We start from the raw sequence: 54,084 nt of genomic DNA on the forward strand, positions 1-54,084 counted from the left end.
TGATGTGACAAACTGACTTCATTGATCGGCGCGATCCTGTGTCATTCGTGACTTCTACGTGTTCTTGTCCCTGAGACGGCGGCTGCGGCCGCGCCCTTTCAGAAGACGAGTTCGACCATGACCACCTTCGCCGACCTGGTTCCTTCGCCCGCCGGCCGTTTCGACGGCATCGAGCGCCCCTATACGCCCGAAGACGTCCTGCGCCTGCGCGGCTCGGTGCCGATCACCCACACCCTGGCCGAGCGGGGCGCCAATCGCCTGTGGCAGCTGCTGCACGACGAGCCCTTCATCAACGCCCTGGGCGCCGTCACCGGCAACCAGGCCATGCAGATGGTCCGCGCCGGGTTGAAGGCCATCTATCTGTCGGGCTGGCAGGTCGCGGCCGACGCCAATACGGCCGGCGCCATGTATCCCGACCAGTCCCTGTACCCGGCCAACGCCGCGCCGGAACTGTGCCGCCGCATCAACCGCACCCTTCAGCGCGCCGATCAGATCGAGCACGCCGAGGGCGGCGCCAAGCGTGACTGGTTCGTCCCCATCGTCGCTGACGCCGAGGCCGGCTTCGGCGGGCCGCTGAACAGCTTCGAGATCATGAAGGCCTTCATCGAGGCGGGCGCCGCCGGCGTCCACTTCGAGGACCAGCTGGCCTCGGAGAAGAAGTGCGGCCACCTGGGCGGCAAGGTGCTGATCCCGACCCAGGCGCATGAACGCAATCTGGTCGCCGCGCGTCTGGCCGCCGACGTCATGGGCACGCCGACCATCACGGTCGCCCGCACCGACGCCGAAAGCGCGCAGCTGATCACCTCGGACATCGACGAGCGCGACCAGCCCTTCATCGACCGCGACAACCGCACGCCAGAGGGCTTCTTCCGCCTGAAGGAAGGCACGGGTCTGGACCACTGCATCGCGCGCGGCCTGTCCTACGCCAACATCGCCGACCTGCTGTGGTGGGAGACCTCGCATCCGGATCTGGACGACGCCAAGAAGTTCGCGGAAGCCGTCCAGAAGAAATATCCGGGCAAGCTGATGGCCTACAACTGCTCGCCCTCCTTCAACTGGAAGGCCAAGCTGGACGACGCCACCATCGCCAAGTTCCAGCGCGAGCTGGGCGCCATGGGCTACAAGTTCCAGTTCGTGACCCTGGCCGGCTTCCACGCCCTGAACAACTCGATGTTCGAGCTGGCGGACGGCTATCGCGACAACGGCATGGCGGCCTATTCCGAGCTGCAACAGCGCGAGTTCGCCAATGAGGCGCGCGGCTACACCGCCACCCGCCACCAGCGCGAAGTCGGCACCGGCTATTTCGATCAGGTCGCAACGGTCATCTCCAACGGCACGTCTTCGACCACGGCGCTGAAGGACTCGACCGAGACCGCCCAGTTCACCCACGCGGCTTAAGGAAAGGAACCGCCATGGAACCTCTGACCCAAACCGAAGCCATCATCGACTTCTGCCTGGCGCCCCTGGCGCTCGACGCCGGAACCGAGGCCGAACGCGAGGTGCGCCGCCGCCTGACCCACGTCCTGCGGACCTATCAGGCCAAGGTCGCCAGGCCGATCGCCGTGGACTTCTCGTCCATGCCGTCCCAGGTGATCAACGAGGCCGCCCACGGCTACGAATAGGCCGCGCGTCGACTGCAAAGACAAGAGGCCCGCCCCGATCGCTCGGGGCGGGCCTTTTTATCGCGTCGAATCGGCGGGGGCTGCGGGGCTCAGCGGCCGCCCGACGACGGGGGCGCGGACGCCTGGGCCGAGGCGGCGGCCGGCGTCGGCGCCAGGGTGACGGACACCGGCGTCTGGGCCGGGGGCGGGGGCGTGCCGGTCTCTTCCGGGGCGCCGACGGTGATGGTGGTGTTCAGCACCGCCTGGGTGGTGCAGGTGGCCAGGTCGCGGGTGATGTGGCGGCCCAGGCAGAACATGTCCTCATAGCTGGGGCGCGAAGCCGCCAGGCATTGGAACAGCATCAGCTTGGACATGTTCAGGCAGAATTCGTTGTTCGGCTCCACCACCAGGGCGTCGGTGTTGGCCCGCGCCTCTTCGCCGGCGGCGCCCAGGGCGGCCAGGGCGGCGATGGCCAGGGACCGCACGACCGGCGGCGTATAGGGCGGCGCCTTGCGCGACGCCTCGACCCCTTCCAGGCCCGCGCCGGAATTGGCGGCGGCGAACAGTTTGGCCGATTCATCCGCCGAGGGCAGCATGGCCGCCGCCGACAGGGTCTTGGCGGTCTCCAGCCGAACCTCGCGGTTGGGGATATGGGTGACGGCCCAGCGGCGGCGCGGGTCGTTGCGCTCCTGGATCGTATAGGCGTCGGCCTCGACCGCCTCGGCGATGCCGCGAATGACGACCGCGTCCTTGGCGATGGTCGCCGAGATCAGGCCGGCGGCCGCATCGGCGCCGGGCAGGGTGGCGGCATAGGCCGGATCGGCGACGATGCGGGCGACCATCTCCTGGCGCTGGACCGGATCGACGGCGAACTGACGCACCCCGGCGACGAACTCGGGCGACTGAAGCGCGATGATCGAACCATAGGCGATCAGGCCGCGCGACAGCTGGGCGGGCTCAAAGGCGACGCCCTTGCGGATGGCGGCCTGAACCGCCTCGGCGTCGGTGAAACCGCCCGGCTGGATGGTTTCGGCCTCGCGCAGGAAGGCCACATAGATGGAGGCGGCCTGGGCCACGCCCTCGTTCAGCGAGACGGGCGGGGGCGGCGGGGGCGGAGGCGGCGCGGCCGGTTCGGCCTCTTTCGTCGAACAGCTGGCCAGAAGGGCGGCGGCGGCGATGGCGGCGATCGAAAGGCCGCGGGTCATGAAGGCCTTGGGCATAGGGCGCGTCCACAGAACTGAAAGGAGGCCCCGGCGGGGGCGCGTACTGGAAGGCGCTTATAACGTGTCGAAAGGGGTTTGCCGAAGATTAATCGAACAGCTTCGACACCGATTCCTCGTTGGCGATCCGACGGATAGCTTCACCGATCAGCGGAGCCACGGAAACCCTGCGAATTTTCGCGCAGTTCAAAACTTCGTGGGGCTGTTCGATGGAGTCGGTGATCACCAGCTCCTTCAGCGGCCCGTCGGTGATCCGCTGCACCGCCGGGCCCGACAGCACGCCGTGGCTGATATAGGCCGAGACCTCGGTCGCCCCCTGGTCGATCAAGGCCTTGGCGGCGTTGACCAGGGTGCCGCCCGAATCGACGATGTCGTCGAACAGGATGCAGCGACGGCCTTCGACGTCGCCGATGATGTTCATCACCTCGCTCTCGCCCGCCTTGGGCCGGCGTTTGTCGACGATGGCCAGGTCGGCGTTCAGGCGGCTGGCCAGAGCGCGGGCCCGCACCACCCCGCCCACGTCGGGCGAAACGATCATCAGGTCGTCGCCCCGGGCGTAGTTTTCCTTCACGTCCTGGGCCAGGACCGGAATGGCGACCAGATTGTCGGTCGGAATGTCGAAGAAGCCCTGAATCTGGCCGGCGTGCAGATCCATGGTCAGCACCCGGTCGGCGCCGGCGCGGGTGATCAGATTGGCCACCAGCTTGGCCGAGATGGGCGTGCGGCCGCCGGTCTTCCGGTCCTGACGGGCATAGCCGAAATAGGGCATGACGGCCGTGATCCGCTTGGCGGACGCCCGCACCAGGGCGTCCGTGATGATCAGCAGCTCCATCAGATTGTCGTTGGCCGGATAGCTGGTCGACTGGAGGATGAAGACGTCCTCGCCCCGGACGTTCTCCTCGATGACGGCGAAGACCTCATTGTCCGCAAACCGCTTGACCTGGGCCTTCGTCAGGGGCGCGTCCAGATGGTCGGCGATGGCCTGAGACAGGCCTCGGTTGGAGTTGCCTGAGAGCAGCTTCATCGGCTGGTCATCCTTTCGCCGTCATCCGCCCCCCATGAACGGGTGTCGGTTGGCGCGCTCTTTACCAGCGGAGCCGGTCAGGGCAAGTCGTGCACGGAGATTTCCTCGGCATGGCGCGCCCCGGTCGCGGGTGCTAGAGATCGCCGCGTTGGTTTTTGGAAGCTGGGCTTGGGGCCCCGCTTTCGCTCGTCATGGGGTCGTCCTTGTCCGTTTCCAAGTTCCGTTCCGGCCTGGTGCTGATGGCCGCAGCGGCCGCCGCTCTGACGATTTCCGGCTGCGCCGGGAACAAGCGGCCCAGGCTCGCCTATGAAGAACGCCCGGTCGAGGCGCTGTACAACACCGGCTATCAGCGGCTGGAACAGCGCCGTTGGGCCGACGCCGTCGACTATTTCCAGGAGGTGGAACGCCAGCACCCCTATTCGGACTGGGCGCGCCGCTCGATCCTGATGCAGATCTACGCCTATTATCAGAACAACAACTATACGGACGCCATCGCCGCGGCTGACCGCTATATCCAGCTGTTCCCCGGCAATCCGTCGGCAGCCTACGCCTTCTATATGAAGGCCGTCTGCAACTTCGAACAGATCACCGACGTGGGCCGCGACCAGGGCTACGCCACCGCCGCCCTGGCCGGTCTGAAGGACGTGGCCCGCCGCTATCCTGGCACCCCCTACGCCACCGACGCCGCCGTCAAGATCGACATGGTCAACGACCAGCTGGCCGGCAAGGAAATGAACATCGGCCGCTACTATCAGCGCGCCAACCAGCCCCTGGCGGCCCTGAACCGCTACAAGGCCGTCATCGCCAATCCCGAGTTCCAGCGCACCTCCCACACGCCCGAGGCCCTGTACCGCCTGGTCGAGGTCAATCTGCAGCTGGGGCTGAAGGAAGAGGCGACCCGCAACGGCGCCGTCCTGGGCTACAACTTCCCCGGCAGCCCTTGGTACGCCGAGGCCTACGCCCTGCTGACCGAAAACGGCCAGACCCCGGAAAAGGCGCCCGAAGCCAAGCGCGAGAGCTGGCTGCAACGGATCATCCCGGGCTGATCGCCCGGGGGGCGGGGAAATAGCCTTGTGTATCCCTGCACATCTCTCGATTCTGACGGCGTGATCCTGATTCGTTCCACCGGCGACCAACTGTCATGCTGACCGCCCTTTCCATCCGCGACGTCGTTCTGGTCGACGTGCTGGATCTCGACGTCGAGACCGGCCTGACCGTGCTGACCGGCGAGACGGGGGCGGGCAAGTCGATCATTCTGGACGCCCTGGGCCTGGCCCTGGGCGGACGCGGCGACGCCGGCCTGGTGCGCAACGGCGCCAAACAGGCCGTGGCCACCGCCGTCTTCAGCGCCCCCGACGATCCCGACCTGCTGGCCCTGATCGCCGACAAGGGGTTCGAGGTGCAGCCGGGCGAGGAGCTGATCCTGCGCCGGGTCCTGAACGCCGACGGCCGCAGCCGGGCCTATGTTAACGACCAGCCCGCCGGGGTCACGGCGCTTCGCGAGATCGGCGCCGCCCTGGTCGAGGTGCACGGACAGCACGAAACCGTGGGCTTGCTGGACTGGCGCACCCACCGGGGACTGCTGGACGCCTATGGCGGGCTTCAGCCGCAGTTGCAGGCCGTCGCCGCCGCCTCGACAAAGCTGAAGGCCGCCGAGGCCAGGCTGGCCGAGCTGAAGGCCCAGGCCACCGACGCCGCCGCCCGCGCCGAGGAGATCAGCCTGAACCTGGCCGAGCTGGACGCGCTCGACCCCCGCCCCGACGAGGAGACGGAACTGGCCGGCGAACGCGCCCTGCTGGGCGCCGCCGAAAAGGCCATCGCCGACCTCGCGGACGCCCGCACCCAGCTGGGCGGCGACAAGCTGAGCCAGAAGCTGGGCGCGGCCCTGCGCGCCGTCGAACACGCCCGTCAGCGCGCCGGCCAGGCGGGGGCCGAGGGCGACCATCCGGTCATTGTCAAACTGTCGGCCGCCGTCGAGGCCATCGACCGCACCCTGGTCGAGGCGGCCGAGGCCATCGCCGCCGTGGACGCCGCCGCCGACGCCTTCGACTATGAGCCCGGCCGTCTGGACAAGGCCGAGGAACGGCTGTTCGCCCTGCGCGCCGCCGCCCGGAAACTGCACACCACCGTCGACGCCCTGCCGTCCTTACGCATTCGCCTGCGCGAACAGCTGCGTCTGATCGAGGACGGGGAGGAGGCTTTAGCCGCCGCCGGCCGCGAGGCCGCCCAGGCCGCCGAAGCCTATGATCTCGCCGCCGAATTCCTGACCTCGGCGCGCGAGGCGGCGGCCGACCGCCTGACCGCCGCCGTCATGGGCGAACTGGGCCCGCTGAAGCTGGAGCGCGCCCGGTTCCGCGTGGCGCTGGAGCCGATCGAGGGCCGTCGCGGCCCCGACGGGGTCGAGACCGTGCGGTTCCAGATCGCCACCAACGCCGGAACCGACTTCGGTCCGCTGGACGCCATTGCGTCGGGCGGCGAACTGGCCCGTTTCGCCCTGGCCATGAAGGCGGCGCTTGCCGGCCGCCAGGACATGCGCCAGCCGGTCATGATCTTCGACGAGGTGGACCAGGGCGTCGGCGGCGCCGTGGCCGAGGCCGTCGGCTCGCGCCTGAAACGCCTGTCAAACGGCGCCCAGGTCCTGGTCGTCACCCACAGCCCCCAGGTCGCCGCCCGCGGCCACGCCCACTGGAAGGTGCTGAAAGCCGACCACGACGGCCTGACCACCACCACCGTCCTCGCCCTGGACGACGCGAGGCGTCAGGAAGAGATCGCGCGGATGCTGTCGGGGGCGGAGATCACGGATGAGGCGCGGGCGGCGGCAAGGGCGTTGATCGGGTAGGGGGAGTTGTGAAGCCGATTTCGGGAGAGGGCTGTGGATAGAGAATTCGCCATCTTGATTTTGAAAGCCTGTTACCGAGCGTCCCGCGAAATGGGCGAGGTCGGCGTCTCGGTCGAGGAATTTTCACCCAATGAAGACGGTGCCCGCATCAAGATGCAGGCGGGTTACGTGATCGCCGAAATCGGTAAAATCACCGATGCGGTATTCGCCTTACATCCCGATCTGGAATCTTATGTGGAGGACCGAATAGTCAAATTCGGGCGGTTGTCGTAACGGACGAACGGGCTTCCTGTCTTCAGCGGCGCCTTGAACATTGATTCCTGATGGGCCGCAGTACCGACCTAGTTGGCGAGGAAGGTTTAAGGGCGTCTGCTGATCGAAGACGGGCATCACGATCGCAGAGGAGCTTTTCAGACTAAAGGCACGCGGACTCATTCGTCCTCTTCTCTGCCCTCAACTCCGGTGTTGGCTTCAACCGTTCTCTCACCGCCCAACGCCTGAAAACGCCGATCTGAGAGCCACTGCAAACGCTTCGCTTGAGTCAGCAAAACGCGTCTTAAACCGCCTTGGACCTTCCGCTCCGAGATCACCTGAGCGAGCCTCGAAATAATCAGCGATCTACGCGCGATTCGGAAATCCGGATGCGCCCGGAGCTGATAGACGGCATCAGATACCACGCGCCCGCGCAGAGACGGCGGGGCGTCGATCGTCACTAGGCCAGGAGGCGGATCCTTTTCATTGAGGATTGCCTGAAACTTGGACTCTGCCACAGCCTTTGCAGTGATGGTGCGCTCAAGCGCGTTCAGCTGTAAGCGAGCCTCAAGATTCTTGCCGTCGATGTTCTGCAGATCTGGTAACGGCCAGACCTCAATCTCGAATACTTCAAAAGGGTCAAGGACGGACATCGCCACTGCGTCCGTGCGTTGATTAGTCAGGTGTCGGCGAATGCGCGTTCTAAGCTTTTCGTTCGTTTGACCGACGTAGATCGGTTCAAGATCATAGTCGAAGAAGGCATAGACGCCCCATTTGAAGTCTCCGACTTTACGAACCTCTCCGGTGGATGTGGCAAAGGGCGTATCCAGGAACGTCGCTAACAGCTTGCGCAGTTCCTCCGTCTCAAACGGAGGCGCGTTGATCGCGTCAGGACGGCCGGCCGCCATGGAATTAGGCGGCTTGCCGTCGGGCTGTCTTCGCCTCGACAATGGGCTCAAACACATGCTGCGCCAGATGGCGCACGACAGGCACGGCGACTCCATCACCGGTCAAATGGTATGCCTCATTGTAGTTTCGAGGTAACTTATAGCCCTCGTCCAACCCCATTAATCGCGCCGTCTCCCTTGCGGAAATAAGGCGTGTCCGTACTCGCACGCCGTCCACGACAATGATCACCTGCCTGCTCGACCCCCCGGCCGGCGTGCGAAGGCAGCCCGCCACATCGTCAAACCTCACCTCGGCGCGCTGAACCTTGTTGCCGTTTTCGTCCAGTCGAGTCCGGCGGTAAATCCCACCAACCATCCGCCGACCGGCGCGCTTGGCTTGAGCGACCTTGGCGCGGTGGAGGGGAGACATCATCGACTCCAGCTTCGCCGTCTCTTCTGCAGTATGCCAGGAGACGCATGAGGGCTGTTCTTCAATGATATCTGCAAAGGTCTGCACGCGCCGCCCAGGAGGCGGCACATTCCACCAGATTAGTCGTTCGCGCACTTCTGAAGGCAATTTTTCAACAGCACGCCGTAAGGCGCGCGTATGAAAAGGCTCCAAAGGTCCAGGAGAAATCAGCGTATCGGCAATCTCCACAGTGTCGTGCACTCCGACCACAAATAGGCGTGGGCGTGATTGAGGCACGAACAGATCGGCATTGATGACTAGCGCTCCAAACCTATACCCCGCGTCGGCGAAGGTTTTGCAGATTGCTTCGAAGTCCTTTCCACCATGGGAAGTCAGAGTGCCGCACACATTCTCGACGGCTACCATCTTCGGGGCACGGCCTTGTTCAATGAGTTCGGAGATAACTCTCCAAAAAGGATAGAAAGTTCCTGACCGATCTCCACGCAACCCCGCGCCAACTCCGGCAAGGGAGAGATCCTGACAAGGAAACGAGCCCCAAATGAGGTCGGCGTGGCCTGGAAGCTCCGCGCCCTTCACATCGGCGACATCGCCAATCTTCAACTCACCCTTCACGTTCCAATTGGCTTGGTAAGCAAAACCCTTTTTGGGATCAAAGTCGTTAGCAAACAAGCACGTCCAGCCTTCGCCGAGACCCGCGCGGGCCATGCCTCCGCCAGCAAAGAATTCATAGAAACTAGCCATGGAGTCGAACATCCTTATCCGGTGACGCCGCATTGGCCGCTTCGCGCGCAAGTTTCTCTCGCACAGCCTCGGTTAACCGAGTGTTCCGAGAAATGTGGCCTGGTCGCGCGAAGCGTGCTGCGCCAATAGCCGCAAAGGTTTCGGCTGTAAGGCGCAGGTTGAGACGGTCCAGCGCCCGGACCGAAGGGCTTGACGATTCGCTCATGTCACCACGTTGGCGCCACCATTGGCCTAAGTCCAGTTCTTACTTTGTTCTAGTTTTCTTGCTCTCGTCAATCGGCGCTAGATTGCAGGCTCCACCTCTGATCGATTCGGAGTTCGCCTTGACGTCGTGTTCTTCTGTGTCGATCCCGGAGATCCGCCGCGATATCGCTCTCCGCAATCTCAGAAGTTTGTCGGAAGCCGAAGCCGAGGAGGGGGTCGAAGGGGGGCTGGAAGGCAATCAAGATTACAGCGATCTTCGTGCCCTTTCGGCTATCGATCTTCAGGCGGTCCTTCGTGAAGAAGAGCGATGGCTGACACGGATTCGGCTGGGAGAAGCGCCCAGCGACGTGGAAGAGGTTCTAACGAACGTTCGTGGAAGCGCGTTTGAACCGGTCGAAGAGCTTTGGGGACTTGATCTTGGAGTAGCGAGCGCCGTGGTTGCGCTTTCCTGTCTCGGTGCCTGTCCGGTTTCGAGCTGCAATGGAGGTGCGTTTGGTCATAGTCATCAGGCCAAGTACCCCTATATCTCCTTCTTTCTCTACGAGGCGTCGCTAGAGCGACTTCTTTTAATTGCGGAACACGCGAGATGTGGACTGACGGCCCTGGACGGCTTGGGCCATCTTTATGGCCCGGTGGATAATCTGATGATGTTTGCTCGGGAGGTGGCGGCTGCGATTTCCTAACGGAGTTCGGAAGCAGCCTGGAGTCACTCTGGCTATTACGGGGAGCCTCATCATTCCGATTTCATCGGAAAAGGGCTTGAGAACAAGCGGTCGGCGTTGGAGTTTCTCTATCGCCTCCCCCCTCAAACCCGGCGTATAATCCCGCCGGTCCTTGAGAACGTAAAGCCCTTCCGCAAAGACGCCCTGCGGCGTCTGGCGTCCGCTCGGCCTTCGTCAGCTTCGACGCCCCCTGTCACAATCGGACAAATCGGACAAATCGGACAAATCGGACACATCGGACACTGTTTTTCCGGTCTCCAGCCGTCCCGATCGGACAGTCCGGACACATCGGACACCCTTTTTTCGTCGTCGGTCGTCGCAATCGGACAGATCGGACACATCGGACACCGTTTTTCCGAATGCCGCGCCCCACGCCCCACACCCCACGCCCCTCGCCCAGACGCGAAAAATCGCCGAATTCGTCACAAACCCCCGCCCATTAGCGATCCTGTCATCATCGTGCTATGAGCCCCGCCCTTTATACGGGCGGCGATGTCGCCGAGGCCTTTCAAGACTTCAGGAGAAGCACAGATGAGCAGGGTGCTGGTCATTGGCGCTGGCGGCGTCAGTTCGGTCGCCGTCCATAAGATGGCGATGAATTCGGACATCTTTTCGCACATCACCCTGGCCAGCCGCACCAAGGCCAAGTGCGACGCCATCGCCGAATCGGTGAAGTCGCGTTTCGGCGTGACCATCGACACGGCGGCGATCGACGCCGACGACGTGGCCGCCACCACCGCCCTGATCCAGTCGGTCAAGCCGGCCCTGGTCGTGAACCTGGCCCTGCCGTACCAGGACCTGTCGATCATGGACGCCTGCCTGGCCGCCGGCGTCAACTATCTCGACACCGCCAACTATGAGCCGCGCGACGAGGCCAAGTTCGAATACAAGTGGCAGTGGGCCTATCAGGACCGCTTCAAGGACGCCGGTCTGATGGCCCTCTTGGGGTCGGGCTTCGACCCCGGCGTGACCTCGGTCTTCACCACCTACACCAAGAAGCACCTGCTGGATTCGATCGAGACCCTCGACATCCTGGACTGCAACGGCGGCGACACCGGCCTGCCGTTCGCGACCAACTTCAACCCCGAGATCAATCTGCGCGAAGTGACCGCCAACTCGCGTCACTGGGAGAACGGCCAGTGGGTCGAGGGCCCGGCGCTGAGCCACAAACAGACCTTCGACTTCGAGGGGGTGGGGCCCAAGAACATGTACCTCATGTACCATGAGGAACTGGAGTCGCTGGCCAAATTCTATCCGGAAATCAAGCGTATCCGCTTCTGGATGACCTTCGGCGACTCCTATCTGAAGCATCTGGAGGTGCTGGAGAACGTGGGCATGACCTCGATCGAGCCGATGATGTTCCAGGGCCGCGAAATCATCCCGATCGAGTTCCTGAAGGCCCTGCTGCCCGAGCCCGCGTCGCTCGGCCCGATCACCAAGGGCAAGACCAATATCGGCGCCATCGCCACCGGCCTGAAGGACGGGGCGCAGAAGACGATCTACGTCAAGAACATCTGCGACCACCAGGAGGCCTATGCCGAGACCGGCAACCAGGCCGTCAGCTACACCACCGGCGTCCCCGCCATGATCGGCGCGGCCCTGATGCTGACCGGCCAGTGGAAGGGCGAGGGGGTGTTCAACATGGAGCAACTGGATCCCGATCCCTTCATGGACATGCTGAACAAGCACGGCCTGCCCTGGACGGTCGAGGAACTCGACGCCCCGCTGGACTTCTGAGGATAAGCCCCATGGTCATGCAGACCCAGGCCGGCGGACCGGGCGCCTTCGCCCGGTTCGATCTGAACCGCGTCCCGTCGCCCGCTTTCGTGGTCGACGAGGTCGCTGTGCGTCGCAACCTGGCCGTCCTTCAGGACGTCGGGGCGCGGGCGGACGCCCGGGTGCTGCTGGCCCTGAAGGCCTTCTCCATGTGGTCGCTGGCCGATGTCGTCGGGGAATATCTCGACGGCGTCTGCGCCTCGGGCCTGTGGGAAGCGCGCCTGGCGCGGGAGTTCTACAAGGGCCACCTGACCACCTATTCCCCCGCCTACAAGCCCGCCGACCTGCCCGAGATCCTGCGGCTGTCGGATACGGTCATCTTCAACGCCCCGGACCAGATCGCCCGCTTCGCCGACCTGATCTCGGCCGCCCGTGCGGAGGGCGAGACGTTCGACATCGGCCTGCGTCTGAACCCGGAGCATTCGGAGGGCGAGGTCGCCAAATATGACCCCTGCCAGCTGGGCTCGCGGCTGGGCTTTCCGGTGTCGCAGCTGACGGCCGAGCATCTGAACGGCGTCGACGGCCTGCACATCCACGCCCTGTGCGAACAGGGGTTCGAGCCGCTTGAGCGGATCTGGGCCGCCGTGGAGCCGAAGCTGGCGCCCCTGCTGCCCGACCTGAAATGGATCAACCTGGGCGGCGGCCATCATGTGACCCGCGCCGACTATCGGATCGACGCCCTGGTCGCCTTCCTGAAGGATCTGGGGCAGCGCTACGGGCTTCAGGTCTATATCGAGCCGGGCGAGGCCATTGCGCTGGACGCCGGCATACTGGTGGGCGAGGTGCTGGACACCTTCCACAACGGCCTGCCCATCGCCATCACCGACATCTCGGCGACCTGCCACATGCCGGACGTGATCGAGGCCCCCTATCGTCCGGCCATGCTGAACGAGGCGGAAGGCGGCGTGACCTATCGCCTGGGCGGGCCCTCCTGCCTGGCCGGCGACATCATCGGCGACTATGGCTTCGCCACCGCGCCCACGGCTGGAACCCGTATCGCCTTCCTGGATCAGGCCCACTATTCGATGGTGAAGACCAACACCTTCAACGGGGTGCCGCTGCCGGCGATCGCCCTGTGGAACAGCGACACCGACGCGCTGAAGCTGGTCCGCGAGTTCGACTGGTCAGAGTTCCGCGACCGCCTGTCCTGACGGACCTGGGGGTCTTAGACCCCCAGGATCCAGCCTTCTTCCTGCTCCACCTGGGCGATCAACTCGGGCGTGGCGTCCTTGGGCGGGCCGAAGGCCTTGGCCAGTTCGCCGGCCTCGTCCATGTGGGCCAGGGCCTCGGCGGTGGCGCGGACCTGGGCCTGATCCTTGAACTCGCCCTCATGGGGTTTGCCGTCGAACATCGAGGGCCAGACCTCGACAACCAGGGCCGACAGGGGCTCGACGTCGTCGGGCGTCAGTTCGCGCCAGCCGGTGCCGAACGGCCAGACGGCGCCCGAAGGTCCCAGAGATTCCAACAGCCTGCGCACGGCCGGTATGCCCACCAGGGTCTGGCCGCCCACGGCGCCGGCCCCGTGCATCTGCCACACGCTCTTGGGCTGTAGCTTGCCTTTGCGCGCCGCATTCTCGGTCGCCCGGAACTCGGGGATGTCGGCGCCGGCGCCGGCGGGCGGCTTGGTCGTGGTCAGCCAGCGCTGCGCCTGTTTGGCAGGCGCGCCCCACAGGGGCCAGGCCTCGTCCGTCATCAGCCGGTTCATCTTGGCCGCCACCTGATAGCGGTTGTTCGTATTGTCGGCCTTGTCCACCACATTGGCGGCGATGAATTTCCACATGGCTTGCCAGGGTGTTCCCTCCAGCTTCAGCCGCGCGGCCGTGCCGACGGGATAGCCGAAGTTGAAGTCCAGCCCGACCAGAACCCGGTCGCCGCGCTTTCGGTGGTCCGCCAGGATCGAGGCCAACAGGGCCTCGCCCTCGGCCCGCGTCGCGACATTGTGCGTCTCGGTATAGAGGCGGAAGCGCACGTCGCGCTTGGCCACCCCGATCCACAGCGAGCTGTCGCCCAGCTTCTTGGTCTCGGCGGCGGTCCAGTCGGCGACGACATAGGCGTCGAATAGGCGGGCCAAGGCGGCCTCCCGTAAAAAGGCGTGTCGTTAGGAATGAGCGGGGGTTCTAGACCTCTCGCCGCCCAATCGGAAGGGGGGCGGTCAGCTCTTCAGCAGGGCTTCCAGGTGGGACAACCAGCGCCGGCCCAACCGCAGCGCCTCGCCGGGCGAGCCGGTTCCGCCGGCCAGGGCGGCGTCCCACAGGGCCAGTTCGAACTCCGGATGACGGGCGTCTGCGAACATAAGCCGCAGCACCACCTGTTCGGCGTCCGGCGCCATGACGTCCAGCGACTTGCGCGTCTCGCCGCGCCGGATGCGGGCCACCACATGGCCGTCGACGATGATCTCGCCGCCCTCGACCTCCTCGAAGGCGTAGGCCAGGCCGTGGGCGCCGTTGGCCCACAGGACCACCACCTGTTCGACGTCGAAATTCAGGGCGCAGGCCCGGCCTTCGCGAGGGGAAACGGCCTCGACCTCAGGCGGGGCGCCGAGGGCTTTCAGAAGGGCCCTGCGTATCCGGCGCGGCGGCTCCATCCACCAGGACAGGGCCAGGGCCAGGGTCGTCAGCAGGGCCGCCGCCAAGGCGATCAGCAGGACCACCCGAACGACCTCGGCCATGGGTCAGGCCTCCGATCCGGCCGACAGGTCCAGATCGACCACCACCGGCACATGGTCGCTGGGCTTGTCCATCTCGCGGGCCTCGCGATGGGTCTCGATCCCCCGCAGCCGGTCGGCGGCCTGGGGCGACAGCAGGGCGAAGTCGATGCGGATGCCGTGGTTCCTCTGCCAGGCGCCGGCCTGATAGTCCCAGAAGCTGTAGGTCCCGGCCGGTTCGCCCCCCACCTCGTGCGCGTCGGCCAGGCCCAGGTGCTTCAGGGCGCGGAAGGCCTGGCGGCTCTGGGGCTGGAACAGGGCGTCATCGGTCCAGGCGGCGGGGTTCTTGGCGTCTTCCGGCTCGGGAATGACGTTATAGTCGCCGCACAGGGCCAGGGGCTCCTCGAAGGCCAACAGGTCGCGCGCATGGCGGTTCAGCCGCTCGAACCAGGCCAGCTTGTAGTCGAACTTCTCAGTCCCGATCGGATTGCCGTTCGGCAGATAGATGGAGGCCACCCGGATCGGCCGGGGCGCCTCGATCACCGCCTCCAGATATCGGGCCTGTTCGTCGGTCTCGTCGCCAGGCAAGCCGCGCCGCACGTCCGACAGCGGGTGTTTCGACAGCAGGGCCACGCCGTTGTAGCTCTTCTGGCCGTGGGTCTCGACGTTGTAGCCCAGGCTCTCGAAAGCCTCGCGCGGGAACTTCTCGTCCACGCACTTGATCTCCTGGAAACAGGCGACGTCGGGGGCGGCCTGCTCCAGCCAGGCCAGCACGGTGGGCAGGCGGGCGTTGACCGAGTTCACGTTCCAGGTGGCGATGCGCATGGTGGCGACGCTAGGCTGCGTCTCGGTTTCGGGAAAGAGGCGCCGCAAACAAAAGGGCCGCCGGATCGCTCCGGCGGCCCCTTGCCGTCTAACGGTCTGTCTTAGGGGCGGCCGCCGGCCGGGGCGGGGGCCGCAGCAGGGGCCGGCGTCAGGGTGCAGCCGCCGCCGATCCGCTGAGCGGTGGCGCAAGGGTAGATCTGCTGCACGACGTTCTCGGCGTTCACGCGGGCGATGACGCCGTCGGCGCCGGCGCATTTGGCTTCATAGAACAGACCGTTGGCGTTCTGGCCCATCAGGCGCGCCTCGGTGACGTCGCAGCCCGCCGCTTCCGATCCCGCCAGCAGTTGCTTCACCTGGGCCGCATTTTCGGCGGCGGTGGTGAAGGCGCAGGCGCCGCCTTCAGCCAGAACCTGGATACAGGGCGTCTTGGTCCAGTTGTCGTTCAACGCCTTGACCCAGAAGCCGGACGCATCGGCGCAGCCGATCTCATACATGACGCCGCCGTCGTTGGACTGGCCCAGGACCTTGGCTTCGTCGACGGTGCAGGGGACGCCCGCCTTCACGGCGTATTCGCGCAGGACCTTGAGAGTGTCGGTGTTGGCGGGAAGGGTGCATTGCGAGCCGACATCGGCCGCGGGATCGCGCGCACGCACGACCGACGCCGAATGGGCGAGAAGAACGCAGTCCATCGCCGAGGGCGGCGTTTTGGATTCGATCAGGTAACCAGGACCGGCGGCGCAGGCGACTTCATAGACGGAGGTCTTGGCCGGGGTTTCGCCCAGCAGCTTGGCTTCGGTGACCTGGCATTTGGTGTTGGCCAGGGTGGCCTGTTCCTGAGCCGCCGCCATGATCTGCTCAGGCGTCGGCGCCGCAGGGCGGCGTTCGCGCCGTTGGCGCGCTGCGGCGGCTCGTGAAGAGCCTTCTGCAACAGCCTGGCGATCGTCATTGGGGCGGGTCTGGGCCGCGGCGGGAGCGACCGTAACGGCGCTGAACATCAGCGCCGCGAGGACGGCGGCGAAGCGGGCTTTCATGGAACACCTTGGAGATCTGAAAGGACTGAACGCTTCGTGGCCTTCTAATCGGGCAGGGTCAAGGCGGCTGTGGACGATGGAGGTCTGACGGGATTAAGGTCTGCGCGTTTTGATTGGAGACCCACTTGGCGGACGATGCGACGGCGGTGAAGACGGGGATGGACGCAAGAGGGCTGACCTACCCCATGCCCCAGACGCCCGCGGGAGGAGAGGCGATCGAAGTCGCCCCCGGCGTCCTGTGGATGCGGCTGACCCTGCCGTTCCAGCTGAACCACGTAAACGTCTACGCCCTTCAGGACGGCGACGGATGGACGGTGGTCGATACCGGCCTGCGCACGCCTGACAGTATTGCGGCCTGGGAAGCAGCGCTGGCCGGCGCGCTGGAAGGGCGCCCGATCCGCCGCCTGGTCTGCACCCATATGCACCCCGATCACGTCGGCCTGGCCGGCTGGCTGTGCGAGCGGAGCGGCGCGCCGCTGCTGATGTCGCGGCTGGAATATGTCACCGCCCGGATGCTGATGGCCGAAGAGGCCGGGGACGCCCCCGAGGACGGCGAACGCTACTATCGGGCCGCCGGGTGGAGCGAGGCCCAGATCGACCGCTGGCGCAAGGATTACGGCGGCTTCGCCAAGGGGGTGGCGGCGATGCCGCGCAGCTATCTGCGGCTGTCGGATGAGGATGTGATCCAGATCGACGGCGACGACTGGACCGTGGTGGTCGGGTCAGGCCACAGCCCGGAGCACGTTTGCCTGTGGCGTAGGTCTGACGACATCTTCATCTCCGGCGATCAGATCCTGCCCCGGATTTCGTCGAACGTCTCGGTCTGGCCCACCGAGCCCGAAGCCGATCCGCTGGGCGACTGGATGGATTCGCTGGAGAAGCTGCGGCGCCTTCTGCCGGACGGGGCCTTCATTCTGCCGTCGCACGGCGAACCCTTCCTGGGCGTTCACGCCCGGCTCGACGCTCTGAAACGCGGCCATGAGACGGCGCTGAAACGGCTTGAGCGGACCTTGCGTCAACCGTCTAGGGTGATCGACGGCTTCTCCGCCGTCTTCGGGCGCGCGGTGGATGACAGCGTTCTGGGCATGGCCACGGGCGAGGCCCAGGCGCATCTGAACTATCTGGCAAAGCGCGGCCGCGCCGAACGGACGCGCGATGAGAACGGCGTCGACTGGTGGACGGCCGTCAAACGGGACGAGGAAACGACGTGAGCGAACATATCCGCACAGAACTGGCCGACGGCGTCCTGACCCTGACGCTGGACCGGGCCGACAAGAAGAACGCCATCACCCAGACCATGTACGCCGCATTGGCGGAGGCGGTCGAACAGGCGCGGACCGACGAGGCCGTGCGGGTTCTGCTGCTGCGGGCCGAAGGCGACAGCTTTTCGGCCGGCAATGACATCGGGGACTTCATCGCCATCGGCTCCCAGACAGAACAGCCGTTCGACATGCCGGTGTTCCGCTTCCTGAAGTCCCTGGCCGATCTGGACAAGCCGCTGGTGGCCGCGGTGAAGGGCCGGGCGGTCGGCATCGGCCTGACCATGCTGCTGCACTGCGACCTGGTGGTGGTGGCCGAGGACGCCCTGCTGTCGGTTCCGTTCGTCAATCTGGCCCTGGCGCCGGAGGCGGCGTCCAGCCTGCTGCTGCCGGCCGTGGTCGGTCATCAGCGGGCGTTCGAACTGTTCGCCCTGGGCGAGCCGGTCGACGGCCGGACGGCGGCGGCCTGGGGCCTGGCCAATCGCGTCGTTCCGGCGGAGGCGGTCGAGGCGACGGCGGCGGAGCTGGCGGCCAAGGTGGCGGCCCGTGCGCCCAATTCGATCCGCAAGACCAAGCGGCTGATGCGCGATGCGGAAGGCCTGTGGGCCTTGATGCAGCGCGAGGGCGAGGCGTTCGGATCCCAGATGCGAAGCCCGGAAGCCATGGAGGCCTTCATGGCCTTCACCCAGAAGCGGGCGCCCGACTTTTCGAAGGCGGGCTGAAGGCGTCGCAAGACCGCGCCTTGATTCAGCGCAGCTTTGGTTCTAGGTGCGCGCGCCCCCGTCGGAGCGCCCATGTCGCACGCCTCTATCCAGATTTCGGCCCCTGACCCGGTCGCCGAGCCCATCGACCTTGAAACGCCTGCCGACGCGCCGGGCGTCGAGGCCTTGATTATGGCCGCCTTCGGTCCGGGCCGTTTCGCCAAGACGGCCGAGCGGCTGCGCGAGGGGACGCGACCCGCCGTGGGCTTCGTCGCCCATCGGCAGGGCCGGGTCGTCGGGTCTGTCCGGCTATGGCCCGTGGTGATCGGCGCGACGCCCGGCCTGTTTTTAGGCCCCATCGCGGTCGAGGCGGCGGTTCGCAGCGAAGGGTTGGGGGCGCGTCTGGTTCAGGCCTGCGTCGATCATGCCCGGATGACGGCGACCGGCGGGGTTCTGCTGGTCGGCGACCGCGCCTATTTCGAGCGGTTCGGCTTCGTCGGGGCGCCCGAGGCCCAGTTGCCGGGGCCGGTCGATCAGCGGCGCGTGCTGTGGCTGGCGGTCGGGAGTGAAACGGCGGCCGGCGGCGTCCGCATCGGCTGACCTTCCCCCGGCGGGCTCATTGAACGCGAAAACAGTGTCCGATGTGTCCGATGTGTCCGACAAAAAAGGTGTCCGATGTGTCCGATCTGTCCGACGGCCTTTGATCTTATTGCTAAAACAGCCGGACACGGATCGGACTGTCCGGCGGCGGTCCCGCCTGGCTCTCTCTTTGCGATGTCAAAGACCGGGCGTCATTATAGGGGCGTCGAGCGAGGCGCCGGATCGTTCGGCGGCTGAGGCCGCAAGCCGTTGAAACAGAGGGCGGGTTCTGGCGAGGTCGCGCGGGCGTCCAACGGCAGGTTCTGGGGCAGGCCCTGGCGCGCCGGGGGCGGAGAGGACGGGGGATGAAGGCGGGCGACGCCTCCGCCTTGATCGGACGGGAGGGCCGGCCGGATCGGCTGACGAAGAATCGCTTCGCGGTTCCGTCCAGGACGATCAGCCACTAAGTCAGGGGCGTCATGACAGAACCGGATGAAACGCCCAAAGGTCTGAACGCGGTCGCAGAGGCGGCGAAACAGGCGCCCGGCCGAGGACTGCCGCCGGTTCATCTGTGGAATCCGGCCCATTGCGGCGAGATCGACATCGGGATCCGCCGAGACGGCGTCTGGATGCACGAAGGATCGCCGATCGGGCGCGAGGCCCTGGTGCGGCTGTTCTCCACCGTTCTGCGCCTGGACCCGGACGGCTATCATCTGGTCACGCCGGTCGAGAAGATGAAGATCGAGGTCGAGGACCTGCCGTTTCGCGCCGTGGCGGTGCGGCGCGAGGGGGACGACCTGATCTTCACCACCGACGTCGGCGACGAGGTGCGGGCCGGGGCGGACGACCCCCTGGTGGTGGACGAAGATCCCGAGACCGGCGAGCCGGCGCCGCGCGTGCATGTGCGCCGTGACCTGTGGGCGCGGATCACGCGGGCGGTCTTCTATGAATTGGTCGAGGCGGCCGAGGAGGCGGACGGGCGGCTGGTGGTCCGGTCCGGCGGGCAGGTGTTTCCTCTGGGAGCCGTGGCGTGAGTCTGGAGACCCTGAGGCGCAGACTTTCGGAGCGGCTGGCGCCGATCGGGGCCTGGCGGGCGGAGGCGGCGCCGGCGCGTTCCGATTTCGATCTCAATCCCCAGGCGGCGCGGCCTGTGCGGGAGTTGAGGCCAGCCGCCGTCCTGATCCCGGTCGTGGCGCGGCCGGAGGGGGCGACGGTTCTGCTGACCCGTCGGGCCGACACCCTGGCCCGGCACACGGGACAGATCGCCTTTCCGGGCGGTCGGCTGGACCCTGGTGAAACCGCCGTCCAGGCCGCCCTGCGCGAGGCCGACGAGGAGGTGGCGCTGAACCCCGCCGCCGTCGAGGTTCTGGGTCTGTCGGACGCCTATGAGACCGGCACGGGATTTCTGGTGACGCCGGTGATCGGATGGCTGGACCAGCCGCCCCTGACCCGACCGTCGCCGGACGAGGTGGCGGAGGTGTTCGAGACGCCCTGGGACTTTCTGATGGACGCGGCCAATCACCGGCGGGATTTTTATGACCTGGAGGACGGTCTGCGGCGGTGGTTCTGGGCCATGCCCTGGCAGGAGCGCTACATCTGGGGCGTCACGGCCGGCATTCTGAAGGGACTTCACGCGCGTCTTTACGGCGACGAGGTCGACCCGGAACGCGCAGCCGAGCGGGACGCCGCCGAGGTTGAGGCATGACGGCCTCGGTGAAAGGCCAGCCCTGGCTGGAGGCGACGGCCACCCGCGCCGTCATGGCGGCGCTGGAAGCGGCGGGCGGCGCCGACTGCGCCCGCTTCGTCGGGGGCTGCGTCCGCAACAGCCTGATGGGCCGTGCGGTGGACGACATCGACATCGCCACGCGGCTGACGCCCGAACAGACGATGGCGGCGCTGAAGGCGGCAGGGCTGAAGGCTGTGCCGACGGGTGTTGAGCACGGCACGGTCACGGCGGTTTCAGAGCGGGCGCCCTATGAGATCACCACCCTGCGCCGCGACGTGGAGACCGACGGCCGGCGCGCCGTGGTGGCCTTCACCCGGGATTGGGCGGAGGATGCCGCGCGGCGGGACTTCCGCCTCAACGCCCTCTACGCCGATGCGACCGGCGTGGTGTTCGATCCGACGGGCGGGGGGCTGGCGGACGCCGCCGAGGGGCGGATCGTCTTCGTCGGCGAGGCCGAAACGCGCATCCGCGAAGACTATCTGCGCATCCTCCGCTTCTTCCGGTTTCAAGCCTGGTATGGGCGGGGCGCGCCGGACGCGACGGGACTGGCCGCCTGCGCCGCTCTGAAAAGCGGCATGGCGCGGCTCTCGGCCGAGCGGGTGTCCAAGGAGCTGTTGAAACTGCTGGCGGCGCCGGACCCGGTCGCCAGCGTGCGCGCCATGGAGAGGACGGGCGTGCTGAGCCAGGTCTTGCCGGAGGTTCGACCCCTGGCGATGTTCGAGGCCCTGAGCCGACGCAGCGGCGATCCTGTCCTGCGGCTGTCGGCGCTTCTGCCCGTCGATGAGGCGGCGGTGCGGAGGATTGCGGAAGGCTTGCGACTGTCCAACGCCGTGCGCGACCGGCTGGCGGCGGCGGTCGCCGAGGGGCTGGCGGTGAGGCCCGACATGGGCGCGGCCGAGGCACGGGCTGCGATCTATCGGCTGGGGCGCCGCGCCTTTGAAGATCGGCTGGCGCGGGCGGAAGCGGCGGAAGGGGGCGACGGCGGTCAGCTGCGGCGGCTGGCCGAGGACTGGACGCCCCCCAGGCTGCCGGTCGGCGGCCGCGACCTGGCGCGGCTGGGGCTTCAGCCGGGACCGGATACGGGACGCATCCTCAAGGCGTTCGAGGACGGCTGGATCGCCGACGACTTTCCGACGGACGGCCATGAGGCCCGCTTGAAGGCCCTGATCGGCGGCTGAACCCCGAAGTCAGGGCGCGGCGCGGGTGAACTCGGTCACGACCGGATAGTGGTCCGAGCCGGTCGGTTCGCCGATGCGGCGGCTGAGCAGAGCCAGGTCCGGCGAGCGATAGACCTGGTCGATGGCGATGCCCGCAAAGGCGGGCAGGGCGGTGGGCCAGGTGCCGGGAAAGCCGGGGGCGGGCAGGAGACCCATGTCCGTCTTGATCTGGCGGCCGATCCGGGCGCTGGAGACGCTGTTGAAGTCGCCGGCGGCGATGACCGGATGGGGCGGGGCGGCGCGTCGGCGCGCGTCCAGGGCCATGGCCTGGGTGATCTGGCCCCACTGATACTGATAGGGCCACGGCCGGGTCAGGTGGACGCCGAAGACGTTGATCGGACCCAGGGGCGTCTCGACCACGGCGCCCACGGCCGACAGGCCGTCGCGAGAGGCGGGCAGGCGGCGCAGGATCGGATAGCGGGACGCGACGACCGAGAGGGCCCGGCCGCCCGGCGCCTCCGCCGCCCCCATGACCGCGCGGTGCGGATAGCCCGCCAGGAGGTCGTCCAGACGATCCGACGCCGCATCGCCCACCTCGATCAGCACCAGAATGTCGGCGTCCGCCGCTGCGATCGATCGCTTCATGGCGGCGACGTCGGTGTTTTCCACCCAGAGGTTGGCGGAATACAGTCGAACCACAGGCTGGTCAGGCGCAGCGTGGCCCTGGGACGGCGCCCACTGCGGCCAGACGGCGATCGCCAGGACAAGAACCGAAGCGACGCCTGCGCCGGCGGCGGGCCAGAGGCGCAGGATCAGGCAGGCCAGGGTCACGCCGGACGCCGCCAGCAGGGCCGGCGCCGTGAACTGGGCCAGTATGTCCACCCAGCGATGTCCGACGCCGCTGAGCGCCGCCGCGCCGACGGTCGCTAGGCCGAGCAGGGCCAGACCGGCGGCGGCGTTGGCTGCGGTCTTCAGCAACGACATCCTTATTGCCTTTCTCGGTGAACGCTGTTGGCTATGTCGCGTTGATGGGCCGCAGTGAGAGGCGACATGGCCAGACGGTCGATCAAGGATATCGAGAAGATCTGGTCCAATGTCGAGGGCGTCAAGAAACTGTCGGACCGGGTCATCGGCATAGGTCCGGTCGGCTTCGGCATGGACGCCCTCCTGACCTGGGTGCCAGTGGTCGGCACGGCCTATACGGCGGGCACGGGCGCCTGGCTGCTGTTGCAGGCGATTCGGGCCAAGGCGGCGCCTGGGACTCTGGCCAGAATGGCGGCCTATATGGCGCTGGATACGGCGACCGGGACGGTGCCGCTCGCCGGCGATCTGGTCGACACCTTCTTCCCCGGCCAGCTGCTGGCGGCCAAGGCCCTGCAAAAGGACATCGAGACCAGCCACTGGGTCGAGGACTCCGAAGCCAACGCCCGGGCCAGCGGCGAGCATGAACGCCATCTGGAGACGGTCAGGAACCACAAGTCCCTGCGTCGTGTGGTCTATCTGCACGACTGAGCCCTATGGGCATGGAGGCTTGATCCCGCTGGGGGCGGGAAAATGTTCAAGTGAAAACAATCTTGTAATCCGCTCCTTCTCCGTCTGACGCGCCTGGGTTCGCGGCGGCGGCAGACTGATCTCCGACGACAAACGGAGAGCGCGATGAGCGAAGATTTCACGGCGCGGCTGGTCCTGCCCTATCTGGCGGCGGGGCAGATGCAGAAGCATGTGACCCTGAACGCCGCCCTGAGCCGCCTGGACGCTCTGGTGCAGACGGCGGTGATCAGCCGGTCGGTTTCGAACCAACCGGCCACGCCCGCGGACGGCGACCTCTACATCCTGCCGCAGGCGCCGGTCGGCCCGGCCTGGAGCGGGCGTCCGGCGGGCGCCCTGATGCGGTTCGAGGCGGGCGGCTGGGCCGAGGTCGCCGCGCCCGTGGGACTGATCGCCCTGGTTCTGGACGCGGGCCTGATCGTGGTCCGCAGCGCCGCCGGCTGGCGACCTCTGGGCGACTGTCTGGGCGAGGCCCAGGGCCTGTCGCGCCTGGGGGTGGGAACGACGGCGGACGCCGCAAACCCCCTGGCGATCAAGAGCAACGCCGCCCTGTTTACGGCGCGCGGCTCGGGCGAGGGCGGCGACGGCGATCTGCGCCTGACCCTGAACAAGGAGGCGGCGGGCGACGTGCTGTCGCTGCTGTTCCAGAGCGGATACGGCGGTCGGGCTGAACTGGGTCTGGTCGGCGACGAGGATCTGAGCCTGAAGGTCAGCGCCGACGGCGGCGGTTGGCGGCGCGCCTTCGGCGTCGATCGAGCGACGGGCAGGGTCGCCTTCGATCAAGGCGCCACCCGGCGCGAAACCAGCGTCTTCACTGCGGACGGCGTCTATGCCCCGCCGACCTGGGCGCGGTGGATCGAGGTCGTCTGCGTCGGCGGCGGCGGCGGGGGCGGATCGGGCATGGCGGGCCCTTCGGGAACGGCGCGGTTCGGCGGCGGCGGCGGCGGGGCGGGCGGCTTGAGCGAAGGACGCTGGGCCATCGAGGATCTGGCGGGGACGCTGGTGCTGACGGTCGGGACCGGCGGAGCCGGCGGGGCCGCCGCTTCTGGGGCCGGGGCGGACGGCTCGGCCGGAGAAGGGACCGCCCTGGCGGAGGGTGGAACGATTCTGCTGGGCGCGAACGGCGGCGGCGGCGGCCGGGGCGGCGGTGCGGCCGCGGGCCTTGGCGGGATCGGCGGTCTGGGGCTGAGGAGAGGCGATCCCGGCGGCGACAGTTCGATCACAGCGACGGCCCAAGGCGGGGGCGAAACCCTGTGTCCTGACGGCCCCGGCGGGGGCGGCGGGGGCGGGGGCCTGTCGACCGCCGACGCGCCCCGCGCGGGCGGGCCGGGCGGGATCGGCGGCTGGACCGGCCGACAAAGTCCCGGCGGAGCGGCGGGCCAACCCGGTCAAACGCCCTCGACGCCCAATCTGGCCTGGGTCGGCGGCGGCGGCGGCGGTGGAAACGCCCAGGCCGCAGGCCAAGGCGGGGCGGGCGGCCCTGGCGGCGGGTTCGGCGGCGGGGGCGGGGGCGGCGGCGCGGGCCTCAGTCAGTCCGGCGCCGGGGGCGCAGGCGCGGGAGGCGTGATCCGCATCACGGCGATCGGATGAGCCGTTCGCCCGATGCGCCTGAACCGATCGAGGTCTCGGACAGGGACGCCTGGGATGCGCCGGAGGCGCTGAACGACTGGGATCGCCGCGCGCAAACCGGCTGGGACGGCCGACACTTCAGCGCGCCTTTTGATGAAGAGGACGAAGAATGATCAGACGCAGACGGCCGGTTTCGGACCGGTCTTTCAGTCCGCCCCTGGCGGAGGCGCGCTGGCTGTGGCGCAGGCTCTACGCCTTCATGGTCAGCGCCGGCCTGTGGGTCCTGCTGATGCGGACGGTGGGGCGAACGCCCCCCGAAATGCTGCCCAAGATGACGGACGGGCTGATGGGGCTGCTGGCCCTGATCCTGGTGCTCTATCTGGTCGCGCCGACGGCGCAGCAGCTGGCCGCCATGATCGCAACCGCCCGTCCTCGCCTGCCGGGAGGTCGGCCATGAGTTTCGGACTGTCCCAAAGCTCGCGCCGACGGCTCCTGGGCGTGCATCCCGCCCTGGTCGCCGTGGTCGAGGCCGCCATCACGCGGAGCCCCGTCGATTTCATGATCACCGAGGGCGTTCGGACGGCGGAACGACAGGCCGCCTTGGTCGCCGCCGGCGCCAGCCGCACCCGGCGCTCGCGCCATCTGACCGGCCACGCGGTCGATGTGGCGGCCCTGGTGGACGGACAGGTCCGCTGGGACTGGCCGCTCTACGGTCGGATCGCGGCGGCCTTCAAGGCGGCGGCCCAGGAGCTTGAGACCCCGATCATCTGGGGCGGCGACTGGCGGACCCTGCGGGACGGCCCCCATTTCGAACTGGATCGCAGGGTCTTTCCATGACCCCGGACGCTCTGAGGAAAGGTCTGCGGGCCGGGGGCTGGACGGCGGCCGTCGTTGCGGTCGTGGCGTTGACGGTCGCCCTGTTGGGCGGGCTGGGCTTTCGCTGGGATCCGCTGAACCTGGAGCAGCGCCGACGGGTTCGGGCCGAAGCCCGGGCGTCCGAGGCCGCAGCCTCGGCGAAGGCGGAGGGCGAGGCGCGGCGTCACGAGCAGGCCGGGACCGTCGCGCAACTCCGTCGATTGGAGCATTTCAAACAGCAGGAGATCCAGGCGACGCGGGCGACCGCCGCCGCCGTCTCCGAGGCGAAAAGGGCCGATGATGCAAACACTGTTCTGGAAAGCCGCCGCGCCGATCGTCTGCGCGCTCATGACCGCGAGCTGTGCCGGCTCGCCCCGGATCTCGCCGGTTGCGCCGCCGCGTCTGGCCTTGCCGGAGACGGCGAGCCGCCCCTGCGCCCTGGCGACGCTGCCGGCGGCGCCGACCCTGGCTGACCTTGAGGCCGCCTATATGTTGCGCGGCGCCCAGGTGCTGGCCTGTGACGGCGCTCGCCGGCTGGCGGTGGAGACGCTTCTGGCCGAGCGGGCGATGCAGGCGGCGGGACGGGCGTCCGTCCCGCAGCCTTAAGAAGGCATGGGGCAAAAACGACTCGGCAACTTCTGCCGCCGCACGACAGAAGTTGCCGAGTTTTCCGCCTTTCCATCAACAACAAGGCAGAGAAATCAATGACTTGATGAAATGGGCTCGGCTCACCGGCTTGGCCCCGCCCTTGCTCTAGGGAGGGCGGAGCAAAATGCTCCCGACGCTAAAACGGCGTCGCACATGCACAGAAGTGAAAGAGGGCAGCCAAAATGGCGAGCATCAACACCAATTACGGCGCGTCCATCGCGCTGCAGAACCTGAACAAGACCAACGCCCAGTTGGAAATGACGCAAAACCGCGTCAACACGGGCATGAAGGTCTCCAGCGCCAAAGACAGCGGCGCCATCTACGCCATCGCCACCGGACAGCGCGCCAACATGGGCGCGATGGAGTCCGTGCGCGCCTCCCTGCAGCGCGGCCAGTCGATCGTCGATGTGGCCCTGGCCGCCGGCGATACGGTGACGGCCGCCCTGGAGGAGATGAAGGGGCTGGCGGTCAGCATCGCCGGTTCCACCGGGGCGACCCAGACCTCCTATCTGACGGACTTCCGCGCCCTGGGCGCCGAAATCACCTCGGCCCTGGCCGGGGCGGGCTTCGACGGGGTCAACCTGTGGACAGGCGCGACGGCGACCAATCTGATCAAGGACGTCAGCGGCGGCACGACGGCGATCGGCTTCACGGTCGCAGGCGGCATGGCCGCCGACACGGCCATCACCACCATCACCAACCAAGCCATCGCCGCCGGCGCCGCGACGACGGGCGCGGTCGACGCCGCCATCGCCAAGGTGACGGAAGCCCTTTCGACCCTGGGCACCCAGTCCAAGTCGGTCGGTCGGCAAGTGACCTTCCTGAACAAGCTGCAGGACGCGACCGAGGCGGGCATCGGCAATCTGGTGGATGCGGATCTGGCCAAGGAAAGCGCGCGCCTGACCGCCCTGCAGACCAAGCAACAGCTGGGCGTGCAGGCGCTGTCGATCGCCAACTCCTCCAGCCAGACCCTGCTGAGCCTCTTCCGCAACTAGGTCGGCCCTGAAGGCTGGCCCTGAAGGCCGCGTCTGAGGGCCGACGCCGCCCCGTTCGAGGGTCGTTCGTCGGGTCCTTTTGGGGCTCGGGTCGGCAAGATGTGCCCAGTGAACGGCGGGGGTCGGCAAATTCTGCCGGGCAAGAAGGAGGGTGAATCAATAGTAAACTAATGAAAACAGTGGCTTACCGTGACTTCTCGCCGTCGCCTCTGGCCCGGCAATTGCTTCTTACCCACTGAGCAAAAAGCTCCCTTCGCCAAAAGGGCGAAGGAATTCACGAAGTGAAAGGAACGCCAAAATGGCGAGCATCAATACGAACTACGGCGCGTCCATCGCGCTGCAGAACCTGAACAAGACCAACTCGGAGTTGGAGCGGACCCAAAACCGCATCAACACCGGCATGAAGGTCTCTTCGGCCAAGGACAGCGGGGCGATCTTCGCCATCGCCACGTCCCAACGCGCCAATGCGGCTTCGCAGGACGCGGTTCGCGCCGGCCTGCAACGGTCTCAGTCGATCACCGACGTGGCCCTGGCCGCCGGCGACACGATCACGGCCGCTCTGGAAGAAATGAAGAGCCTGGCCGTGTCCATCGCGGGCACGACGGCGGGTTCGGCCGCCGAAACCTCCTACCTGGCGGAATACAACGCCCTGGGTCTCGAAATCACCTCGGCGATTTCCGGCGCCTCGTTCGACGGCGTCAACAGCCTGACCACCCCCTTGGGCGTGGCCGGCGTGACCGACGTCAGCGGCGGCGGCAAGGCGCGCGCCGACGCCACGACCGCCAAGGTCGACACCGCCATCTCGACCGTGACCGCCGCCCTGTCGACCCTGGGCACCCAGTCCAAGTCGCTGGGTCGCCAGATCAGCTTCGTCAACAAGCTTCAGGACGCTCTTGAAGCCGGCGTGGGCAATCTGGTGGACGCCGACCTGGCCAAGGAAAGCGCCAAGCTGACCGCCCTGCAGACCAAGCAACAGCTGGGCGTGCAGGCGCTGTCGATCGCCAACTCCTCCAGCCAGACCCTGCTGAGCCTCTTCCGCTAAGGCCCGGAGGCCCGGTCGCCTCGGCGGCCGGGCCAAGGTCTTGAACCCCGAGCAAAACGCTCCCGTCGCCAAAACGGCGTCGGCCATCACGAAGTGAAAGGAACGCCAAAATGGCGAGTGTGAACACCAACTACGGCGCGTCCATCGCGCTGCAGAACCTGAACAAGACCAACTCAGAGTTGGAGCGGACCCAAAACCGCATCAACACCGGCATGAAGGTCTCGTCGGCCAAGGACAGCGGGGCGATCTTCGCCATCGCCACGTCTCAACGGGCGTCGGCCGCTTCGCAAGACGCGGTGAGGAGCTCGATCCAGCGCGGCCAATCCATCGTCGACGTGGCCCTGGCCGCCGGCGATACGATCACTTCCGCTCTGCAAGAGCAGAAGGCCCTGGCGGTCAGCATCGCCGGCTCCACCGGCGCGGCCCAGACCTCCTACCTGGCCGAATACAACGCCCTGGGGACTGAAATCGCCAGCGCCCTGTCCGGCGCGACGTTTGACGGCGTCAATCTGTTCTCCGCCAACGCCGCCGCGATCACGGTGCAGACCGGGCCGTCGACCACCTATACGCTGAAGGCCATCGCCGGCGCCGCGACCTCGGTCGCCACGACGACGACGGCGACGTCTGGCGATGCGGCGACCCTGGGGGCGACGGTGGACGGGGCCATCACGGCCTTCACCGCCATCCTGTCGGACTTCGGCACCAAGTCGAAGTCGCTGGGTCGTCAGATCAGCTTCGTCAACAAGCTTCAGGACGCTCTTGAAGCCGGCGTGGGCAATCTGGTGGACGCCGACCTGGCCAAGGAAAGCGCCAAGCTGACCGCCCTGCAAACCAAGCAACAGCTGGGCGTGCAGGCGCTGTCGATCGCCAACTCCTCCAGCCAGACCCTGCTGAGCCTCTTCCGCTAAGGCCCGGAGGCCCGGTCGCCTCGGCAGCCGGGCCAAGGCTTTGAAACCCCGAGCAAAATGCTCCCGACGCCAAAACGGCGTCGGCCCTCACAAAGTGAAGAAGGAACGCCAAAATGGCGAGTGTGAACACCAACTACGGCGCGTCCATCGCGCTGCAGAACCTGAACAAGACCAACTCGGAGTTGGAGCGGACCCAAAACCGCATCAACACCGGCATGAAGGTCTCGTCGGCCAAGGACAGCGGGGCGATATTCGCCATCGCCACGTCCCAACGCGCCGCCGCCAGCGCTCAGGACTCAGTCCGCAGCTCGATCCAGCGCGGCCAATCCATCGTCGACGTGGCCCTGGCCGCCGGCGATACGATCACGGCCGCTCTGGAAGAGATGAAGGGCCTGGCCGTCAGCATCGCCGGTTCCACCGGCTCGGCCAAGACCTCCTATGAGAACGAGTTCGCGGCCCTGGGTCAGGAAATCAAGAGCGCGCTGGACGGCGCCAGCTTCGACGGGGTCAACCTGTTGAAGACGGCCTCAACCGGCGGCACTGCGGTCAACGTCCGTATCGGCACGGGCGCCACCGACACCAAGACCATCGGCATCACGACCGATCTCAGCGCCAATACGGACCTGGCCAAGTTCACGGCCGCGTCTCCGACGGTGGCTGACTTCACCTCGGCCAACGTCGATCTGGTGATGACGGCCGTGACGACGGCCCTGTCGACCCTGGGCACCCAGTCCAAGTCGCTGGGGCGCACCATCAGCTTCGTCAACAAGCTTCAGGACTCCCTTGAAGCCGGCGTGGGCAATCTGGTGGACGCCGACCTGGCCAAGGAAAGCGCGCGCCTGACCGCCCTGCAGACCAAGCAACAGCTGGGCGTGCAGGCGCTGTCGATCGCCAACTCCTCCAGCCAGACCGTGCTGAGCCTCTTCCGCTAAGACCCGGAGGCCCGGTCGCCTCGGCGGCAGGGCCAAGGTCTTGAACCCCGAGCAAAACGCTCCCGTCGCCAAAACGGCGTCGGCCATCACGAAGTGAAGAAGGAACGCCAAAATGGCGAGCATCAATACGAACTACGGCGCCTCGATCGCGCTGCAAAACCTGAACAAGACCAACTCGGAGCTGGAGCGGACCCAAAACCGCATCAACACCGGCATGAAGGTCTCGTCGGCCAAGGACAGCGGGGCGATCTATTCGATCGCCACGTCGCAACGGGCCGCCGCCGCTTCGCAAGACGCGGTCCGCGCCGGTCTGCAACGCACCCAATCGATCACCGACGTGGCCCTGGCCGCAGGCGATACGATCACGGCCGCTCTGGAAGAAATGAAGGGGCTGGCGGTCAGCATCGCCGGATCCACCGGCGCGGCCCAGACCTCCTACCTGGCCGAATACAACGCCCTGGGTACGGAAATCGCTTCGGCGATCACCGGCGCCTCCTTTGACGGCGTCAACAGCCTGACGGCGCTCGGCTCGAACGCGGCGATCACCGCCGTGAACACCGGCAGCATCACCGCCGCCAACGCCACGACCGCCAACGTCGACGCCGCCATTGCGGCGACGACCTCGACCCTGTCGACCCTGGGCACCCAGTCCAAGTCGCTGGGCCGTCAGATCAGCTTCGTCAACAAGCTTCAGGACGCTCTTGAAGCCGGCGTGGGCAATCTGGTGGACGCCGACCTGGCCAAGGAAAGCGCCAAGTTGACCGCCCTGCAGACCAAGCAACAGCTGGGCGTGCAGGCGCTGTCGATCGCCAACTCGTCGAGCCAAACCCTGCTCGGCCTGTTCCGCTAAGGCGAGCGGCCGGGGCGGTTTCGCGACCGCCCCGGCCATCGTCCTCGTTTCATCAAGGAGACGCGGAGTGATCCGCGCAAGGAGCCATGACGGAGAATGTCGCCAGAATAAGCAGCGCTCTTGCACCCGTCGCACCCGCCAAGGCGGCCGAAGCCTCCTTGGAGGTGAAGCCCGTGAACGCCTCGGCCGCCGCGCCGACCGCGGATGAAGCGCCCCAGACGCCCAACAGTCTTGCAGACCCCGGACGCTATCGTCTGACGATCGAGGCGGTCGGTCGTCACCGCTTTGTCTACAAGGTTCTGGATCGGGTGACGGGCGAGGTGATCCGCCAACTGCCTCGCGAAGACGTCGAGAAGCTGATCAGCGATCCGACCTATCGCGGAGGCCGGGTGGTCGACACCGCCGTCTGAGCCGGCGGGAGAGCCTGAATTTTTAACGCCGCCGGCCCGCCGGACGGCGCAATCATGGTTTCCGGGGCGTTAACCATCCGCTCACGACTCATGATTAATACTGGCAGGAACAGAAAGTCCGGGGCTTGAAGCCATGACCAGCAGTATCCACACCAACACCTCGGCGATGATCGCCCTGCAGAACCTGAATCGCACCAGCGAGAACCTGGCGTCGACGCAGAGCCGGGTGAATACGGGGCTGAAGGTGCAGGGCGCCAAGGACAATGCTGCGGTGTGGGCTGTGGCCCAGGGCCAGCGGGCGGACCGAGGGTCGCTGGAGGCGGTCACCACCAGCCTGAACCGCGCCACCTCGATCGCCGACGTCTCCCTGGCCGCCGGGGAGCAGATTTCGGACATCCTCCTGGAGCTGAAGCAGAAGGCCACTGCGGCTGCCGACCCCAGCGCCACGGCGGCGACGCGCGCCTCCTACGATCAGGAATTCCAGTCGCTGCTGAAGTCGATCCAGTCGTTCGCCGACAACGCCATCTTCGACGGCGCCAATATTCTGGACGGCTCGGCGACGGCGGATCTGAACTTTCTCGCCAGCGCCGACGGCAATGAGACGATCGCCTTGAAGCGTCAGAACCTCGGCCTGGTGGGCTTGGGTCTGGCGGCCAACTCCTTCGATTCCGATCCCGCCACCGCCGGCGTTCAGGCCTGGACCAACAACGCCGCCACGCCGGAAGACGAAACCCTGCTGAATGCCGCGCCCGACCTGCTGACCCAGGAAAAGGCCAAGTTCGCCCTTCAGCGGATCGATGCGGCCATCACCGTCGCCGGCTCGCGCCTGTCGGAACTGGGCGCCCAGGCCAAACAGATCGAACGCCACACCACCTATGTCGGCAAGCTGTCGGATTCGCTGGAGGCGGGCATCGGCAATCTGGTGGACGCCGACCTGGCCAAGGAAAGCGCGCGGCTTCAAGCCCTGCAGGTCCAGCAGCAGCTGGGGGTTCAGGCCCTGGCGATCGCCAACCAGGCGCCGCAGATGATCCTGTCGCTGTTCAAGGGCTGATAGGGCGACTTAACAGCTCGTTATCGCTTGCGTCGTAGGCTGCCCCTGAGCGGAGCCGCGCTATGATAAGCAACAGCTATTTGCTAGGTCTGTATGGGATTTCGGCGGACTCGTCCTCGCTGATCGGCGCCTCTGCGACTCCGGCCAAGGCCAAGAAGACCCAGCCCACCGCGCCCTGGGCCAATTCCTCTGCTGCGACGGCGCCCAAGGCCAGCGACCTGGTGCGGGCGGCCCTGGCCGGGCGCAAGGTGATCGACGAGAGCGCCGTCGATCTGGATATGGCGGGCGCGTCCCCCGACTATCGCAAGCTTTTCGCCATCTACCAGGGACTGAACACGCTGAGCGCCCTGGCGGATCGCGCCGACGACAAGGGGTTGACCAAGCTCGAGGCGGATCAGCTGAACCGGCGCTTCTCCGCCGGTCTCGAAGAGGTGTCCAAATATCTCCAGACTGCCAAGTTCGAGGATTTGAAGGTCGTTCAGGGCGTCTCTAAAACCAGTGTGAAGACCGGCTACGCCCAGGAAAAGGCGCCCGCCAGCTTCGTCGCCAAGCCGATCCATGAGGGCGCCCTGGATGCGCCGGTCGCCGCCTTCGCCGGCGACGTCAAGTTCGCCATGTCGGTCAAGAGCGCCACGGGAACCGTCTCGGTGTCCATGGACCTGTCGGAGATGGGCGATACGACGCGCACCCTGGACAATGTCGTGGCCTATATGAACGGCAAGCTGGAAGCGGCCGGGGTAGCCAGCCGCATGGGCCGCGAAATGATCAAGGTCGAGCCCAAGACGATCAAGAGCGGCGACAAGACCATCACCCTGCCGGCGGGGCCGGACCAGTGGGCGTTGAAGGTCTGGGGTTCTTCCGGGGAGACCGTCTCCTATCAGGCCGTCGATACGTCTGACGCCGTCTATGTGACGCAGAATGTCGGCGGGACGACGGGTTCGAGCCAGCTTTTGAAGTTTCAGACGGACGGGGGCGCCGCCCCGACGCCGCAGCAGGGCGTGGCTGACCCCTTCTGGGTCGAAGGCCGGTTGGGCCGATCCGAACTTCCGCCGGGCGTCGAATCCGTCCGCGACAGCGTGACGACCGCCGACGGCTCGGTTTGGGTGTTGGCTGACCTGAAGGCGGGGGAGGCCAATCAGCCCATCAAGGGGACGCGCGACGTCGCCCTGATGAAGTACGACAGCGCCGGAAATCTGGTGCAGACCAAGCTCCTGGGCGCCGCCAGCAAGGCCAACGGCTTTTCTCTGGCGGCGGCGGCGGACGGCCGCATCGCTGTCGCGGGCTCTGTCACCGGGGCCCTTGAGCCGGGCAAGAGCGGGGCCGATGCGGCTGTGGCCGACAGTTTCGTCACCGTCTTCGACAGTTCGGGCCAGGAGCTTTGGACCCAACGCCGCGGCGCGAAGGCGGCGGACGAAGCGACCCAGGTGGGCTTCGGCGCCGACGGCCTGGTCTATGTCGCGGGTCGGTCGAAGTCGGCCATGCCGGGCACGATGGCTCTCGGCGGCTGGGACAGCTATGTCCAGACCTTTTCCCAGACCGCGCCGAATCGAAAAGGCGTCGTGACGGCGATCAACATGTCCACCCAGCAGTTCGGTACGGGCGGAGATGACTCGATCCAGGCCATGACCGTGTCCGGCGCGGATCTGTTCACCGCCGGCGTGGAGAACGGCCGCGCGGTGGTTCGCCGGTTCACGCTGGACGCCTCGGGCGTTCCCACCCTGGCCGCGACGCGCGACCTGGGATCGGCCAGCGGCAAGATCGCGGGAATCTCCGTCGAAAACGGCAAGGTGGTGCTGACGGGGGAAACCAGCAATCCGGCCCTGGACCTGGGAACCCCGATCCAGGCGCATGCGGGGGGCACGGACGTCTTCGTCGCCGCCTTCTCGACCGATCTTCAGGACACCGGCGCCGATCGCCTGACCTATTTCGGCGGGGCGGGGGACGACACCGCCGCCGATGTCGAGGTGCGCGACGGCAAGGTCTGGATCACCGGCTCGAACCGGGATGCGGGGGCGACAAAGACCGATCCGACGCGCGCCTATCTGGCGCGGCTGGATCTGGCGACGGGCGCGGTGGAGTCCAACCAGACCTGGCGCGCCGACGGCGACCAGGCCAAGCCCGCCAGCCTCAGCATCGTCTCCGGCGGCGCCAGCGTTCTGGATCGGCTGGGCTTGCCGCAGGGCGAAGTCATGCAGGCGGACTCCAAACTTCTGACCGTGGCGACCTCCGCCCGTGTCGGGGATCAGTTCTCGATTACCCCGGCCGGCGGGGGGCGAGCCCTGACCGTCACCATCGAAGCCAAGGATACGCTGGACACCCTGGCCAAGAAGATTTCCGTCGCCTCGGGGCGTCAGCTGGAGGCCAAGATCGTCTCCGACCTGAAATCGAATCCGCCGACCCAGAGGCTGCAGATCACCCCCGCGGCCAATCGCGAGGGCGCGGTCATCACGGCCGGACCCGCCGGCAAGGATGCTCTGGCCGCCCTGGGTCTGACGCCCGGCCTCATCAGCAAAACGGCGACGAGCGACAAGAAGACGATCGGGCTGAATCTGCCCAACACTCTGAATCTGAACGACGCCGCCTCGATCAAGGCCGCGAACGACGCCCTGGCCGCCGCCCTGACGGCGGTCCGCTCCGGCTATCGCGCCCTGGCTCCCTCCACTGGGACGATCACCAACACCCAGACGAACAAGGGCTCGTCCACCGTCTATCAGCAGACCCAACTGGCCAACTATCAGGCGGCGCTCAGCCGTCTTGTCGGCTGATTGCGAAGGCGCGTGGTTCCCGGTTGACGGCCGGCGCCGGTTCCGGGTTATTGGACGCCTCAGTCGCGAAAGTTCGCCATGGCCCTTCCTCAAGACAATCGCGTCATCATCGCCGTCGGCGCCGGACTGGTGATCATCGCCGCTGTCGTACTGGCTCTGATCTTCACCAGCGGCGGCGAAAAGACGCCTGAGGCGCCGCCGGCGTCCAAAGGCGGCCTGACGGTCGATCTGGCCGACGCCCCCTCGCTGGAGCCGACGCGCGAACTGCGCTGCTTCGTCAACGGTCAGTTCGTCGGGATGGCGACCCTGGCGGACTGCGCCCAGCGCAACGGTCTGGCGACCGACGCCCTGGACGTCGGCATTGACGAGACGGGCGCCCTGGCCGCCGCGCCGACCGCCGCCTTCGCCCCGCCGCCGGAGCTGCCGTCCGTCGAACTGGCCCAGGCGGAACCCGCGCCGCACATGGAACCCAAGCCCACGACGCCCAGCGCGCCTGCGTCTTCGGCGCCGGCGGCGGCGGGCGCGCAGTGTCTGCGCCACACCGGCTCAGACTGGCGCGTCCTGTCCAGCGGCATGAGCCTGAACGCCTGCGTCCAGGCCCTTTACGCCGGAACCTGCGTCCGTCCCGGCGACGCTCAGTACGGCCGCTGGGGCGAGACCACCCTGCGTCTGGTGCCGCGTCGCGTGGAACAGTCCAGCGACAACACCCGTTTCCGCACCTTGGCGGAACAGGACCGCAACTGCCAATTCCCGGGTCTGAACTGATGCGCGTGCTCGCCCTTTCGATGATCGCCGCCGCCGCTCTGGGCGCCTGCTCCAACGCGCCGAAGTTCGAGTTCCAGCCCGGCGTCTGCTATTTCGTCGCCACGCCGGACGGACAGCCGCCGCGGCTTCAGAAGATGAGCGAAAACGTCGCCCAGATCGAACTGTGCGCCGCCCAGTTGGAGGAGATGCGCCTGCGTTTCCTGCGCATGGGCGGCTCGAATCAAGAGGTGGCCGGCGCCTATCAGGGCCGCTTCATCTTCATTGATCGGGAGGGGGTGAAGTTCGGCAAGAGCCTGACGGGAAGCCGCTTCTTCGCCATGGCCCGCACCGGCGACGGGCGGCTGGCGATACCGGGCGCGATCCAGAGGGACGAGACGGGCCGGCCCGTCGCCGTCGCCGCGCCCCCGCCCGAGACGCCCTGACCGCTCAGCCGGTCTTCGTTCGAGGGACTTGCGGCCCTCGAACAAAAGTGGAACAAAGCGTTAATCCACCGTTTTGGCGGGTTGGGCGTCGAATGCGGCTGACGGTGATCCGCAGCGGCTCTAAGACATCCGACTGAATTTGAAGGGCGGGCGAGGTGATCGCCGGTCTGGTGAGAAGGAAGTTTCCATGGCGGGCAGCGTCAACAAGGTCATTCTGGTCGGCAATCTGGGCCGGGATCCTGAAATCCGGTCGATGCCGAACGGCGACCGCATCGCCAACCTGTCCATCGCCACCTCGGAAACCTGGCGCGACAAGTCGACCGGCGAGCGCAAGGAAAAGACCGAGTGGCACCGGGTCGTCATCTTCAACGACAACATCGTCAAGGTGGTCGAGAACTATGTGAAGAAGGGCTCGACCGTCTATGTCGAGGGCGCGCTCCAGACCCGGAAGTGGACCGATCAGCAGGGCGTCGAAAAGTATTCGACCGAGATCGTGGTCAGCCGCTTCAAGGGCGAACTGACCATGCTGGGCGGCCGGTCCGAGGGCGGCGCCTCCCAGGGCGGCGGCTACGGCGGCGGTCGCGGCGACGACGACTATTCCTCGGGCTTCTCCACCGGCGGCGCCAACCGCCCCAGCGGGCCCAAGGAAAGCTACGACCTGAACGACGACATTCCGTTCTAAGCGCTCGAGGTGGGGCGGGGGCCTTACAGCTATCGTGAGGATCCCGCCGTGCCGGTGTTCCCGGACGACCGGCCCCTGGTTCTTTTCGACGGGGATTGCGCGCTCTGCTCCGGCTCGGCGCGCAAGATCCTGAAGGCGGATCGGGCCGGGCTGTTCCGGCTGGCGCCGACCCAGTCGGCCTTGGGGCGGGCGCTCTTGACCCATTACGACGTCGATCCGGACGACCCCGCCACGATGCTGCTGATCCAGGACGGCATGGCGCGCGAACGTTCCGACGCCGTCCTGGCCATCGCCGCCCAGCTGCCTGCACCCTATCGGTGGGCGATCATCGGTCGGATCGCGCCCCGGTTCATTCGCGACCGGCTTTATGATTTCGTGGCGCGTCGCCGTCGCCGGTTTTCCGGCGCGACCTGGTGCGCTCTTCCGCCAGCGGGCGTCGATCTGAAGGACAGAGTGCTGGGATGAGCGGTCGCGTGCTGGTGTTGGGCGCCAACGGCTTCATCGGCTCGCATATGGCGGCGGCCCTGTCCGTCGAAGGCTGGACGATCCGCGCGGGCGCGCGGCGTATCGCCGAACCGTCCCGACGCGCGCCGGGTTTCGACTGGGTCGCGGCCGACTTTTCGAAACTGACGACGGCCCAGGCCTGGGCGCCGCTGCTGGAGGGGGTGTCGGCCGTGGTGAACTGCGTCGGCGTGCTTCAGGACGGCGGCGGCGACAGCACTCGCGCCGCCCATGTCGACGGCCCGCGCGCCCTCATCGCGGCGTGCGAGGCGGCGGGCGTGGCCCGACTGATCCACATCTCCGCCGTCGGCGCCGACGAAGCGGCCGGCACCGACTACGCCCGCACCAAGGCCGAGACCGAACGACTGGTCGAGGACAGCGCGCTGGACTGGCTGGTCCTGCGGCCGTCGCTGGTGGTGGACCGGGCGGCCTTCGGCGGCACGGGTCTGATCCGCGCGCTGGCGGCCTTTCCGCTGTTTTCGCCCGTCGTCGGCGGCGACCAGATCTTCCGTCCGATCCCCTTGGGCGATCTCACCGTCGCCGTCGTCGCAGCCCTGCGGCCCGGCGCCCCGTCGCGCCTGATCCTGGACATGCCCGGGCCGGAGGCGGTGACCATGGCCGAGACGGTGCGCCTCTATCGCGGCTGGCTGGGCTTGAAGCCGGCGCCGGTCGTTCGGGTTCCCCGCGCCCTGGCCGCGCCCGCCCTGGCGATCGGCGATCTGCTGGGACGGCTGGGCTGGTCCTCGCCGATCCGCACCACGGCCATGCGCCAGATGGATCACGACGTCGCCGGTCGCGACAGCGGCTGGGCCGAGCGGCTGGGCGTATCGTCGCGCGGCTTTTCCCGCTTCCTGGCCGAGACCCCGGCCTCGGTCCAGGACGTCTGGCACGCCCGCCTGTGGTTCGTCCGCCCGATTTCGATCCTGACCCTGGGCCTGTTCTGGCTGATCACCGGCCTGATCAGTTTCGGCCCCGGCTGGAGCGGCGCCGTCGCCATATTGCACGAAGGCGGCTATGGCCGCTGGGCCGGGCCGGTGGCCGGGTGGGGCGCCCTGCTGGACGTGGTTCTGGGCCTGGCCCTGTTCGTGCGGCCCTGGACGGCGCGGGTGGCGATCCTCATGTGCGTGGCCACCGTGGGCTATCTGATCGCCGGCAGCCTCAGCCTGCCGCACTACTGGATCGACCCCTTGGGGCCGTGGCTGAAAGTCCTGCCGATGATGGCCCTCTGCCTGTTCGTCGCCGCAACGGACGCCCGCCGATGAGCCTCTATTTCGCGCTGAAGATCATCCACATCCTGTCCGGTGCCGTCCTGTTCGGCACAGGCGCAGGCATCGCCTTCTTCATGCTGCGCGCCCACGCCACGCGCGACGCCAGGACGGTGGCCGAGGTCGGCCGTATCGTGGTCCTGGCCGATTTCGTCTTCACCGCCACCGCCGTCGTGGTCCAGCCGATCAGCGGCCTGGGCCTGATCCATCTGCAGGGCTGGTCCCTGACCAGTCCCTGGCTGCTGGCGGCTTACGGGCTCTATGTCTTTGTCGGCCTCTGCTGGCTGCCGGTCGTCTGGATTCAGTACCGGATGATGAAATTGGCCCAGCAGGCGGCGGGGCAGGGGGCGGCCCTGCCGCCGGCCTATCATCGCCTGTTCCGCTGGTGGTTCGCCCTGGGCTGGCCCGCCTTCGCCGGCGTCCTGGCCATCTATTGGCTGATGGTCGCCAAGCCGACGTTCTAAGTTCTACCAGACCGCTTGATCGAAATGGCGCAGGATCACCCGGTCGGCGGTGATCAGCGTCGCCCCGTCGGCCATGGCGTTGGCGACGATCAGCCGGTCGAACGGATCGCGCGTCCAGGCGAAGCGGCAGGCGGCCTCGGCGACGGCGGCGGCCGAGGCGTCCGACAACTCCAGATCCAGACGCTCCTGAAGGTCATGCAGCAGAAGGTCGGCCGTCTTCAGCTTGACCCGACCGATCTCGATCAGGATTTCGATCTCCACCACGACCAAGGGGGACAGACGCAGGTCGCGAGCCCGCGCCAACTGCGCCTTCGCCGCGCGGCTGATCTGCCGATCCAGTCGGTAATAGAGCCAGAGGGCGACCTGGGTGTCGAGGTGGATCACTTGTCCTCGAAGTCGAACTTGGTGTCCGGATCCCAGGTCCAATGGCTCTTGTTGGTGTCGATGTCGTCGGGGCAGTCGTCGGCGCCTTCCCGCACGCCCTGGGCCATATAGGCGTCCCAGCGTTCTTCGGGCGTCATCGGTTTTGCGGGGGTCTCGGCGATCAAGGTCAGCCGCCGCCCGCCGCGCCGGATCACCAGCGGCTCGCCGGTCTCCAGCACGCTGTCGACCAGCCGGAACAGGTCCTTGCGCAAGGCGGTCAGGGTGACTTCGGTCATATGTACATGTTGGGCGTCAGGCCTGTACATGTCAATGCAACGCGCGGACACGGCATGTGAAGGGCGTTCTGGCGCGCACCGTGCCATAGGCGGGGCATGTCCGATGCCGCCGCCGCCCCCCCGCCCGCCCCGCCGCCTGCAAAGCCCCATGCCCTGACCGGGCTGGAGATCGCCGCCATCGCTGCGATCATCATCGTCTGGGGCGTGAACAATGCGGGCGCCAAGCTGGCGACCGAGCAGCTGTCGCCTCTGCTGGTCGGGGCGATCCGGTTCGGCATCGCCACCGCCTGCCTGATCGTCTTCGTCCGTCCGCCCTTCCCGGACTGGCGCAGCCTGACCCTGATCGTCCTGCTGGGGGGGCCGATCCAATATGGTCTGGCCTATACCGCCTACTGGTTGGCGACCGACGTCAGTCCGGTCACCGTGGCCAACCAGCTGTGGATTCCCTTTACGGCCCTGTTCGCCTTCCTGATCCTGGGCGAGCGGCTGAACAAGGCGGCCCTGGTCGGCATGGGAGTGGCCTTTGTCGGCGTGGCCTGGATGACCCTGGACGCCCATGCGCTTCAGGACTGGAAGGCCATTCTGGTCGCCATTGCGGCCGGCGCCGCCTGGGGCGTGACCACGGTGGTCGCGCGGCGCACCACCTCGATCCCGCCGCTGAAGATGCAGGGCCTTTTGGCGCTGGGCGCCTTTCCGGTCATGGCCTTCGGCTCGGCGGTGTTCGAGCATGGCCAGTGGGAGGCGGTGAAGGCGGCGTCGCCCATGGTCTGGGCCTCGCTGCTGTGGGCCGGGATCACCTCGTCCGTGCTGGCGACCACCCTGCTGTTCTGGCTGGTGCAGAGGCGCGAGGCCGGCCGGGTCACGCCCTATCTGCTGGTCACGCCGGTCGTGTCCATGCTGATCGGCTGGGGCTTCATGGGCGACGTGCTGACGCCCCAGATCCTGACGGGTTCGGCCATCGCCATGGGCGGGGTGGCCCTGGTGGCCCTGGCCGAACGGGGCTTGCGCGCGGGGGCCGCCAAGGCTTGATCTGGGGCGCAAGCCTCAGGAGCCCGCCCTTGTCCCACGCCCCGATCGACGCCGACCATCTGTCCCGCCGCTGGCTGGGCAAGGCCAAACACGATCTGCCCGCAAACGCCGCCAGCGTGATGCAGAGCACCGCCGACCGACGTCCCATTTCCGAGGACGTCAACACCGCCTTTCAGGGGCGTCAGACCTTCGGCGACCGACTGGCGGATCGGGTCGCCGCCTTCGGCGGGTCCTGGCCCTTCATCATCGCCTTCGGCGTGTTTCTGGCGCTCTGGACCGCCGGGAACCTGCTGTTGCGCAAGGCCGCCTTTGATCCCTATCCCTTCATCTTCCTGAACCTGGTCCTGTCCATGCTGGCCGCGGTGCAGGCGCCCGTGATCATGATGAGCCAGAACCGCCAGGCGGCGAAGGACCGGCTGGACGCCAGCAACGACTATCAGGTCAATCTGAAGGCCGAGATCGAGATCATGGCCCTGCTGGACAAGGTGGAGCAGCTGACGGCCCGCCAGGAGGAACAGACCCGCATGATCGAGCGGTTGCTGATCCAGAAGGGGCGATGACGCCACACCCCCGTCATCCTCGGGGTGAGGCCCGGGGATGACGCAGGAGGGCGAGAGAACTCAGCTCGCGCTCAGGGCCGCACAGGCCACCCGATCGCCGGCGCCGCCGATCGGCTGGGTCGAATGGTCGTCGGGATTGGCGTGGATGATGATGGCCGAGCCGTCTTCGTCCCACAGCCACTGGCCGGGGCCTTCCGAGGAAATGCGCGCGCGGGTGGTGAAGAGTTCGGCGTTCACCTTGCCGTCCGCCCCCGCATAGACGTTCGGCAGATCGCCGTCGTCCGGCCCTTGGGCGTTCAGCAGGCCGTGCGGGGCCTTGGGCTCGCTGTGGTTGATATGGCCGCCGGACGAGGTGAAGGGGGCGGCGCAGGCGCCCGTCGCATGGATGTGGATGCCGTGCCAGCCCGGCGTCAGGCCGGAAGCCTCGATCTTGATCAGAAGGCCGGTCGGCCCCTGACGCAAATCGACGCGACCGATGTTGGCGCCCGAGGCGTTGACCAAGACTGCCTGTCCCGCCGCACCGACCGGGGCGAGCTCGGCCTGGGTCTGGGGGGCGTTGCCGGTCGCGGCGCAGGCTGCGGTGAAGGCCAGGGGAGACGCCAGGGCGACGGCGAAGGCGAGGGTCTTGGCGTGCATGTGGAAAGTCCTTTCAGAGACGGGCTTTCACGGCGGCGTCGCTTTGCCACCGCGATGCTAGAATGCTAGAAAACGCGACAGCGGATCACGTTCCGATTCCGGCCGCATAAAGCCACGCTTCCTTGACCGACGACAGCTACGAAAACGCCGCAACTCCGATTGTTCCGGGAGGCGGCGGCTCAGACATTTCCACGATCACCATCGAGGACGAACTGAAGCGTTCGTACCTCGACTACGCCATGAGCGTGATCGTCAGCCGCGCCCTGCCTGACGCCCGTGACGGGCTGAAGCCGGTTCACCGTCGCATCCTCTATTCGATGCACGACCTGAACATGACGCCCGAGCGCAGCTATTCGAAATGCGCGCGCGTGGTCGGCGACGTGCTGGGGCGGTTCCACCCCCACGGCGACGCCTCGGTCTATATGGCCCTGGTGCGGATGGCCCAGCCCTTCTCCATGGGGCTGATGCTGGTCGACGGGCAGGGGAACTTCGGCTCGGTTGACGGCGATATGCCGGCCTCGATGCGTTACACCGAGTGCCGGATGGCGCCGGCCGCCACGGCCCTGATGGCCGACATCGACAAGGACACGGTCGATTTCCAGCCGAACTATGACGAGAAGGAGCTGGAGCCGGTCGTCCTGCCCAGCCGAATCCCGAATCTGCTGGTCAACGGCGCGGGCGGCATCGCCGTCGGCATGGCGACCAACATCCCGCCCCATAATCTGGGCGAGGTCGTCGATGCGGCCCTGGCCCTGCTGGATGATCCCAACGTTTCGGACGACGCCCTTTTGGACATCGTGCCCGGCCCGGACTTCCCCACCGGCGGCGAGATCATGGGCCGCACCGCGCCGCGCAATGCGCTGCGCGACGGTCGCGGCTCGGTCGTCGTGCGCGGCCGCGCCTCGATCGAGGAGATCCGCAAGGATCGCGAGGCCATCGTCGTCACCGAACTGCCCTACCAGGTCAACAAACAGACGCTGATCGAGCGCATCGCCGAAATGGTTCGCGAGAAGCGTCTGGAGGGCGTCTCCGACGTTCGCGACGAATCCGACCGTCAGGGCATGCGGATCGTCATCGAGCTGAAACGGGACGCCTCGGGCGACGTCATCCTGAACCAGCTGTGGCGCTACACCGCCATGCAGAGCTCGTTCGGCGTCAACATGCTGGCGCTGAACCACGGCCGACCGGAGCAGATGGGCCTGCGCGCTCTTCTGGAAGCCTTCCTCGACTTCCGCGAGGAGGTGGTGGTCCGCCGCGTCAAGTTCGAGCTGAACAAGGCCCGCGACCGCGGCCACGTCCTGGTCGGTCTCGCCGTCGCCGTCGCCAATATCGACGAGGTCATCCACATTATCCGCTCCTCGGCCGATCCGACCGAGGCGCGCGAGCGGCTGCAAGCCAAGGCCTGGCCCGTCGGCGACATGATGGCCCTGGTCGAGCTGATCGCCGACCCGCGCAGCGTGATCGTCGAGGGCGACAAGATCCGCCTGACCGACGAACAGGCTCGCGCCATCCTGGCCCTGACCCTGTCGCGTCTGACCGGCCTGGGCCGCGACGACATCTTCGGCGAGGCGCACGGCCTGGCCGACACCATCCAGGGCCACCTGACCATCCTGTCGGACCGCAAGAACGTCCTGGCCATCATTCGCGACGACCTGATCGACGTGAAGGCCAAGTTCGCCGTGCCGCGTCGCACCCTGATCGGGGAAGGCGACGGCGAGATGGAGGACGAGGACCTGATCCCGCGTGAGGACATGGTCGTCACCGTCACCCACGGCGGTTATGTCAAGCGCGTGGCCCTGAACGCCTATCGGACCCAGCATCGCGGCGGCAAGGGCCGTTCGGGCATGGCCATGAAGGACGAGGACGCCATCACCGGCGTGTTCAGCGCCTCGACCCACACCCCGGTCCTGTTCTTCGCCACCAACGGCAAGGCCTATAAGCTGAAGACCTGGCGCCTGCCGCTGGGCAATCCGCAGTCGCGCGGCAAGGCCTTCGTCAACCTGCTGCCCATCGAGCCGGGCGACAGCATCATGAACGTCCTGCCCCTGCCCGAGGACGAGGCGACCTGGGGCGATTACGACATCATGTTCGCCACCCGCTCGGGCGACGTGCGCCGCAACAAGCTGTCGGACTTCGCCACGGTCAACCGCGCCGGCAAGATCGCCATGAAGCTGGAAGGCGACGACCGCATGGTCGGCGTCGGCCTGTGCACGGCGGACGACGACGTGCTGCTGACCACGGCCCTGGGCCGCGCCATCCGCTTCAAGGCCGACGACGTGCGCGTCTTCAAGGGCCGGGATTCGACCGGCGTCCGGGGCGTGCGCCTGCAGGACGGGGACGAGGTCATCTCCATGGCCATCCTGGGCCGGGTCGACGCCACGCCGGAAGAACGCGCCGCCTACGTCAAACACGCCAACGCCATGCGCAAGGCCCTGGCCGGCGCCGAGGGCGAAGAGGAGCCGCCGGCCGCTGAGGCCGAGGACGACGTCGCCGAGGCCCCGATCTCGCCCGAGCGGATCGCCGAACTGGGCGCGGCCGAACAGTTCATCCTGACGGTCACGGAAACCGGCTTCGGCAAGCGGTCCTCCGCCTATGAGTATCGCCGCACAGGTCGCGGCGGCCAGGGGCTGACGGCCCACGGCCTGGGCGGCCGCGCGGGCGCGCGCCTGGCCGCGGCCTTCCCGGTCGAGGAGACCGACGACCTGCTGCTGGTCACCTCGGGCGGCCAGATGATCCGCACCCGCGTGGATCAGGTCCGCATCGTCGGCCGCTCCAGCCAGGGCGTCACCATCTTCCGCACCGGCAAGGACGAAAGGGTCGTCTCGGTCGAACGCCTGCCGGAAAGCGGCGGCGAGGATGAGGCGGACGTCGCCGGTGAAGAGGGCGGCGAGGCCTGATCAGGCGACGAGGACGAGGCGGTCGGCGAAGCCTTCCGCCTCGGCGCGTCGAGCCAGTCGGGCGTCCAGCGTCGCGACCTGGCTGTCTCGCACTTCCGCCAAGGCGATATAGGTCGCGTCATAGACGGAAAACCGGTGACGCGCGGCCAGGTCATAGGCGCGCGCCAACAGGTCCGGCAGTGATACCGGCATGGCCATCATGCCACGCGCCGTATCGACGGCTTCCGCCCCGAGATGCTCGGAGCATTCGCCTCGCCAGACCTTCTTCGCCGCTATGCTGGCGATTTCGAGCGGCATCAGGTCGGACGCGATCATGATCCGCTCCGAGCTTACGCAGTCGCCCAGAAACCGTCTGGCGGCGGCGGAATGTTCCTCGTCGAACAGGGCTGCCGCAAAGACCGAGGCGTCGATCACCACCTCATCGGCCATCGCGATCTTCCCGGATCAGATCGACGCTGGAAACGCTGGAATAGATCGAGCGGCTGCGTGAGCGGTCCATCCGGTCCAGAAAGGCCTCGTTCCGGCTTCGTGCGGTTTCGTTCAACAGGAGGGCGACGGCCGTTCCAAGATCGACGCCGCGCTCCTGACAGGTGCGCTCCACTAAACTGCGCGCAGCGGGCGTCAGGGCGGCCAAGGATAGAAGGGCGCCCCCTACCCCCGTTTCGGTCTGTTCCTTTACGAAGGTGACCTCGTTCCGAGCGGGATTGAGCTTGGCCTTGCGGCCCGCTTTCAGCCAGGCCTTGGCCTGAACATGGGTGTCGGTATTGGCCCACCATTGACGCCTTATCCGCTCGTCATAGGCGGATTGGGGAAGCTTTCGGCCCAGCAGGGCTTCGATCTCTTCGAACGACAGAGTGAGGGCGTTTTGCTTCGTTTGGGCGAGGCGGTATTCCAGCGGGGCGTAGACCGACATTTCGGCAACTCCAAAGTTATATAACTTTATATATAGGTACATACCGATAATGTCGATCCTGATCGACGGCCTTCCCGCCGCCCCTGACGACCTGGCGCACCAGGCCTTGGTCAACTACGGCGCCTACACCTCCTTCCGCGTCGAGCATGGCGGGGTCCGGGGGCTCGACCTGCATCTCGCCCGGCTGGATCAGGCCGCCGTCGAACTGTTCGGCGAAAGCCCCGGCGAGGCCGAGGTCCGGCGTCTGTCGGCGCTGGCTGTCGAAGGGCGCGACGCCTGCTGGCTGCGGGTCAGCCTGTTCTCACCGGAGATCGGCCACCGCAATCCGTCCTTCGTCGGACGGCCCAAGGTGATGACCGTCGTCTCGCCGCCGCCGCCGCCCTTGGCGACCTCGATGCGGGTCACCGCCGTCCCCTATGTCCGCGAGGCGCCGCATTTGAAGCATGTCGCCACCTTTGGTCAGACGCGCATGCGCCGGGCCGCGCGGGCGGGGGGCTTTGACGACGCCTTGTTCGTCGACGATCAGGGTCATGTGTCCGAAGGCGTCACCTGGAACATCGGCTTCATCCAGGTGGATCGGATCATCTGGCCCCAGGCGCCGATGCTGGCGGGCGTGACCCAGGTCCTGATCGACCGGGGGCTGGCTGGGCAGGGGCTGTCGTCTCAGACCCGCCCAGTGCATGTGTCCGAACTGGCGGGTTTCGACGGCGCCTTTCTGTGCAACAGCGCAACGCCCGTCTGTCCGGTCACCCATATTGACCAGGCGACGTTCGCCAATGATCCCGCCGTTCTGGACCGGCTCAACCAGGCTTGGCTGGCGCAGCGGCCTCAGTCAATCGCCGATTGAGCATGACGATCGCGTCAGCCGTCTAGGCCGTCGATTTCGCACCTGCTAAGTCACCCCCGACGGCAGGCGACAAGCCGGGGGAGAAAACGCCATGCGCATCGGACTTTATCCGGGCACCTTCGATCCGGTCACGAACGGCCATACCGACATTATCAAACGGGCCCTGAAGCTGGTCGATCGGGTCGTCATCGGCGTGGCCCAGAATGACGAGAAGGGACCGTTGTTCACCACGGCCGAGCGGGTCGAGATGCTTCGGACCGAGGTCGCGAGCCTGGGCGGGGACATCGTGGTCCAGCCCTTTTCGACCCTGCTGATGCATTTCGCGGAAGAGCTGAACGCCAATGTCATCATTCGCGGTTTGCGCGCGGTCGCCGATTTCGAATACGAGTTCCAGATGACGGCCATGAACCAGCGCCTCAATCAGGACATCGAGACGGTCTTTCTGATGGCTGATCCTCGGCATCAGGCCATCGCCTCGCGCCTGGTCAAGGAGATCGCCCGTCTGGACGGCGCGATCGACAGTTTCGTCAGCCCCGCCGTCGCCGCGCGCGTCCGGGACAAGGTCAAGAACAGAGGATGAGTTCGGCAATGCGTCTTGGTGTGATCGCGGCGGCCGCCGCCGCCCTTCTGGGGACCGTTTCGGCCCAGGCTCAAAGCCAGGTCCAGGCTCCTGCCTCGGACTGGCGGACGGTGGCGCCGGAAAACCTGCTGGTCATCGACACCTCGAAGGGCCGCATTCTGGTCGAGCTGACGCCGGTGGCCGCCCCGGCCCACGCCGAACGCATCCGCACCCTGGCCAACCAGGGCTTCTATGACGGGCTGAAATTCCACCGCGTCATCCCCGACTTCATGGCCCAGACCGGCGACCCCCAGGGCACGGGCGAGGGCGGCAGCGACCTGCCCGACCTGAAGGCCGAGTTCAGCTTCCGCCGCGGTCGCGACGCCGGCTTCGTCGCCGTGCCGAACGCCGGACAGGGGGTGCGCGGCCTGGTCGGCGTTCTGCCGGTCGAGACCCAGCCCGACGCCCAGATGATGGTGACGGCCGACTTCAAGGTCGCGGCCCACGGCCTGTTCTGCCCCGGCGTTCTGGGCATGGCGCGGGCGGGTTCGCCTGACAGCGCCAACAGTCAGTTCTTCCTGATGATGGGCGACCGGGACCAGTTGAACGGCGTCTATACCGCCTTCGGCCGCGTGGTCTCGGGCCTGGACGTCGTCAACAAGCTGAACAAGGGCTCTGACGCCGAGGACGGCAAGGTGGCCAATCCCGATGTGATGACCAGGGTCCGCATGGCCTCGGCCCTGCCCGAGGGCGAACGCCCGACCGTGCGGGTGCTGAACCCCGCCAGCGCCGCCTTCGCCGAACGAATCGCCGCGGCCCGCACCGCGCGCGGCGGCGGCTTCACCATCTGCGACGTCCAGCCGGTGGCCGAGGTCGTCGGGGGCTGAGACGCGACAGGGGAGGGGTGATGATCTTTCGCAAGACGTTGATCGCCGCAGGGCTGGCCGCCCTGCTGACCGGGGCCGCCCAGGCGCAGGAGGCGGCCGCGCCGCCGCCGCCGCCCGGCCCGACCGAATGGCGCGCCGTCGCCCCCGACAATCTGCTGGTCATCGACACGACCAAGGGGCGGATTCTGGTCGAGCTGGCGCCCGAGATCGCCCCGGCCCATGTCGAGCGGATCAAGCTGCTGGCCTCGCGCGGCTTCTACGACAATCTGGCCTGGCATCGGGTCATCGACTGGTTCATGGCCCAGACCGGCGATCCCCTCGGCACCGGCGACGGCCAGAGCTGGTATCCCGACCTGAAGGCCGAGTTCACCTTCCGGCGTGGGCCGGACATGGCCTTCACCCCCGTGGCGGCGCCGGCCGGGGCCTTGGTCGGCTTCTATCATTCCATTCCGGTCCAGACCCAGCCCGACGCCTTGATGGCCGGCACCTCGGATCGCAAGGTCCACGGCTGGGGTCTCTATTGCCCCGGCGTGGCCGGCATGGCGCGCGACGAGGGCAATGACACCGCCAACAGCCAGTTCTTCCTGATGCGCCAGCCCTATCCCGCGCTGGACAAGCGTTACACCGTCTGGGGGCGGGTGGTCGTGGGGCTTGAGGTGGTCCGCGCCCTGAAGGCCAGTCCGGAGCCCAGCGGCATCGTGACCGATCCCGACCGGATGACCCGCGTCCGCCTGGCCTCCGACCTGCCCGCCGCCGAACGCCCGGCGGTTCAGATGCTGAATCCCGCCTCACCCGCCTTCCGCGCCCTGGTCGATGAGGCGCGCCAGGCCAAGGGCGCGGACTTCTCAGTCTGCGACATCGACCTGCCGGTGCGGGTGGCCACGGCGGGCTGAGCCCGCACTGTCTCCTCCCCATGCAATGGGGAGGGGGGGCGCGCGAAGCGTGGTGGAGGGGTTCTGGACGCCGCACAGGCGTCTGCGATGCGGGAAGAACCCCTCCGTCACGACGCGAAGAGGCGTCGCGCCACCTTCCCACGTCGTGGGGAGGAGACGGTGCGTCAGGCGCCGGCAGGTCCTCGCCCCCGGCCCCGGCGCCGCCTGCGGCGTTTGGGCGGGGCCTTGTCCGCCCGCATCTGTTGCAGCAGCAGGCCCTCGCGCAAGCCGCGATCCGCCACCCTGACACGCTCTGACGGCCAGGCGCGCTGTATCGCCTCAAGGATCGCCGCCCCCGCCAGGACCAGATCGGCCCTATCCGGCCCGATACAGGCCTCCTTGGCGCGCCCGTCTGGCCCCAGCCGCTTCAGCCGCTCCGCCGCCGCCTCGCATTCGGCCCTGGTCATCCACAGGCCGTCGACCCGATCGCGGTTGTAGCGGGGCAGCTTCAGATGGATGCCCGCCAGACTGGTGATGGCGCCCGATGTCCCTATCAGATGGGCGCAGTTTCGCCGCAGCAGGTCCAGCATCTCGGGATCCTCGACGCCGCCTCCGGCCAGGGCCGCGCCCATGTCGGCGACCATGGTCTCATACCATTGGGCGTGGTCCGCAGGACTGGTCCCTTCGGGTTCGGGATGCCGCTCCGCCAGGGTGACGACCCCCAGGGCCGCCGACATCCAGCCGGTGGTCTTCCAGTTCGGCCCGTCGCGCCTCAGCCAGGACAGTTCGGTCGACCCGCCGCCCACGTCGATGATCACCACCCCCTCGGCCTTCGGGTCGATCAGGTTCAGACAGCCCTCGACCGCCAGCCGCGCCTCTTCGGCCGGATCGATGATCCGCAGCCGCAGCCCGGTGCCCTTGCGGACCCTGTCGATGAACTCGGCCCCGTTCTCGGCCGCCCGGCAGGCCTGGGTGGCCACCGCGCTCAGCCTGACCGGATCCACGCCCTTCCTGACGATCCGCTCGGCGCAAAGGGCCAAGGCGTCATAGGCTCGGTCCATGGCGCGCGTGTCCAGCCGCCCTGTCCGCGACAGGCCCTCGCCCAGCCGCACGATACGGCTGAAGCTGTCGACCACCCGAAAACCGTCGCGGGACGGTCTGGCGATCAGCAGCCGGCAATTGTTGGTCCCCAGATCGAGCGCGCCATACAGGGGCGCGTCCCGACCCGACGCATCCCGCTCGCGGGAAGGCTGGGACCGCTCGTCGCGCCGTCGGGGCGCGCCGTGGGTCTCCGGCATGGGCCGTCATTCCGATGTGGGCGGTCCAAAGCGGCGCCCGTCCCGATCAACCTAGCCCGGCAAGATCGTCCGCGCCAAGCCATTCTGTCAGGAAGATGAACAGGTCTGTGGCGTCAGGGTCATCCGGCCAAGCGTAACAGGGAGCATGACCCAGATTCACACAGCCCGGTTCGCCATCGGCCATATGGTGCGCCACTGCGACGACGCCTTTCGCGGCGTGGTGATGGATGTCGATCCGGCCTATCAGGGGCCGGCCTCTGACACCGGCGCGGTCTCGCCGGATCAGCCCTTCTATCGCATCTTCGCCCTGGGCGAGGACGGCGGTTTCGTCGCCTATGCGGCGGAATCCGTTCTGGAAGACGGTCGGTCGGCGCTGCTGACGGACGACGTCCGACGCTGGTTCACCGTTGATGGACAGGGCCACCATGCGCCGCTCCATGCCGGCATCCACTGAGGAAGCGATGGAACGGGCGCGGGCGGAGGGTTAGGATGGGGCAAAGAGGAGCGCTCCATGTCCGACTTCGAACATGTATTTGAAAAGCCCCCGGAAGGGGCGGCCGCCGACTGGACCATCCCGCAGAACTGGGACGCCTATACCGAGGTCGAACACCGCACCTGGGACACCCTGTACGCCCGTCAGATGAAGATCCTGCCGGGACGCGCCTGCGACGCCTTCCTGCGAGGACTGGACGCGCTGGACCTGAACGCAGGCGGCATTCCCGACTTCGACGTCATCAATCCCAAGCTTCAGGCCCTGACCGGCTGGACCGTGGTCTGCGTGCCGGGGCTGGTGCCGGACGAGGTCTTCTTCGACCATCTGGCCAACCGCCGCTTCGTCTCGGGCCAGTTCATCAGGAAGCCGGACCAGCTCGACTATCTGCAAGAACCCGACATCTTCCACGACGTCTTCGGCCATGTGCCCATGCTGACCGACCCGGACTTCGCCGCCTATATGGAGGCCTATGGCAAGGGCGGACAGCGGGCGGCGGGCCTGGGCATGTTGCCCAATCTGGCGCGGCTTTATTGGTACACGGTCGAGTTCGGCCTGATGAAGGAGGCGGGGGCCTTGCGCATCTACGGCGCCGGCATCGTCTCCTCGGCGACCGAGAGCGTCTTTGCGCTGGATGATCCGTCGCCGAACCGCCTGGGCTTCGACCTGGAGCGGGTCATGCGGACCCTCTATCGAATCGACGACTTCCAGCAGGTCTATTTCGTGATCGACAGTCTGGAAGCCCTGAAGGACGAGACGCTGAAGGACTTCGGCCCGGTCTATGCGGCGCTGAAGGGGCAGGCCGATCTGCCGATCGATTCCGTCCTGCCCAGCGATCAGGTGTTCACGCGCGGCACCCAGGCCTATGCGGCCAAGGGCGGCCGGTTCGCGGCCTAGGGCCGCTGGAACGGATAGAAGCCGCCGCCCAACTGCAAGATCGCCGTCAGTTCGTCCAGCGCCCCCCGGCTCTCGTCCAGCAGGGCGGGATCGGCCAGGTCGGCGGGGCGCAGTTCGTCGCGGTACCAGCGGCGCGCCCAGTCTGACAGTCGGGCGTGTAGGGCGTCGGTCAGGCGCATGGCCGGGTTGGTCGCGGCCAGCTCCGCCGCGTTCAGGACGACCCGCAGGCGCAGACAGGCCGGGCCGCCGCCGTTCCGCATCGACTGGCGCACATCGACATAGCGGACCTGGCCGATGGGACCGTTCGAGGCGGCCAGGGATTGCGCCACCGCATGGCTGCGGGGGTTGTCTCGCGTCTCGGTCGGGCAGATCAGGGTCAGGCGGTCGTCGCCCGGAACCTGGATCAGCATGGAGTTGAACAGATAGGAGCTGATGGCGTCGGCCAGGGGCAGGTCGGCGGAGGAGACCTCGACGAAGATCGGGTCGAACAAGCCGTCGGCGGCGCGGCGGATGGCGTCCTGGGTCGCGGCCGTGTCCTCGAAGGCGAGGTCGTGGAAGAAGAGGGTCTCCAGCGCGCCGACGCAGACCACGTCATTGTGGAAGGTTCCGCCGGCGATGGCGGCCTTCGACTGCTGAGCCAGAACCGGGCGCCCCGCGGCGTGCCGACGGGCGATGGCCTGAGAGGCTTCGCGCGTCTGGCGGGCGGGGTAGGGGCCGTCCCAGGGCTCGAACGCCTCGCGTCCCCAGACCAGCAGATTGACGCCGGGCGCCCCATGTTCGGCGCACAGGCGCACATGGTTGGCGGCGCCTTCGTCGGCCAGATGGGCGACGGAGGGCAGGGCGTCATGGACGGCGAACCGCTCAGGATCGGGGAAGAGGGCGTCCAGCGCCCGCTTCGTCTGCTGATGTTCCAGCGAGCGGTGTAGATTGGTGACCAAATTGGCGGGTGTGAAGTGCACCCGCCCGTCGGCGGCGTCGGCGCTGGGGGTCACGGTCGCGGCGTTGGCGGCCCACATGGGCGAGGCGGAGCAGGCGGCGGCGGCGAACGACGGCGCATCCTTCCAGGCCTGTTCCAGCACCTGGGCGTCCGAGCCGGTGAAGCCCAGGGTGCGCAGGAAGGGAATATTGGGCCGCTCATGCGGCGGCAGGACGAACTGGGGCAGGCCCAGGTCCGCCAGGGTCTTCATCTTGTCCAACCCCTGCAGCACCGCCGCGCGGGGATTTGACGCCTCGCCCTTGTTCAGGCTTGAGGCCAGATTGCCCGGCGACAAACCGGCGTAGGAGTGGGTCGGCCCGATCAGGCCGTCGGCGTTGGCTTCGACGGCGGTGGTCATAGCAGCCCCTTGATCTCGCCTTCGATGTTGGCGACCGCGTCGGCCTCGAAGCTGGCGACCGGATAGGCGCAGTAGTCGGCGGCGTAATAGGCGCTGGGGCGGTGGTTGCCGCTGGCGCCCAGGCCGCCGAAGGGCATGTCGCCGGCGGCGCCGGTGGTGGGGCGGTTGAAGTTGACGACGCCCGCGCGGATGCGGCGGATGAAATGGTCCCAGTTGGCTGGGTCGTCGCTGATCAGGCCGGCGGACAGGCCGTAGCGGGTGGCGTTGGCCGCCTGGATCGCGGCGTCGAAGGTCGGGACGCGGATCACCGATAGGAAGGGGGCGAACATCTCCTCGTCGGGAACGTCAATCCCGGTCACGTCGATGAGGGCAGGTTTGACGAAGGCGCCCCCCTTTACGGAATTGGGCAGGTTGGCGACGGGCCCCGAGGCGCGGATGACCTTGGCGCCGGCGTCGATCCGTTCCTGCAGCGCTTTCAATGCCGCTTCGGCCGCGCGGGCTGAGATCAGCGGTCCAGCGTAGGGTTCTGGATCGCTGTCCCAGGGACCGAAGACCAGGCGGTCGGACAGGGCGGCGATGGCTTCGACGATCGCATCGCCTTGAGCCCCTTCCGGCACGATCAGGCGGCGGGCGCAGGAGCAGCGCTGGCCGGTGGTGATGAAGGCGGACTGCACCGCTATGCCCGCCACGGCTTCGGCATCCGACGCATCCCAGACGACCAGCGGATTGTTGCCGCCCAGCTCCAGCGCCAGGATGACGTGGGGATCGTCGGCGAACTTGCGCCGGAAGTGGGCGCCCGCCGCGCCGGAACCGGTGAACATCAGGGCGTCGATCCCGGCGTCCAGCAGGGCCGCGCCGGTCTCGCGTCCGCCCTGGACCACATTGACCACGCCGGTCGGCAGGTCGGCGGCGGCGA

Annotated in this window: 60 protein-coding genes (1 of these 60 running past the window's edge); 43 read left to right on the plus strand and 17 right to left on the minus strand. The window is 67.3% G+C overall.

Annotated features, from left to right (window positions below):
- Positions 1–117 precede the first annotated feature (117 nt).
- A complete protein-coding gene (gene aceA, locus ACZ5M6_RS07100) occupies positions 118–1,398 on the plus strand; it encodes an isocitrate lyase (protein ID WP_054765076.1) in 1,281 nt (426 codons plus the stop codon).
- Between the two features lie 14 nt (positions 1,399–1,412).
- The gene (locus tag ACZ5M6_RS07105; protein WP_054765077.1) at positions 1,413–1,622 is read left to right on the plus strand and encodes a hypothetical protein; all 210 of its coding nucleotides are present in this window, start codon (positions 1,413–1,415) and stop codon (positions 1,620–1,622) included.
- An 89-nt stretch (positions 1,623–1,711) separates the two neighbouring features.
- On the opposite strand, the gene ACZ5M6_RS07110 is transcribed toward ACZ5M6_RS07105, so the two are convergent.
- Together ACZ5M6_RS07110 and ACZ5M6_RS07115 are read right to left on the minus strand one after the other, a co-directional pair.
- Complete coding sequence (locus ACZ5M6_RS07110) at positions 1,712–2,821, minus strand: hypothetical protein (RefSeq protein WP_464160016.1); 1,110 nt, start codon at positions 2,819–2,821, stop codon at positions 1,712–1,714.
- A gap of 88 nt (positions 2,822–2,909) precedes the next feature.
- Positions 2,910–3,845 carry a ribose-phosphate pyrophosphokinase gene (locus ACZ5M6_RS07115; RefSeq protein WP_054765079.1) on the minus strand — a complete coding sequence of 312 codons (936 nt, stop codon included), beginning with the start codon at positions 3,843–3,845 and terminating at the stop codon, positions 2,910–2,912.
- Positions 3,846–4,036: 191 nt separating this feature from the next.
- On the opposite strand from ACZ5M6_RS07115, the gene ACZ5M6_RS07120 reads away from it, so the two are divergent.
- From ACZ5M6_RS07120 to ACZ5M6_RS07130, 3 genes are all read left to right on the plus strand, one after another.
- Complete coding sequence (locus ACZ5M6_RS07120; RefSeq protein WP_054765080.1) at positions 4,037–4,891, plus strand: outer membrane protein assembly factor BamD; 855 nt, start codon at positions 4,037–4,039, stop codon at positions 4,889–4,891.
- A gap of 95 nt (positions 4,892–4,986) precedes the next feature.
- Positions 4,987–6,684 (plus strand): DNA repair protein RecN, encoded by a 1,698-nt coding sequence (gene recN / locus ACZ5M6_RS07125; RefSeq protein WP_464160017.1) that lies wholly within the window; start codon positions 4,987–4,989, stop codon positions 6,682–6,684.
- Between the two features lie 33 nt (positions 6,685–6,717).
- A complete protein-coding gene (locus ACZ5M6_RS07130; protein WP_191555369.1) occupies positions 6,718–6,957 on the plus strand; it encodes a hypothetical protein in 240 nt (79 codons plus the stop codon).
- 158 nt (positions 6,958–7,115) lie between these two features.
- Here ACZ5M6_RS07130 and ACZ5M6_RS07135 read toward each other — a convergent pair whose 3' ends face one another.
- Both ACZ5M6_RS07135 and ACZ5M6_RS07140 read right to left on the minus strand, forming a co-directional pair.
- Positions 7,116–7,844 carry a GIY-YIG nuclease family protein gene (locus ACZ5M6_RS07135; RefSeq protein WP_464160018.1) on the minus strand — a complete coding sequence of 243 codons (729 nt, stop codon included), beginning with the start codon at positions 7,842–7,844 and terminating at the stop codon, positions 7,116–7,118.
- 4 nt (positions 7,845–7,848) lie between these two features.
- Positions 7,849–8,994, minus strand: a complete 1,146-nt coding sequence (locus ACZ5M6_RS07140; protein WP_191555672.1) for a DNA cytosine methyltransferase — start codon at positions 8,992–8,994, stop codon at positions 7,849–7,851.
- 323 nt (positions 8,995–9,317) lie between these two features.
- On the opposite strand from ACZ5M6_RS07140, the gene ACZ5M6_RS07145 reads away from it, so the two are divergent.
- The 3 genes from ACZ5M6_RS07145 to ACZ5M6_RS07155 all read left to right on the plus strand — a co-directional run bounded on the left by ACZ5M6_RS07145 (position 9,318) and on the right by ACZ5M6_RS07155 (position 12,847).
- Positions 9,318–9,881 carry a hypothetical protein gene (locus tag ACZ5M6_RS07145; protein WP_191555371.1) on the plus strand — a complete coding sequence of 188 codons (564 nt, stop codon included), beginning with the start codon at positions 9,318–9,320 and terminating at the stop codon, positions 9,879–9,881.
- Positions 9,882–10,451: 570 nt separating this feature from the next.
- The gene (locus tag ACZ5M6_RS07150) at positions 10,452–11,657 is read left to right on the plus strand and encodes a saccharopine dehydrogenase family protein (protein WP_444573213.1); all 1,206 of its coding nucleotides are present in this window, start codon (positions 10,452–10,454) and stop codon (positions 11,655–11,657) included.
- Positions 11,658–11,668: 11 nt separating this feature from the next.
- On the plus strand, positions 11,669–12,847 hold the full coding sequence (locus ACZ5M6_RS07155; RefSeq protein ID WP_464160019.1) for a carboxynorspermidine decarboxylase: 1,179 nt from the start codon (positions 11,669–11,671) through the stop codon (positions 12,845–12,847).
- 14 nt (positions 12,848–12,861) lie between these two features.
- On the opposite strand, the gene ACZ5M6_RS07160 is transcribed toward ACZ5M6_RS07155, so the two are convergent.
- The 4 genes from ACZ5M6_RS07160 to ACZ5M6_RS07175 all read right to left on the minus strand — a co-directional run bounded on the left by ACZ5M6_RS07160 (position 12,862) and on the right by ACZ5M6_RS07175 (position 16,196).
- On the minus strand, positions 12,862–13,767 hold the full coding sequence (locus ACZ5M6_RS07160; RefSeq protein ID WP_336970719.1) for a cobalamin biosynthesis protein CbiG: 906 nt from the start codon (positions 13,765–13,767) through the stop codon (positions 12,862–12,864).
- 81 nt (positions 13,768–13,848) lie between these two features.
- The gene (locus tag ACZ5M6_RS07165) at positions 13,849–14,364 is read right to left on the minus strand and encodes a hypothetical protein (RefSeq protein WP_054765085.1); all 516 of its coding nucleotides are present in this window, start codon (positions 14,362–14,364) and stop codon (positions 13,849–13,851) included.
- A 3-nt stretch (positions 14,365–14,367) separates the two neighbouring features.
- A complete protein-coding gene (gene xth / locus ACZ5M6_RS07170; RefSeq protein ID WP_336970722.1) occupies positions 14,368–15,165 on the minus strand; it encodes an exodeoxyribonuclease III in 798 nt (265 codons plus the stop codon).
- Between the two features lie 101 nt (positions 15,166–15,266).
- The gene (locus tag ACZ5M6_RS07175) at positions 15,267–16,196 is read right to left on the minus strand and encodes a hypothetical protein (protein ID WP_464160020.1); all 930 of its coding nucleotides are present in this window, start codon (positions 16,194–16,196) and stop codon (positions 15,267–15,269) included.
- Between the two features lie 125 nt (positions 16,197–16,321).
- On the opposite strand from ACZ5M6_RS07175, the gene ACZ5M6_RS07180 reads away from it, so the two are divergent.
- The 6 genes from ACZ5M6_RS07180 (at position 16,322) to ACZ5M6_RS07205 (ending at position 21,639) form a co-directional block, all read left to right on the plus strand.
- Complete coding sequence (locus tag ACZ5M6_RS07180; protein ID WP_464160021.1) at positions 16,322–17,407, plus strand: MBL fold metallo-hydrolase; 1,086 nt, start codon at positions 16,322–16,324, stop codon at positions 17,405–17,407.
- Positions 17,404–18,177, plus strand: coding sequence for an enoyl-CoA hydratase (locus ACZ5M6_RS07185; protein ID WP_464160022.1), 774 nt, complete (start codon positions 17,404–17,406; stop codon positions 18,175–18,177). The genes ACZ5M6_RS07180 and ACZ5M6_RS07185 overlap by 4 nt, the downstream gene beginning before the upstream one ends.
- A 72-nt stretch (positions 18,178–18,249) precedes the next feature.
- On the plus strand, positions 18,250–18,756 hold the full coding sequence (locus tag ACZ5M6_RS07190; protein WP_464160023.1) for a GNAT family N-acetyltransferase: 507 nt from the start codon (positions 18,250–18,252) through the stop codon (positions 18,754–18,756).
- 458 nt (positions 18,757–19,214) lie between these two features.
- Positions 19,215–19,769, plus strand: a complete 555-nt coding sequence (locus ACZ5M6_RS07195) for a DUF1285 domain-containing protein (protein WP_464160024.1) — start codon at positions 19,215–19,217, stop codon at positions 19,767–19,769.
- On the plus strand, positions 19,766–20,440 hold the full coding sequence (locus tag ACZ5M6_RS07200) for a CoA pyrophosphatase (RefSeq protein ID WP_201463855.1): 675 nt from the start codon (positions 19,766–19,768) through the stop codon (positions 20,438–20,440). The genes ACZ5M6_RS07195 and ACZ5M6_RS07200 overlap by 4 nt, the downstream gene beginning before the upstream one ends.
- Positions 20,437–21,639 (plus strand): CCA tRNA nucleotidyltransferase, encoded by a 1,203-nt coding sequence (locus tag ACZ5M6_RS07205; RefSeq protein ID WP_464160025.1) that lies wholly within the window; start codon positions 20,437–20,439, stop codon positions 21,637–21,639. Before ACZ5M6_RS07200 ends, ACZ5M6_RS07205 begins: the two co-directional genes overlap by 4 nt.
- A gap of 9 nt (positions 21,640–21,648) precedes the next feature.
- On the opposite strand, the gene ACZ5M6_RS07210 is transcribed toward ACZ5M6_RS07205, so the two are convergent.
- Positions 21,649–22,602 (minus strand): endonuclease/exonuclease/phosphatase family protein, encoded by a 954-nt coding sequence (locus ACZ5M6_RS07210; RefSeq protein ID WP_464160026.1) that lies wholly within the window; start codon positions 22,600–22,602, stop codon positions 21,649–21,651.
- 66 nt (positions 22,603–22,668) lie between these two features.
- Between ACZ5M6_RS07210 and ACZ5M6_RS07215 the strand changes: the two genes are divergently transcribed.
- The 20 genes from ACZ5M6_RS07215 to ACZ5M6_RS07310 all read left to right on the plus strand — a co-directional run bounded on the left by ACZ5M6_RS07215 (position 22,669) and on the right by ACZ5M6_RS07310 (position 39,290).
- The gene (locus ACZ5M6_RS07215; RefSeq protein WP_287396315.1) at positions 22,669–23,130 is read left to right on the plus strand and encodes a DUF4112 domain-containing protein; all 462 of its coding nucleotides are present in this window, start codon (positions 22,669–22,671) and stop codon (positions 23,128–23,130) included.
- Positions 23,131–23,274: 144 nt separating this feature from the next.
- Positions 23,275–24,756: a DUF2793 domain-containing protein gene (locus ACZ5M6_RS07220; protein ID WP_464160027.1), complete on the plus strand. Its 1,482-nt coding sequence runs from the start codon at positions 23,275–23,277 to the stop codon at positions 24,754–24,756.
- The gene (locus ACZ5M6_RS07225) at positions 24,753–24,908 is read left to right on the plus strand and encodes a hypothetical protein (RefSeq protein ID WP_464160028.1); all 156 of its coding nucleotides are present in this window, start codon (positions 24,753–24,755) and stop codon (positions 24,906–24,908) included. Before ACZ5M6_RS07220 ends, ACZ5M6_RS07225 begins: the two co-directional genes overlap by 4 nt.
- On the plus strand, positions 24,905–25,192 hold the full coding sequence (locus tag ACZ5M6_RS07230; RefSeq protein ID WP_152949779.1) for a hypothetical protein: 288 nt from the start codon (positions 24,905–24,907) through the stop codon (positions 25,190–25,192). The genes ACZ5M6_RS07225 and ACZ5M6_RS07230 overlap by 4 nt, the downstream gene beginning before the upstream one ends.
- The gene (locus ACZ5M6_RS07235) at positions 25,189–25,572 is read left to right on the plus strand and encodes a M15 family metallopeptidase (RefSeq protein ID WP_228186262.1); all 384 of its coding nucleotides are present in this window, start codon (positions 25,189–25,191) and stop codon (positions 25,570–25,572) included. The genes ACZ5M6_RS07230 and ACZ5M6_RS07235 overlap by 4 nt, the downstream gene beginning before the upstream one ends.
- On the plus strand, positions 25,569–26,063 hold the full coding sequence (locus ACZ5M6_RS07240; protein ID WP_464160029.1) for a hypothetical protein: 495 nt from the start codon (positions 25,569–25,571) through the stop codon (positions 26,061–26,063). The genes ACZ5M6_RS07235 and ACZ5M6_RS07240 overlap by 4 nt, the downstream gene beginning before the upstream one ends.
- Positions 26,064–26,420: 357 nt before the next feature.
- Entirely contained in the window at positions 26,421–27,233 is an 813-nt protein-coding gene (locus ACZ5M6_RS07245) for a flagellin (protein WP_054765098.1), read from the plus strand.
- Between the two features lie 298 nt (positions 27,234–27,531).
- The gene (locus ACZ5M6_RS07250; RefSeq protein WP_054765099.1) at positions 27,532–28,275 is read left to right on the plus strand and encodes a flagellin; all 744 of its coding nucleotides are present in this window, start codon (positions 27,532–27,534) and stop codon (positions 28,273–28,275) included.
- Between the two features lie 110 nt (positions 28,276–28,385).
- Positions 28,386–29,183 carry a flagellin gene (locus ACZ5M6_RS07255; protein ID WP_152949782.1) on the plus strand — a complete coding sequence of 266 codons (798 nt, stop codon included), beginning with the start codon at positions 28,386–28,388 and terminating at the stop codon, positions 29,181–29,183.
- A gap of 113 nt (positions 29,184–29,296) precedes the next feature.
- Positions 29,297–30,115, plus strand: coding sequence for a flagellin (locus tag ACZ5M6_RS07260; RefSeq protein ID WP_054765101.1), 819 nt, complete (start codon positions 29,297–29,299; stop codon positions 30,113–30,115).
- Positions 30,116–30,227: 112 nt separating this feature from the next.
- Positions 30,228–30,965 (plus strand): flagellin, encoded by a 738-nt coding sequence (locus ACZ5M6_RS07265; RefSeq protein ID WP_054765102.1) that lies wholly within the window; start codon positions 30,228–30,230, stop codon positions 30,963–30,965.
- Between the two features lie 86 nt (positions 30,966–31,051).
- Positions 31,052–31,375 carry a flagellar protein FlaG gene (locus tag ACZ5M6_RS07270; RefSeq protein WP_228186257.1) on the plus strand — a complete coding sequence of 108 codons (324 nt, stop codon included), beginning with the start codon at positions 31,052–31,054 and terminating at the stop codon, positions 31,373–31,375.
- Positions 31,376–31,508: 133 nt separating this feature from the next.
- The gene (locus tag ACZ5M6_RS07275) at positions 31,509–32,426 is read left to right on the plus strand and encodes a flagellin (RefSeq protein ID WP_054765103.1); all 918 of its coding nucleotides are present in this window, start codon (positions 31,509–31,511) and stop codon (positions 32,424–32,426) included.
- A gap of 62 nt (positions 32,427–32,488) precedes the next feature.
- Positions 32,489–35,191, plus strand: coding sequence for a transcriptional regulator (locus tag ACZ5M6_RS07280; RefSeq protein WP_464160030.1), 2,703 nt, complete (start codon positions 32,489–32,491; stop codon positions 35,189–35,191).
- 78 nt (positions 35,192–35,269) lie between these two features.
- Positions 35,270–35,956: a hypothetical protein gene (locus ACZ5M6_RS07285; RefSeq protein WP_182714466.1), complete on the plus strand. Its 687-nt coding sequence runs from the start codon at positions 35,270–35,272 to the stop codon at positions 35,954–35,956.
- Positions 35,956–36,378 carry a PDC sensor domain-containing protein gene (locus tag ACZ5M6_RS07290; RefSeq protein ID WP_152949785.1) on the plus strand — a complete coding sequence of 141 codons (423 nt, stop codon included), beginning with the start codon at positions 35,956–35,958 and terminating at the stop codon, positions 36,376–36,378. The genes ACZ5M6_RS07285 and ACZ5M6_RS07290 overlap by 1 nt, the downstream gene beginning before the upstream one ends.
- A gap of 187 nt (positions 36,379–36,565) precedes the next feature.
- Positions 36,566–37,060: a single-stranded DNA-binding protein gene (gene ssb, locus ACZ5M6_RS07295; protein ID WP_054766868.1), complete on the plus strand. Its 495-nt coding sequence runs from the start codon at positions 36,566–36,568 to the stop codon at positions 37,058–37,060.
- A gap of 48 nt (positions 37,061–37,108) precedes the next feature.
- Complete coding sequence (locus tag ACZ5M6_RS07300) at positions 37,109–37,525, plus strand: thiol-disulfide oxidoreductase DCC family protein (protein ID WP_464160031.1); 417 nt, start codon at positions 37,109–37,111, stop codon at positions 37,523–37,525.
- Positions 37,522–38,823, plus strand: a complete 1,302-nt coding sequence (locus ACZ5M6_RS07305) for an SDR family oxidoreductase (protein ID WP_464160032.1) — start codon at positions 37,522–37,524, stop codon at positions 38,821–38,823. Before ACZ5M6_RS07300 ends, ACZ5M6_RS07305 begins: the two co-directional genes overlap by 4 nt.
- A complete protein-coding gene (locus tag ACZ5M6_RS07310; RefSeq protein ID WP_464160033.1) occupies positions 38,820–39,290 on the plus strand; it encodes a DUF2269 family protein in 471 nt (156 codons plus the stop codon). The genes ACZ5M6_RS07305 and ACZ5M6_RS07310 overlap by 4 nt, the downstream gene beginning before the upstream one ends.
- A gap of 3 nt (positions 39,291–39,293) precedes the next feature.
- Here ACZ5M6_RS07310 and ACZ5M6_RS07315 read toward each other — a convergent pair whose 3' ends face one another.
- Positions 39,294–39,674 (minus strand): type II toxin-antitoxin system VapC family toxin, encoded by a 381-nt coding sequence (locus ACZ5M6_RS07315; RefSeq protein WP_054765110.1) that lies wholly within the window; start codon positions 39,672–39,674, stop codon positions 39,294–39,296.
- Entirely contained in the window at positions 39,671–39,949 is a 279-nt protein-coding gene (locus ACZ5M6_RS07320) for a type II toxin-antitoxin system Phd/YefM family antitoxin (protein WP_054765111.1), read from the minus strand. Before ACZ5M6_RS07320 ends, ACZ5M6_RS07315 begins: the two co-directional genes overlap by 4 nt.
- A 96-nt stretch (positions 39,950–40,045) precedes the next feature.
- Here ACZ5M6_RS07320 and ACZ5M6_RS07325 point away from each other — a divergent pair, with 96 nt between their 5' ends.
- Positions 40,046–40,978, plus strand: coding sequence for a DMT family transporter (locus ACZ5M6_RS07325; protein WP_464160034.1), 933 nt, complete (start codon positions 40,046–40,048; stop codon positions 40,976–40,978).
- Positions 40,979–41,007: 29 nt separating this feature from the next.
- Positions 41,008–41,538, plus strand: coding sequence for a DUF1003 domain-containing protein (locus tag ACZ5M6_RS07330; RefSeq protein WP_224764363.1), 531 nt, complete (start codon positions 41,008–41,010; stop codon positions 41,536–41,538).
- 60 nt (positions 41,539–41,598) lie between these two features.
- Here ACZ5M6_RS07330 and ACZ5M6_RS07335 read toward each other — a convergent pair whose 3' ends face one another.
- On the minus strand, positions 41,599–42,174 hold the full coding sequence (locus ACZ5M6_RS07335; RefSeq protein WP_464160035.1) for a superoxide dismutase family protein: 576 nt from the start codon (positions 42,172–42,174) through the stop codon (positions 41,599–41,601).
- 122 nt (positions 42,175–42,296) lie between these two features.
- On the opposite strand from ACZ5M6_RS07335, the gene gyrA reads away from it, so the two are divergent.
- Complete coding sequence (gyrA, locus tag ACZ5M6_RS07340; protein WP_464160036.1) at positions 42,297–45,071, plus strand: DNA gyrase subunit A; 2,775 nt, start codon at positions 42,297–42,299, stop codon at positions 45,069–45,071.
- Here gyrA and ACZ5M6_RS07345 read toward each other — a convergent pair whose 3' ends face one another.
- Entirely contained in the window at positions 45,072–45,500 is a 429-nt protein-coding gene (locus tag ACZ5M6_RS07345; RefSeq protein WP_152949792.1) for a type II toxin-antitoxin system VapC family toxin, read from the minus strand. It abuts the gene before it with no gap.
- Entirely contained in the window at positions 45,490–45,984 is a 495-nt protein-coding gene (locus ACZ5M6_RS07350) for a DUF7662 domain-containing protein (protein ID WP_464160037.1), read from the minus strand. The genes ACZ5M6_RS07345 and ACZ5M6_RS07350 overlap by 11 nt, the downstream gene beginning before the upstream one ends.
- A 49-nt stretch (positions 45,985–46,033) precedes the next feature.
- On the opposite strand from ACZ5M6_RS07350, the gene ACZ5M6_RS07355 reads away from it, so the two are divergent.
- The 4 genes from ACZ5M6_RS07355 (at position 46,034) to ACZ5M6_RS07370 (ending at position 49,170) form a co-directional block, all read left to right on the plus strand.
- Positions 46,034–46,831: an aminotransferase class IV gene (locus ACZ5M6_RS07355; RefSeq protein ID WP_464160038.1), complete on the plus strand. Its 798-nt coding sequence runs from the start codon at positions 46,034–46,036 to the stop codon at positions 46,829–46,831.
- Between the two features lie 91 nt (positions 46,832–46,922).
- Positions 46,923–47,411, plus strand: coding sequence for a pantetheine-phosphate adenylyltransferase (coaD, locus tag ACZ5M6_RS07360; protein WP_464160039.1), 489 nt, complete (start codon positions 46,923–46,925; stop codon positions 47,409–47,411).
- Positions 47,408–48,277 carry a peptidylprolyl isomerase gene (locus ACZ5M6_RS07365; protein ID WP_464160040.1) on the plus strand — a complete coding sequence of 290 codons (870 nt, stop codon included), beginning with the start codon at positions 47,408–47,410 and terminating at the stop codon, positions 48,275–48,277. The genes coaD and ACZ5M6_RS07365 overlap by 4 nt, the downstream gene beginning before the upstream one ends.
- 20 nt (positions 48,278–48,297) lie before the next feature.
- Complete coding sequence (locus ACZ5M6_RS07370) at positions 48,298–49,170, plus strand: peptidylprolyl isomerase (RefSeq protein ID WP_183218202.1); 873 nt, start codon at positions 48,298–48,300, stop codon at positions 49,168–49,170.
- Positions 49,171–49,334: 164 nt separating this feature from the next.
- Here ACZ5M6_RS07370 and ACZ5M6_RS07375 read toward each other — a convergent pair whose 3' ends face one another.
- On the minus strand, positions 49,335–50,447 hold the full coding sequence (locus ACZ5M6_RS07375; protein ID WP_464160041.1) for a Ppx/GppA phosphatase family protein: 1,113 nt from the start codon (positions 50,445–50,447) through the stop codon (positions 49,335–49,337).
- 145 nt (positions 50,448–50,592) lie between these two features.
- Here ACZ5M6_RS07375 and hspQ point away from each other — a divergent pair, with 145 nt between their 5' ends.
- Complete coding sequence (gene hspQ / locus ACZ5M6_RS07380; protein ID WP_464160042.1) at positions 50,593–50,901, plus strand: heat shock protein HspQ; 309 nt, start codon at positions 50,593–50,595, stop codon at positions 50,899–50,901.
- A gap of 57 nt (positions 50,902–50,958) precedes the next feature.
- On the plus strand, positions 50,959–51,834 hold the full coding sequence (gene phhA / locus ACZ5M6_RS07385; protein WP_201463873.1) for a phenylalanine 4-monooxygenase: 876 nt from the start codon (positions 50,959–50,961) through the stop codon (positions 51,832–51,834).
- On the opposite strand, the gene astB is transcribed toward phhA, so the two are convergent.
- Both astB and astD read right to left on the minus strand, forming a co-directional pair.
- The gene (gene astB / locus ACZ5M6_RS07390; protein WP_464160043.1) at positions 51,831–53,168 is read right to left on the minus strand and encodes an N-succinylarginine dihydrolase; all 1,338 of its coding nucleotides are present in this window, start codon (positions 53,166–53,168) and stop codon (positions 51,831–51,833) included. The two genes, phhA and astB, sit on opposite strands and share 4 nt — an antisense overlap.
- A protein-coding gene (gene astD / locus ACZ5M6_RS07395) for a succinylglutamate-semialdehyde dehydrogenase (protein WP_464160044.1) crosses the window boundary here: on the minus strand, positions 53,165–54,084 show its 3' portion. The gene runs 511 nt beyond the window's last position; only the last 920 of its 1,431 coding nucleotides appear in the window; the start codon falls outside the window, past its right edge; its stop codon occupies positions 53,165–53,167. The genes astB and astD overlap by 4 nt, the downstream gene beginning before the upstream one ends.

Source organism: Brevundimonas sp. Br13 (assembly GCF_055391505.1).

Bases quoted from the DNA above. Each gene is read 5' to 3' on its own strand.
- aceA (WP_054765076.1), top strand. From the start codon at position 118: ATGACCACCTTCGCCGACCTGGTTCCTTCGCCCGCCGGCCGTTTCGAC.
- ACZ5M6_RS07105 (WP_054765077.1), top strand. From the start codon at position 1,413: ATGGAACCTCTGACCCAAACCGAAGCCATCATCGACTTCTGCCTGGCG.
- ACZ5M6_RS07110 (WP_464160016.1), bottom strand. From the start codon at position 2,821: ATGCCCAAGGCCTTCATGACCCGCGGCCTTTCGATCGCCGCCATCGCC.
- ACZ5M6_RS07115 (WP_054765079.1), bottom strand. From the start codon at position 3,845: ATGAAGCTGCTCTCAGGCAACTCCAACCGAGGCCTGTCTCAGGCCATC.
- ACZ5M6_RS07120 (WP_054765080.1), top strand. From the start codon at position 4,037: ATGGGGTCGTCCTTGTCCGTTTCCAAGTTCCGTTCCGGCCTGGTGCTG.
- recN (WP_464160017.1), top strand. From the start codon at position 4,987: ATGCTGACCGCCCTTTCCATCCGCGACGTCGTTCTGGTCGACGTGCTG.
- ACZ5M6_RS07135 (WP_464160018.1), bottom strand. From the start codon at position 7,844: ATGGCGGCCGGCCGTCCTGACGCGATCAACGCGCCTCCGTTTGAGACG.
- ACZ5M6_RS07140 (WP_191555672.1), bottom strand. From the start codon at position 8,994: ATGGCTAGTTTCTATGAATTCTTTGCTGGCGGAGGCATGGCCCGCGCG.
- ACZ5M6_RS07150 (WP_444573213.1), top strand. From the start codon at position 10,452: ATGAGCAGGGTGCTGGTCATTGGCGCTGGCGGCGTCAGTTCGGTCGCC.
- ACZ5M6_RS07155 (WP_464160019.1), top strand. From the start codon at position 11,669: ATGGTCATGCAGACCCAGGCCGGCGGACCGGGCGCCTTCGCCCGGTTC.
- ACZ5M6_RS07165 (WP_054765085.1), bottom strand. From the start codon at position 14,364: ATGGCCGAGGTCGTTCGGGTGGTCCTGCTGATCGCCTTGGCGGCGGCC.
- xth (WP_336970722.1), bottom strand. From the start codon at position 15,165: ATGCGCATCGCCACCTGGAACGTGAACTCGGTCAACGCCCGCCTGCCC.
- ACZ5M6_RS07175 (WP_464160020.1), bottom strand. From the start codon at position 16,196: ATGAAAGCCCGCTTCGCCGCCGTCCTCGCGGCGCTGATGTTCAGCGCC.
- ACZ5M6_RS07190 (WP_464160023.1), top strand. From the start codon at position 18,250: ATGTCGCACGCCTCTATCCAGATTTCGGCCCCTGACCCGGTCGCCGAG.
- ACZ5M6_RS07195 (WP_464160024.1), top strand. From the start codon at position 19,215: ATGACAGAACCGGATGAAACGCCCAAAGGTCTGAACGCGGTCGCAGAG.
- ACZ5M6_RS07205 (WP_464160025.1), top strand. From the start codon at position 20,437: ATGACGGCCTCGGTGAAAGGCCAGCCCTGGCTGGAGGCGACGGCCACC.
- ACZ5M6_RS07210 (WP_464160026.1), bottom strand. From the start codon at position 22,602: ATGTCGTTGCTGAAGACCGCAGCCAACGCCGCCGCCGGTCTGGCCCTG.
- ACZ5M6_RS07215 (WP_287396315.1), top strand. From the start codon at position 22,669: ATGGCCAGACGGTCGATCAAGGATATCGAGAAGATCTGGTCCAATGTC.
- ACZ5M6_RS07220 (WP_464160027.1), top strand. From the start codon at position 23,275: ATGAGCGAAGATTTCACGGCGCGGCTGGTCCTGCCCTATCTGGCGGCG.
- ACZ5M6_RS07225 (WP_464160028.1), top strand. From the start codon at position 24,753: ATGAGCCGTTCGCCCGATGCGCCTGAACCGATCGAGGTCTCGGACAGG.
- ACZ5M6_RS07230 (WP_152949779.1), top strand. From the start codon at position 24,905: ATGATCAGACGCAGACGGCCGGTTTCGGACCGGTCTTTCAGTCCGCCC.
- ACZ5M6_RS07235 (WP_228186262.1), top strand. From the start codon at position 25,189: ATGAGTTTCGGACTGTCCCAAAGCTCGCGCCGACGGCTCCTGGGCGTG.
- ACZ5M6_RS07240 (WP_464160029.1), top strand. From the start codon at position 25,569: ATGACCCCGGACGCTCTGAGGAAAGGTCTGCGGGCCGGGGGCTGGACG.
- ACZ5M6_RS07245 (WP_054765098.1), top strand. From the start codon at position 26,421: ATGGCGAGCATCAACACCAATTACGGCGCGTCCATCGCGCTGCAGAAC.
- ACZ5M6_RS07250 (WP_054765099.1), top strand. From the start codon at position 27,532: ATGGCGAGCATCAATACGAACTACGGCGCGTCCATCGCGCTGCAGAAC.
- ACZ5M6_RS07255 (WP_152949782.1), top strand. From the start codon at position 28,386: ATGGCGAGTGTGAACACCAACTACGGCGCGTCCATCGCGCTGCAGAAC.
- ACZ5M6_RS07260 (WP_054765101.1), top strand. From the start codon at position 29,297: ATGGCGAGTGTGAACACCAACTACGGCGCGTCCATCGCGCTGCAGAAC.
- ACZ5M6_RS07265 (WP_054765102.1), top strand. From the start codon at position 30,228: ATGGCGAGCATCAATACGAACTACGGCGCCTCGATCGCGCTGCAAAAC.
- ACZ5M6_RS07270 (WP_228186257.1), top strand. From the start codon at position 31,052: ATGACGGAGAATGTCGCCAGAATAAGCAGCGCTCTTGCACCCGTCGCA.
- ACZ5M6_RS07275 (WP_054765103.1), top strand. From the start codon at position 31,509: ATGACCAGCAGTATCCACACCAACACCTCGGCGATGATCGCCCTGCAG.
- ACZ5M6_RS07280 (WP_464160030.1), top strand. From the start codon at position 32,489: ATGATAAGCAACAGCTATTTGCTAGGTCTGTATGGGATTTCGGCGGAC.
- ACZ5M6_RS07285 (WP_182714466.1), top strand. From the start codon at position 35,270: ATGGCCCTTCCTCAAGACAATCGCGTCATCATCGCCGTCGGCGCCGGA.
- ACZ5M6_RS07290 (WP_152949785.1), top strand. From the start codon at position 35,956: ATGCGCGTGCTCGCCCTTTCGATGATCGCCGCCGCCGCTCTGGGCGCC.
- ssb (WP_054766868.1), top strand. From the start codon at position 36,566: ATGGCGGGCAGCGTCAACAAGGTCATTCTGGTCGGCAATCTGGGCCGG.
- ACZ5M6_RS07305 (WP_464160032.1), top strand. From the start codon at position 37,522: ATGAGCGGTCGCGTGCTGGTGTTGGGCGCCAACGGCTTCATCGGCTCG.
- ACZ5M6_RS07310 (WP_464160033.1), top strand. From the start codon at position 38,820: ATGAGCCTCTATTTCGCGCTGAAGATCATCCACATCCTGTCCGGTGCC.
- ACZ5M6_RS07320 (WP_054765111.1), bottom strand. From the start codon at position 39,949: ATGACCGAAGTCACCCTGACCGCCTTGCGCAAGGACCTGTTCCGGCTG.
- ACZ5M6_RS07325 (WP_464160034.1), top strand. From the start codon at position 40,046: ATGTCCGATGCCGCCGCCGCCCCCCCGCCCGCCCCGCCGCCTGCAAAG.
- ACZ5M6_RS07335 (WP_464160035.1), bottom strand. From the start codon at position 42,174: ATGCACGCCAAGACCCTCGCCTTCGCCGTCGCCCTGGCGTCTCCCCTG.
- ACZ5M6_RS07345 (WP_152949792.1), bottom strand. From the start codon at position 45,500: ATGGCCGATGAGGTGGTGATCGACGCCTCGGTCTTTGCGGCAGCCCTG.
- ACZ5M6_RS07350 (WP_464160037.1), bottom strand. From the start codon at position 45,984: ATGTCGGTCTACGCCCCGCTGGAATACCGCCTCGCCCAAACGAAGCAA.
- ACZ5M6_RS07355 (WP_464160038.1), top strand. From the start codon at position 46,034: ATGTCGATCCTGATCGACGGCCTTCCCGCCGCCCCTGACGACCTGGCG.
- coaD (WP_464160039.1), top strand. From the start codon at position 46,923: ATGCGCATCGGACTTTATCCGGGCACCTTCGATCCGGTCACGAACGGC.
- ACZ5M6_RS07365 (WP_464160040.1), top strand. From the start codon at position 47,408: ATGAGTTCGGCAATGCGTCTTGGTGTGATCGCGGCGGCCGCCGCCGCC.
- ACZ5M6_RS07370 (WP_183218202.1), top strand. From the start codon at position 48,298: ATGATCTTTCGCAAGACGTTGATCGCCGCAGGGCTGGCCGCCCTGCTG.
- ACZ5M6_RS07375 (WP_464160041.1), bottom strand. From the start codon at position 50,447: ATGCCGGAGACCCACGGCGCGCCCCGACGGCGCGACGAGCGGTCCCAG.
- hspQ (WP_464160042.1), top strand. From the start codon at position 50,593: ATGACCCAGATTCACACAGCCCGGTTCGCCATCGGCCATATGGTGCGC.
- phhA (WP_201463873.1), top strand. From the start codon at position 50,959: ATGTCCGACTTCGAACATGTATTTGAAAAGCCCCCGGAAGGGGCGGCC.
- astB (WP_464160043.1), bottom strand. From the start codon at position 53,168: ATGACCACCGCCGTCGAAGCCAACGCCGACGGCCTGATCGGGCCGACC.